Below are 54,945 nucleotides of genomic sequence, written 5' to 3'. Positions count from 1 at the left end.
CGTCGTGGCCGGCGTCCTGAATGTCCCGACGATGGCAGGAGAGGCGACGCTGCGCGATTACCTCGAAGGTAATGGCCCGACATCTTTTTCCGATCTAGAACAGAGGCCATGAACACGACCCTGAAAACCAATCCGTTCGGCGACCTCCTCAAGGAATGGCGCCAACGCCGCCGGCTGAGCCAGCTCGACCTCGCGCTCGACGCGGAGATATCGCAACGCCATCTGAGCTTCGTGGAAAGCGGGCGCGCCAAGCCCTCGCGGGAGATGGTGCTAAAGCTCGCCGAGCATATGGCGGTTCCGCTCAGGCAGCAGAACCGCCTCCTGCTCGCTGCAGGCTTCGCGCCGAGCTACGAGGAGCGCGGCCTCGATCATCCGTCGATGAAGCCCGCCATGAGCGCGGTGCAGGCCGTTCTGAACGGGCACGAGCCCTATCCGGCCATCGCCGTCGACCGCCAGTGGAACATGGTCGCGGCGAACGGCTCCATCGGGCCGTTTCTCGCCGATGTCGAGGATGCGAGCCTGCTCGAAGCGCCCGTCAACGTGTTGCGGCTGGCGCTTCATCCCAAGGGGCTCGCGCCGCGCATCGTCAATCTCGGCGAATGGCGCACGCACCTGATCGAACGCTTGAGGATGCAGATCGAGGCGTCGGCCGACCCGGCTCTGCAAGCGCTGGAGCAGGAGCTTTCGGGCTACCCCGGCAAGGGAGCCCAATCAGCCAAGCCCTACGACGCGCCGGCCTCCGTGGCCGTGCCGCTGCAATTGCGGATGGGCGAGCGCATCCTGTCCTTCATCAGCACGATCACGATCTTCGGGACGCCGCTCGACATCACGCTGTCGGAGCTGGCGATCGAATCCTTCTTTCCCGCGGATGCCGAGACGGGCGAGTTCCTGCGAAGCCTTGCCGCGCAGAACGCGCCGCGCTGAAGCGCATCACTGCGGCGGCGCGACCTTTCGAGCCTTGCCACGTTCGAGGCCGAGCGCGCGCTCACGCCAGATGATGAAGATGCCCGCCGCGATGACGATCGTGCCGCCAATGAGCGTATAGAGCGTCGGCAGGTCGCCGAAGGCGAGATAGCCGACCGCGATCGCGAGCAGCATCGAGGTGTATTCGAACGGCGCGACGGTCGATGCCTCGGCGTTGCGATAGCTCTCCGTCATGAGGATCTGGGCGATGCCGCCGCAGAAGCCGGCGCTCACCAAAGCGGTCGCCTGCCAGGCTGTCAGGGGAGCCCAGCCGAACGGCAACGACAGGAGCGCGAGCGCCGAGGCCGTCAGCGAAAACCACAGGACGATCGTCGCCGTCTTCTCCGTCTTCACCAGACGGCGCACGAGTAGCAGCGCGACAGCCGACACGGACGCCGCGATGAGGGCTGCCAGCACGCCCACCGCCTGCCTGCTTTCCATCTCGCTGCCGCCCGCGAACAGCGTCAGGTTCGGCCACGAAATGATGACCACGCCGAACAGGCCGACAATGACCGCCGACCAGCGGTAGAAGCGGATCGCCTCACCCAGAAACACCGCGCTGAACACCACGACGAGCAGCGGCTGCGCATAGTTGAGCGTGATCGCCTCGGGCAGCGGCAGGCGCGTGAGCGCGAAGAAACCGAGGCCCATCGAGGTTACGCCCACCGTGCCGCGCACGATGTGGCTGAGCGGGTTCTTGGTGTGAAGCGCGGTCCGCAATTCGTGGCGCCAGGCGAGCATCGCCAGGATCGGGATGATTGCGAAGAAGGAGCGGAAGAAGACGATCTGGCCGGCCGGCAATTCGCCCGCGGACTTGATGAAGGCCGACATCCCGACGAAAATCGCCACCGATGCCACCTTGAGGCCGATGCCGCGCAACGGGTTGTTGCTGGATTGCGACGGCGATGGCTGCTGTGTGGCCATCAGGAAGCTGCGTGCCGCCGGTACGCGCCGGCGGCAGGGTCTGGGGACATCAGGCGTGTCTCACTTCGAGGATTTTGCCTCCGAAATTGCCGCCCACACCCGCGAGGGCGTTGCCGGCATCTCGATATGTCCGATTCCGTAGGCTCTGTGAAGCGCGTCGGTGACGGCGTTGAGAACGGCCGGCGTGGACCCGATCGTCCCGGCCTCGCCCGCGCCCTTGATGCCGAGCGCGTTGGTCGTCGACGGCACGTTGCGCATCTCGAAGTGGAAGGACGGGACGTCGTCGGCGCGCGGCATGCCGTAATCCATGAAGCTCGCGGTCAGGAGCTGGCCGTCCTCGCTATAGATCGTGTCCTCGGTGAGCGCCTGCCCGATGCCCTGCACGACCCCGCCATGCACCTGGCCAGCGAGAAGGATGGGGTTCACGATCGCGCCGAAATCATCGACGATGGTGTAGTTGACGATTTCGGTGCGGCCGGTTTCGGGATCGATCTCGACCTCGCAGATATGCGTGCCGTTGGGATAGGTGGCTTCGGTCTGAACGAATTCGCCGAACCCCTTGATATCGTCGGCATTCTTCGCCGCCTTCGCGATGGACGCGAAATCGATGCGGCGATCCGTGCCCACGATGCGCGCCTCGCCGCCTTCCAGCTCGATATCGGCTGACGAGGCTTCGAGTTCGTCGGCTGCGATGCGCTTGATCTTTTCGGCCAGATCCTCGCCGGCCCGCGCGGCGGAGACGCCACCCAGCGGGATCGAGCGCGAGCCGCCCGTTCCGCCACCCTTGGCGAGGCGATCCGTGTCGCCCTGGTGGACATTCACCCTGGCGATATCGACGCCCAGCTTCTCGGCAACGAACTGCGCGTAGGCCGTCGCATGGCCCTGCCCGTTCGACTGGGTGCCGATGAGAAGCGTGACGGTGCCGTCGCCGTTGAGCTCGACATGGGCCGGCTCGGAGCCCGCGAAGGCGCAGGCCTCGATATAGGTTGCCATGCCGATGCCGCGTATCCTGCCGGCATCGGTCGATGCGGCCTGTCGCGTGTCGAAACCGTTCCAGTCGGACCGTTCGAGGGCTGCGTCCATATGGCCCTCGAATTCGCCGACATCGTAGGCGCGGCCTGTCGGCGTCGTGTACGGGAACTGCTCGGGCCGGATGAAGTTGCGCCGCCGGATTTCATGCGGCTCCAGCTTCATGTCGCGCGCGCAGCAATCGACGAGCTTCTCGAGCAGGAAGGCCGCCTCGGGCCGCCCTGCCCCGCGATAGGCATCGACCGGACAGGTGTTCGTGTAGACGCCGGTGATCAGCACATCGAGCGCCTCGATGTCGTAGACGCCGGTGGACATGCTGGCGCCCATATAGGGAATGTACGGCCCGAACTGATGGACGTAAGCGCCGAGATTGGCGACGAGGTTGACCCGCAGCCCGAGGAAGCGGCCATCCTTGTCCATCGCCATCTCGGCCTTGACGACGTTGTCGCGCCCCTGCGCATCCGTCATGAAATGCTCGGTCCGGTCGCCGGTCCATTTCACGGGCTTGCCCAGCCGTTTGGCCGCTTCCATCACCAGAGGATACTCGCGGTAGACGAAGGTCTTCGGGCCGAAACCGCCGCCCACATCGGGCGTGATCACCCGCAGCTTCTCGTGCGGAATGTTGAAGACGACGTCGCACAGGACCCTGCGCATGGAGTGAACGCCCTGCGATCCCGTCGTCAGCACGAAACGATCTTCGTCCGCGCGCCATTCGGCAAGTGCTGCCCGCGCTTCCATGTAATTGCAGACGAGGCGGTTGTTGTAGAACTCGATCGACGTGACGTGATCGGCCTTGTCGAAGGCGGCTTTCGTCTTGTCGGGATCGCCGATCTGGTACTGCATCGCCTGGTTCGAGCCGAGCTCGGGCCAGACCAGAGCCGCATCGTCGTCGAGCGCGCGCGCCGTCAGGGCGACCGCGTCTTCGCCGTCGAAATCGATCTCGATGAGTTCCGCCGCGTCCTGCGCCTGCGCGCGGGTGTCCGCCACCACGAAGGCGACCGCATCGCCGACATAGTTCACACGATCGCGGCACAGGATCGGGATGTCGCGTGTCGGCGCGCGCGTTCCGTCCGGCTGCTTCTGCATCGCGCCGGATTTCAGATCGCCCAGATGCGCGAGGTCTGCGCCGGTCAGCACCAGATGGACGCCGTCGGCAGCCTTCGCTGCGTCGGTCGAGCCGATCGTGAACGTCCCCTTCGCTACGGGCGAGCGCAGGACGTATCCGTGCAGCACGCCGTCCTGCCTGATATCGTCGGTGTAGCGGCCGCGTCCGGTGATGAAGGCATCGTCTTCCTTGCGCAGGACGGATGCACCCATTCCGAACTTCGGAGTCATGACGTTCATGGAGATTTCCCGGAAACGGTTTGCTGATGAGGGTCGGTGTGAAGCCGCCGCAGTTTTGTCCAGCGCCCGTATCATGTAAAGACCACGACTCATAATTGGACGGTCGGAAACGACGCGGCAGGACGGGGACGACAGCATGCGCAAGGACACTGGCCAGGTCTTCCGTATCGAGGACTATCGCCCGAGCGACTATCTGATCCCGCGCACCAGCCTCGCCTTCGCGCTCTCGCCGGAAGCGACTGTCGTCACCGCCGTGCTCGACATCGAGCGACGCCAGGGCATCGCGCCGGGCACTCCGCTCGTTCTGGATGGCGACGAACTCACGCTCGTCAGCGTCGCGATCGACGGAAAGCCGTTGGCCGATGACGCGTTCAGTTCCGATCCCCAGCACCTGACGATCGCGAACCCGCCGCATGACGAAGCCTTCCAACTGACGATCGTGACGCGCATCGATCCGTCGCGCAACGGAACGCTCATGGGGCTGTTCCGCACCAACGGCGTCTATTGCACGCAGTGCGAGCCGGAAGGCTTTCGCCGCATCACCTATTTCACCGACCGGCCCGACATGCTCTCGGTCTACACGGTGCGCATCGAGGCCGAGCGGGCGCAGGCGCCGCTGCTTTTGTCGAACGGCAATCTCGTCGAGCAAGGCGACCTGGCCGGTGGCCGTCACTTCGTCGTCTGGCACGATCCGTTTCCCAAGCCATCCTATCTTTTCGCGCTGGTGGCTGGTGATCTCGCCGGTCTCCACGATGAATTCACGACGGCGTCCGGCCGCAAGGTCGCCCTCGGCATCTATGTCGAGCATGGCAAGCAGGATCGCGCGGCCTATGCGATGGACGCGCTCAAGCGCTCCATGAGCTGGGATGAAGAGGTGTTCGGCCTCGAATACGATCTCGACGTATTCAACATCGTCGCCGTGTCCGACTTCAACATGGGCGCGATGGAGAACAAGGGCCTCAACATCTTCAACGATAAATACGTTCTTGCCGACGAGGCGACGGCGACGGATGCGGATTTCGCCAATATCGAGGCGATCATCGCGCATGAGTATTTCCACAATTGGACAGGCAACAGAATCACTTGCCGCGACTGGTTCCAGCTCTGCCTGAAGGAAGGCCTGACCGTTTTTCGCGATCATGAATTCTCGGCGGACCAGCGGTCTCGCGCGGTCAAGCGCATCGCCGAAGTGCGCACCTTGCGGGCACACCAGTTTCCCGAGGACCAGGGCCCGCTGGCGCATCCGGTGCGGCCGCGCCGCTATCGCGAGATCAACAATTTCTACACGGCGACCGTCTACGAAAAGGGTTCGGAGGTGGTGCGCATGATCCGCACGATCCTCGGACCGGACGATTTCCGGAAGGGCATGAAGCTCTATATCGAGCGTCATGACGGCGACGCGGCCACGATCGAGGATTTCCTCGCGGCCTTCGAGGACGCGTCGGATCACGATCTGTCGCAGTTCGCGCTCTGGTATCATCAGGCCGGCACGCCGAACCTCACGATCTCGACCGCGCACGATGCGGAGCATCAGGAGTTCCGGATCGAGATCGAGCAGTCCGTGCCGCCGACGCCGTCTGAAAGCCGCAAGCGGCTGATGCACATCCCGCTCGCCTTCGGTCTCGTCGGCGAAGACGGCAGCGATATCACGCCCACTTCCGTCGAGGGTGCGACGGTCGAGAACGGCGTCATCCATGTCCGCAAGCGCCGGCAAATCGTGCGCTTCCAGGGCGTGCGGGAGCGCCCGGTCGTGTCGCTCAATCGCGGCTTCTCCGCCCCGATCACGCTCTCGGTCGAGCAGCGGGCCGACGACCTCCTGTTCCTGGCGCGCCACGACAGCGATCTCGTCTCGCGATGGCAGTCGCTCTACACGCTGTTCACCGACGCGCTCATCCACGGCTTTCGCAGCGTGCGCGGGCAGAAGGCGCCGGAGTTCCCCACGGGTCTGATCGCGGCGATTGGCGACATCGCATCGGACGAGAGCCTGGAACCCGCCTTCCGCGCGCTCGCGCTGACGCTGCCGGGCGAAGCAGACGTCGCGCGCGATATCGGCACGAACATCGACCCGGACGCGATCCGTGTCAGCCGCGATGCGCTGGCATCGGCAATCGCGAAGGCGAACGGCGAGCGCTTTCAGGCGCTCTATGACGGTTTCGACGGCGGCGGAACGTTCAGCCCGGATGCCGACAGTGCGGGCAAGCGCGCGCTTCGCAACGTGTTGCTCGATTATCTGGCCGTCGGTGCGGAGGATCCGTCGCTTGCCGCGCGCCAGTTCGATCAGGCCACCAACATGACCGACAAGGCGGCCGCGATGACGGTGCTTGCGCATCGTTTCCCCGGCCATGCGCGCACGACCGACGCGCTGGCCGCGTTCGAGACGCAGTACGGCCACGATCCGCTCGTCATGGACAAATGGTATCAGACGCAGGCGACGATACCGGGTGCCGACGCGGTCGATCGCGTCAAGGCGCTGATGACGCATCAGGGTTTCTCGCTGTCGAACCCGAACCGCGTGCGCGCGCTGATCGGAACGTTCTCGACGCTGAACCAGACCGGCTTCCACCGCGCCGACGGGGCCGGCTACACGTTCTTCGCGGAGACGGTTCTGGAAATCGAGAAGCGGAACCCGCAGCTCGCCGCACGGCTGGCCACGGCGATGCGCTCATGGCGCTCGTTGGAGCCGACGCGCCAGGCGGCGGCACGCGAGGCGCTGCTCACGATCGCAGCCCCCGACGATTTGTCGAGCGACCTGCGCGACATCATCGAACGGACATTGGCTTGAGGGAGCGGGGCGAAACCGTCCTGCCTCGGCGCGCAAGCGCCTCATTTTCGTCTCTTCGGCAACGATTCTTAAACTTTTACGAATCACCCCACTAGACAGCGCGAATCACCTCTGATTCTTTAGGGCAGATTCGGGCGTGCGGCGTTACCGGATCACCAGAGGGACAGGATCGGGGAGCCATTCGATGGCAAAGGCGGACGCGTGGAGCGCGCCCGAGGGCAGTTTTTATGCCCGACATACGGCGGCACGACGCGCCAGTTCCGGCCTGACCGGCCATGCGCGCATGATTGCCGCGCCGGCCTACAAGCGCCTTCTCGCAGCGGAGCCAATTCTGCGCAGCCTGATCCCGTTCCTGATCATCGTTTTTCTCGTCGTGATCGCCGGCACGCGCTGCCTGTCCTTGATGACGCATCACGAGGAAGTCGAGCGCTCGGCGAAGGGGCTGCTCGGGCTCGCGGCGGGCCAGATGGGCTATGCCCTCACGGCCGCCCAAAGCGACGGGCCGCTCGACGCCGCCGCATTCGACGCGCTCATCGAAGACATCGCGACCCAGGGCTCGATCGGCAACCGCCACGCGCTGATGATCACCGACGACAGTTTCGTGGTGAAGGCCGCGACGCAGTCCGGCTCGCCATGGATCGGCCGCCAGCTCGAAAGCTTCATCGGCGGCGGGCAGCCGCTGTTCCTGTTCGGCAACCGCGCCGGGGTGATGGAAGTGCGGATCGCGGACGAGGTCTGGTACGCCGCGATGGGCATCGCGGACGGCCGCCAGGGTGCGGCGATCGCGATGATCGCGCAGGATGCGGTGTTCGCGGACTGGCGCAAATCGGTGACGCTGAACGTCACGCTCTTCGCCGCCACGGCAGCCGTTCTGCTGGTCATCCTCTATGCCTATTTCGGCCAGGCCGCGCGGGCGCAGGCTGCCGACAGGCTCTATCTGGAGGCGCACAACCGCGTCGATCTCGCTCTGGTGCGCGGGCGATGCGGGCTGTGGGACTGGGACATGGTTCGCGGCAGGATGTACTGGTCGCGCTCCATGTACGACATGCTCGGCTATGAAGCGTCGGAGGCCATGCTGTCCTTCGGCTCAGTCTCCGAGATCATCCATCCCGACGATGCCGATCTCTTCGAACTCGCCAACCGCATCGTCTCGCGCGAAGTCGACCAGATCGACCGCATCTTCCGCATGCGGCACGCCGACGGACAGTGGGTCTGGATCCGCGCGAAGGCGCAAGTGAGCGATCCCGACGCGCCTGAAATCCACCTCATCGGCATCGCCGTCGACATCACCGAGCAGCGCACGCTCGCCCAGCGTTCCGAAACCGCCGACATGCGGCTTCGCACCGCGATCGAGAACATCTCGGAATCCTTCGTTCTGTGGGATTCCGCACAATGCCTGGTGATGTGCAATTCCAAGTACCAGCAGGATAACGGCCTGCCGGACCACGACATCGTCCCCGGCACGCCGCGCGACCTGATCGAAAAGCGCATGACGGCGCTTCTCCATGAGCGCCGCCTTGCCAATTCCAGCGGCCACAGCGGTGCCGCGACCTATGAGCGGCAACTGGCGGACGGGCGCTGGCTGCAGGTGAACGAACTCAAGACCCGCGATGGCGGTCTGGTGTCCGTGGGCGCCGACATCACGCAGTTGAAGCAGCATCAGGAAAAGCTGGTCGACAGCGAGCGCCGCCTGATGGCGACCATCCACGACCTCAGCCTGGCCCGGAAGGCCGAGGGCGAGCGCACGACCGAACTGGTCGACCTCAACCGCAAATACATGAAGGAAACCGAACGCGCGGAAGCGGCCAATCGCGCGAAGTCCGAGTTCCTCGCCAACATGTCACACGAACTGCGCACGCCGCTCAACGCGATCATCGGCTTCTCGGAGATGATGCAGACCGCCTTGTTCGGTCCTCTCGGCGCGCCGAAATACGACGAGTACGTCAAGGACATCCATTCGAGCGGCACCTATCTGCTGGGCGTCATCAACGACATTCTCGATATGTCGAAGATCGAGGCGGGCCAGTTCTCGATCGAGCGTGAGGGGATCGATCTCTTCCCCCTCATCAGCGAGACGGTGCGGGTCGTCGCCCTACAGGCGGCAGAGAAGTCGATCACGCTCGACACCAAGATTTCGAATTCGATGGTGCTGTTCGCCGACCGGCGCGCGATCAAGCAGATCGTCATCAATCTCCTGTCGAACGCGGTGAAATTCACGGGACATGGCGGCCACATATCGCTGCGCGCGCGCAAGGTGTCCGGTGCGATCATGCTGTCGATCGAGGATACGGGCTGCGGCATTCCCAAGGATGCGCTGCGCAATCTCGGACGCCCGTTCGAGCAGGTTCAGAACCAGTTTTCCAAGAACCACACCGGCTCGGGCCTCGGTCTCGCGATCTCGCGTTCGCTTGCCGAGCTGCATGGCGGTGCGCTGAAAATCCGCTCCACCGAGGGCGTCGGCACGATCGTCTCGGTGCGCATCCCGATCCGCGAGCAGCTCAAGAGAGCGGCATAACTCAGCCGAGTCCCTTCCCCAGCAGCGCGCCGAAATGCTTTTCGACGCGCTTCGATGTCTCCTTGATATGCGCTTCCAGCACCGGGAGCTCCGGCAGATCGGTGCTTCTCAGGAGGAGATCGGCAAGGCCGGGCGGAACATCCTCCGGCTCAAACGGCCCGGTGAGGCAGAGCCGCATGATCTGCGTGAGCGTCAGATAGAGCTCGTAGGCCGCCTCCAGTTCCTCGCGCGCCTGCGCATCGCAGAAGCCGGGCGTGAGCCGCGACAGCGCATCGCCCGTCGAGGTCGGCGGCCATGTGTCCGGTTCGATGTTGCCGGTCAGGCGCGCGCATTGCGCGATGAATTCGAGGTCGATCTGACCGCCCTTGATGAGCTTGAGGTCCCAGATGTTCCGGGGCGGCTTTTCCTCGGCGATCGTGCCGCGCATGTCGACGGCATCGCGCAGGATTTTCGCGGTGTCGCCATCCTGCGCAAGCACCGTCTCGACATCCTGCGTCACGACCTCGCAAAACGCCGGATCACCGGCGACCGGACGCGCACGCGTCAGCGCCATGTGCTCCCACGTCCACGCCTCCTCGCGCTGGTACTTGCGGAACGAGTCGATATGCGTCGCCACCGGTCCCTTGTTGCCTGACGGACGAAGCCGCAAATCGAGTTCGTAGAGCACACCCTCCGCTGTCGGAGCCGAAACGGCCGCGATGAGGCGCTGGGTCAGCCGCGCATAATAGTGCGACGGCGCGAGCCCCTTCTCGCCATCGGATTCGTCTGCTTCCGGATCGTGATCGTAGAGCAGGATCAGATCGACGTCGGAGCCGGCGGTCAGTTCGCGGCTGCCGAGCTTGCCCATGCCGAGAATCGCGACCCTGCCGCCGGCCACATGGCCGTGGCGCACGGCAAACTCCGCCATCACCGCGTCGAGCGCTGCGCCGATCGTCAGGTCGGCGAGATCGGAGAACGCCTTGCCGGCGCGCACGGCGTCGATCGCGCCGGTCAGCAGGCGAACGCCGATGAGGAATTTTTGCTCGGCGGCGAAGATGCGCAGCCGGTCAAGCCGTTCCTCGTGAAGCTCCGCGCCTTGCAGGAACGCCTCCAGCCGCGCCGCGAGATAGGCCTTGTTCGGCAGTTCCGACATCAGGCCGGGATCAAGCAACCCGTCGAAGACATGGGCACGGCGCGTGATGATCGCGGCCAGTCTCGGGGCAGCGCCCATGATCGTCGCCAGCAGATTGAGCAGCGCCGGATTGGACTGGAGCAGCGAGAACAACTGGATGCCGGCGGGCAGGCCGCCGAGAAACTCGTCGAAACGCAGCAGCGCCTCGTCGGCGCGGCGTGTCCTGCCGAACGCTTCCAAGAGCGCCGGCGTCAGTTCCGTCAGGCGTTCGCGCGCCTCGGCGGACTGCGTCGCGCGGTAGCGGCCGAAATGCCAGGTGCGGATCACGCGGCAGATGTCGCTCGGCCGCTCAAATCCCATGTTGTGGAGTGTTTCGAGGGTGCCGGGATCGTCGACATCGCCGGTGAAGACGAGGTTTCCGACCCCGCTGGATAGCTGCGGCGCGGTCTCGAAGAGTGCCGCGTAGTGTCCCTCGACGAGATGCAGGGCTTCGCGAAACGACTTCGAAAACGCCGCGCCATTCTCGAAGCCCAGCATCGCCGCTATGCGCTCGATGCCTTCGTCATCCTCGGGCAGATTGTGCGTCTGCTCGTCGGCCACCATCTGGATGGCATGCTCGACGTCGCGCAGGAACCAGTACTGGTGCGACAGCGCATCGCGCGCCTCGTCCGAAATCCAGTTGCGCGCAGCCAGCATCGTCAGCATCGCGACCGTCTCGCGGCCGCGCAATTCGTGGAATCGCCCGCCGGCGATCAGTTGCTGCGTCTGGACGAAGAATTCGATCTCGCGGATGCCGCCACGGCCAAGCTTGACGTTGTGGCCCTTGACCGCGATCTCGCCATGCCCCCGGTGCGCGTGGATCTGGCGCTTGATGGAATGGACGTCGGCGATTGCCGCGAAGTCCATGTATTTGCGCCAGACATAGGGCGTCAGTTCCTTGAGGAACGCCGTCCCGGCCTTGATGTCGCCTGCCACCGGGCGCGCCTTGATCATGGCGGCGCGCTCCCAGTTCTGGCCTCGGCTTTCGTAGTAATGCAGTGCCGAATCGACGGAGATGGCGAGCGGCGTCGAACCCGGATCGGGGCGCAGCCGCAGGTCTGTGCGGAAGACGTAGCCGTGCTCGGTGCGATCCTGAAGGATGCGCACGAGCCTGCGCGTGAGCCGCGCGAAGATATCCGTCGCGTCCATCGGATCGATGATCGCCGGTGCCTGCGGATCGAAGAAGACGATCAGGTCGATGTCGGACGAGTAGTTGAGCTCGCGCGCGCCGAGCTTGCCCATGCCGATGACGATCCAGCCCGATCCGATCGACGGCTCGTCCGGGTCAGGCAGCTTCAGCTTGCCGCTCTCGTGGGCATCGCGCAGCAGGAACGCGACAGCAGTCGATGTGCAGGCATCCGCCAGCGCGCTCAGCCGACGTACAGTCTTCTGAGCGTCCGCCTCGCCGGCGAGGTCGCCCAGCGCGATCAGGAAATGCGCCTCGCCTTTCAGCAGGCGCAGATCGCGCATCAGCGCGGCTTCGGTCAGGCCCTCGCTTTTCCAGCACACGCCGATGCGCTCGATCAGCGCATCGATATGGGCGTCGAGCGGCGTATCGAACAGGGCTTCCAGTGCCCGGACATTGCGCCGCGCCGCATCCCGAAGAAACGGGGACAGGTCGAAGACCGCACCGAGAAAGCCGGTGAGAGGCGTATCGCCGGCTGCCAGCTTTGCAAGGCGCGAACAGCCCGCCTCCTCCGCCGTTTCCGCCAAATCCGCGAGTTCAGCCTTCGCATTCGCGGCATCGAGCGGACGCAAAGGCGCTGCCGGGACGCCGAACCAAAGCCGTCCGCTTGCCAGCGCTTCGGCATCCTTTTTGCTCATATGTCCGAATCGCTCCCCGGAAAGACCATCTTCACCGATAGTCCGGGGTTTCGTCCGGTCAATTCAAGCCTGCCGCCGTGAAATTCCATCACCGCCTTCGCGAGGCTGAGGCCGAGGCCCGAGCCCGGCTGCGAGCGGCTCTGCTCGAGCCTGACGAACCGTTCCGTCGCGCGGTCGCGGTCCTCGTCCGGGATGCCGGGGCCATTGTCGCCCACTTCGAGCACGAAGCCGCCGGCCTCGTGGCGTCCCAGCGAGACGATCACGCGCGGCGCGTCATTCGTGCCGGCTGAGTATTTGATGGCGTTGTCGACCACGTTGGACAGGGCCTGCCCGACCAGTTCGCGATTGGCGTTGACAGTCACGACGCCTTCGATCGCGGCTTCCAGCACGACACCGACATCTTCCGCCACCGGCTCGTAAAGATCGACGACGTCGGCCACGATGGCGGCCAGGTCGACCGGCGACGTCTGCTCCGCCGAATAGCCCGCTTCGAGGCGCGATATCATCAGAATGGCGTTGAAGGTGCGGATCAAATGGTCGGATTCCGCGATCGTCGCCTCCAGCGCCTCGCGATATTCCGCGCTTTTCGGCTTGCCCGCCAGCGCCGCTTCCGCGCGGTTGCGCAGCCGCGTCAATGGCGTCTTCAGATCGTGCGCGATGTTGTCCGAGACCTGTTTCAGCCCGTCATTGAGCCGGGCGATACGCGCCAGCATGACGTTCAGATTTTCGGACAGGCGGTCGAATTCGTCGCCGGAATCGCTGACCGGCAGGCGCCCGCTCAGATCCCCGCCCATGATGCGGCGGCTGGCTTCGGACACGCTGTCGATGCGCTTGAGGGCGCTACGGCCGACGAAATACCAGATGAGCAGCGCGCCGATGCCCATCATGCCGAAGGCGACCGTGAGGGAGCGCCGCACGATGACGCGGATTTGCTCGGGCTCGCCCAGATCGCGTCCGACGAGCAGGATCATCTGGTTCGGAAGGCGAAGCACCAGCGCCACCGCCTCGTGATCGCTGGTCGGGGGCGCCACCGTCTCGTTTTCGGCGGGCTCTGCGTCCGCGCGACGCGCGCCCTCTCCCTCGCCGTAGCGACGATAGCTGAACGGGCGCTCGGTCCAGCCGTCGATCTCCAGCACGCCGGGGGCGAGGCTTTCGACATTGCCGGACAGGATGCGGCCGTTCGGGTCGGCGATGAGGTAGAGATTTGCGCCGGGCTGGCGCGACCGTGTGCCGACGAACCGCACCAGCAACTGCAGCCCGCCGCGCTGGTAGGCCCGCCCCAGGACCTGCACCTCCGCAGCGATCGTCTCCTGCGTCTGCGAGGTCAGCATGCGCACGGACAACGACGTCATGTAGAAGACGAGGACCGTGGCGCAGAGCGCGAACAGGATCAGAAACAGCGCCGAAAGCCGCGCCGCGGTCGTCTTCATGATGGCGGGCATCGCCAGAGCCATCAGCCCGCCTTGAGCATGTAGCCAGCGCCGCGGACCGTGTGCAGGACCGGCGTCTCGAAGCCCTTCTCGATCTTGGAGCGAAGCCGCGAGACGTGTACGTCGATCACGTTGGTCTGGGGGTCGAAGTGGTAGTCCCAGACATTCTCCAAAAGCATCGTGCGTGTCACGACCTGACCCGCGTGGCGCATCAGATATTCGAGCAGACGGAACTCGCGGGGCTGGAGCAGCACCTCCTTGCCGGCGCGTTTCACCGTGTGGGACAGGCGGTCCAGTTCGAGATCGCCGGCGCGGTAGACGGTCTCGACATCCTTCGAGCCGGTGCGGCGGTTCAGCACCTCGATGCGCGCGAGAAGTTCGGTGAAGGCATAGGGCTTGGTCAGATAGTCGTCGCCGCCAGCCCGCAGTCCGGTGACGCGATCGTCCACCTCGCCCAGCGCCGACAGGATGAGCACCGGCGTGTCGTTGCCGCGCGCCCGCAGACCCGCGATCACCGACAAGCCGTCACGTTTGGGCAGCATGCGATCGACGATCAGCACGTCGTAGCTGCCGTCGCCGGCAAGCGCGAAACCGGTTTCGCCGTCACCGGCGACATGCGCGTTGTGCCCGGCTTCGCCCAGCGCCTTCTCGAGATACTCAGCGGCCTCGCGGTCGTCTTCTATGACTAGAATCTTCATGGTCATGCTTATACGCGAAAACGAGACATGGCGGGATGGCGTGTGCGGACACGGTAACGGCGGCAGCCGATGAAAGCCGCCGCCGCACGAACCGTCAGCAAAACCTTACGCAACCGAACGGCTCAAAGGCCGTCAGGTCAGCTACGCGCCACAGGCAGTGCGACGAAGCGGTTCGCATCGTCACGCGTCACCTGGACGAGGACGGCCTTGCGGCCTGCCTTGGCGGCATCGGCCACGACCTTGGCGACGTCGTCGGCACTGGCAACCGCAGTCGAGTTGATCGAGACGATCACGTCACCTGCCTGGAGCCCGCGTTCGGCTGCGGGGCTTCCCGATGCGACATCCGTGACCACCAGCCCATTGCCGTCATCGGCGCGGGTGACGGTCAGGCCGAAATCCTCAAGCGAGGTGTCGGTGCCTTCGGGCGCCGGAGCTTGCAGCGCCGCCTGGTTCTGCTCGCCGGGAAGCTCGCCCAACTGAACGCTGACCGTCTCCTCGGCACCGCCACGCCACAACGTCACGTCGATCTTCGTGTCGGGCGCATAACCCGCCACCAGTCGGGCCAGTTCACGCGGGGATGCGACAGGGCGATCGTTCACCGCCGTGATCACGTCGCCTGCCTTGACGCCGGCTTCGATCGCGGGACCGTCAGCCTGCGACTCGGTCACCAGCGCACCCCGGGTTCCTTCCATGCCGATCGACTCGGCGATATCGGCGGTGACGGGCTGGATCTGCACACCCAGCCAGCCGCGCAGCACGGCACCGTTCTCGACGAGATTGCCGACCACTTCCTTGGCGGTCGACGCCGGGATCGCGAAGGCGATGCCGACATTGCCGCCCGATGGCGAGAAGATCGCGGTGTTGATGCCGACCACTTCGCCCGCCAGGTTGAAGGCCGGACCGCCGGAATTACCGCGGTTCACCGCCGCGTCGATCTGGATGAAGTCGTCATAGGGCCCGGCACCGATGTCGCGGCCACGGGCCGAAACGATGCCTGCCGTCACCGTGCCGCCAAGGCCGAACGGATTGCCGACGGCGACGACCCAGTCGCCAACGCGGACCTGGCTGTCTTCCGCAAACGCCACATAGGTAAAATCGCGGTCTTCATCGACCTTCAGGACGGCGAGATCGGTGCGGGGATCGGTGCCGACCAGCTTCGCCTCGAGCTCGGAGCCGTCATCCATGACGACGACGAAGGATGCGCCGCCTTCGACCACGTGGTTGTTGGTGACCAGATAGCCGTCTTCGGAGATGAAGAAGCCCGAACCCTGCGAGACCGGACGGGCACGGTCGCGATCGCCGCGGCCTTCCCGGTTGCCGAATCGGCGCTCACCGCGGAAATCCCTGCCACCACCATCTCCACGGAACTCACGGAAGAAGCGCTGCAACGGATGATCCTGCGGCAGGTCCTCGAAGCCGGGCATTCCGAAATTGTCGCCGCCGCGATCGGATGCGGGCTCGATCTTGGCCTGAACGCGTACGCTGACAACCGCAGGCGAAACCTTCTCGACGACATCGGCGAAGCCGGTTGCCTGAACGCCTTCCACCTTCACCGCGTCGGCAAGGACAGGTGCTGTGCCGGATGTGACCGCGCCAAAGCCGATCGCGCCTGCGATGGCGACGGAGGCGGCGGCAGCAAGGAGACGGCTCCGGGTCTTGGAGGTGGACTTGATCTCGTTGTTCATGTCTCTGAAATCCTTGTGAAAATTCTCACAGGACGCGACAATCCGCGTCTTCGGACCCAGAGATAGGCTCCCAAACCTTACGGCGCCATGTCCGCCACATGAAACTTTGGTAATCTTCGGAAGGCCCTAGCGCAGGCGGCTTTACCTGCGATCGACATCCTTGAGGACATCCGAAAGCCGACGCTCCTCGTCGGGCGTCAGGGCAACCGGTGTCGCCGGCTTGCGCGCGGATGCACGCGCAACCAGGAAGCCGCCGCCGATCAGAAGCAGCACGATCGGCGTCGACCACAAAAGCGCGTTGCGGATGGTGAAGCGCGGCTGGAGCAGCACGAACTCGCCATAGCGCGAGACGACATAGTCCATGACCTGGCTGTCCGTCTCGCCCGCGAGAAGCCGCTCGCGGACCAGGACGCGCAGGTCGCGCGCGAGCTCGGCATCGGATTCGTCGATCGACTGGTTCTGGCAGACCATGCAGCGCAGGCCGGACGAGAGGGTGCGCGCCCGCGCTTCCAGTGCCGGATCGTCCAGCACTTCCGATGGCTGGACCGCCAGCGCCTGCCCGGCAAGGCCAAGCTGCAGAAATGCCGCCAGGGCGATGGCCGTGCTGCGCCCGCGCCTCATTCGGCGGGTTCCATCACGGCCACCTTGCGTCGCGCGGACGGGGCGCCGACGCGCAGACGACGGTCGAGCAGCGACAGCACGCCGCCTGCCATCATCGCGACGCCGCCAAACCAGATCAGAAGCACGAGCGGTTTCCACCAGACGCGGACGACCACGCCACCATCGGCAGTCGCATCGCCGAGCGACACGTAGAGCTGGCTCAGGCCGCGCGTCGCGATGCCCGCTTCGGTGGTCGGCATCTGCCTGGCGGTGTAGAGCCGCTTTGACGAAATCACCTGCCCGAGTTCACGGCCAGCATCGTTGAAATAGGTGAAGCGGCCCTGGTCTTCGGTGAAATTCGGTCCCTGATGCGGCGCGATGCCGTCATAGCGCAGCGTGTATCCCGCGATCGGCAGCGTCTCGCCGACACGCATGATCACGATGCGCTCCACCTCAAGCGTCGCGACCGCCACGATGCCGAGCGTCGTGAGACCGAGGCCCATATGAGCCAGCGCCGTGCCGTAGACCGAACGGGGCAGCCCGGCAAAGCGCCGCCACGCGACTTTCGGCGCAACGCTGCCGATACCTGCCTTCAAGGCAAGATCGGTCAGAGCGCCCAGCACCAGCCAGACCGCAAGGCCGATCCCGAGCGCGCCAAACACGCCTGCTCCATCGACAAAGACATAGGCGACGAGGATCGCCAGCAGCGCGCCCGCAAACGCGGCGTAGAGGCGTTGCGACACGGCATAGAGATCGCCGCGCTTCCAGGCCATTTGGGGACCGAACGGCACGGCCAGCAGCAGCGGCACGATCAACGGCCCGAAGGTCAGGTTGAAGAACGGGGCACCGACCGAAATCTTGTCGCCTGTCACGGCCTCGACGAGCAGCGGGTAGAGCGTGCCGATCAAAACCGTCGCGGTCGCGGTCGTCAGGAACAGGTTGTTGAGGACCAGCGCTCCCTCGCGCGAGACCGGCTGGAACAGCCCGCCCGGCGTCAAGGACGATGCGCGAAACGCAAACAGCGCCAGCGCGCCGCCGATGAAGAGCATGAGGATGATCAGAATGAAGAGCCCGCGCGCCGGGTCGGTGGCGAAGGCGTGCACCGAGGTCAGCACACCCGAACGCACGAGGAACGTTCCGAGCAGCGACAGCGAGAAGGTCAGGATCGCCAGCAGCAGCGTCCAGATTTTCAACGCCGAGCGCTTTTCCATGACGATCGCGGAATGCAGAAGCGCCGTTCCCGACAGCCATGGCAGGAAGGATGCGTTCTCGACGGGATCCCAGAACCAGTACCCGCCCCAGCCCAGCTCGTAATAGGCCCAGTAGGAACCCATCGCGATGCCGCCGGTCAGGAACACCCAGGCGGCGAGCGTCCATGGGCGCACCCAGCGCGCCCAGGCGGCATCGATACGACCCTCGATGAGGGCTGCAACAGCGAAGGAAAAACAGACGGAAAAGCCGACATAACCGAGATAAAGCAGCGGTGGATGGATCGCGAGGCCGATGTCCTGGAGGATCGGGTTGAGGTCGCGACCCTCCATCGGCGCGGGGTTGATCCGCGCAAACGGGTTCGAGGTCACGAGCACAAAAAGCAGGAACGCGGCGCCGATCAAGCCTTGCACGGACAGCACGTTCGCGCGCAGCGTGGCCGGCAGATTGCCGCCGAAGATCGCCACCAATGCGCCGAACCCGCTGAGGATCAGCACCCACAGCAGCATCGAGCCTTCGTGGTTTCCCCAGACGCCCGTGATCTTGTAAAGCATCGGCTTCAGCGAATGGGAATTCTCCCACACATTCGCCACCGAGAAATCCGACTGCACATAGGCCGCGGTCAGCGCCGCAAAGGCGAGTGCGGTCAGCGCAAATCCCGTGAGCGACACAGGCCCGGCAACCGACATGAGGCGCGTATCGCCGGTGCGCGTGCCGACCAGCGGCACCACGAATTGCACCAACGCCAGCGCGAAGGCCAGCACCAGCGCGAAATGTCCCGTCTCGACGGTCATCGCGGCGCGCTCATGCGCATCAGTCTTCCTCCTGCCAGACGCCGCTCGCCTTCAGGCTGTCGGCGATTTCCTTCGGCATGTAGTTCTCATCGTGCTTGGCAAGCACGCTGTCGGCCAGGAAGACACCATCGTCACCGAAGACGCCTTCCGTCACCACACCCTGCTCCTCACGAAACAGGTCGGGCAAGATACCGTTGTAGCGTACGCTCACCGATTGCAGGTTGTCCGTCACGCCGAACGCGACCGACGTTCCCTCGCCGCGCACCACCGTACCGGCTTCGACAAGCCCGCCGAGCCTGATGCGTTGACCGGGCTCGAGCTCTGCATTGGCGATGTCGGCCGGCATGAAGAAGTATGACGTCCTCTGTCCGAGCGCATAGAGCGTCAGGCTCGATGCCATCGCGAGGAACACCATCGCACCGCCGATCACCGATAGTCGCTTCTGCTTGCGGGTCATCGCTCCCAGCCTATTCCTGTATGCTCACGCCACGCGCCGCCGCAAAGGCCGCGAGCGTCGCTGCCTGCTCGCTGTCCCTGCCGAGCGCGTCGGTCCCGCGCGCCAGCGCATCGAGCGCATCGTCCGGCCGATCCAGAACCAGATAGGACTGTACCAGTCTTTGCCACCCTTCGAGATCCCCCGGATTGTCGCGCAGGCGCTGATCGAGCGTGGCAACCATCGTTTCGATCATGGCCGCGCGATCGGCACTGGACATTTCCGCCGCTGCTTCGACGTCTGCACTGCTTGGGCCGGCTGCTGTCGGCTGCGCATCAAGCGCGGCAAGCGCCTGTGAGACGGCACCCCGCCATGGCGAATCCGGTTCAAGCCCATCGAGCATGGTGCGAAGGGACACCGCAGCATCGTCCCGTCGCCCCTCCTGCGCAAGTCCTGTCGCAAGCAGGAAGCTCGCCTTCGGGTTTCCCGGCTCGACCTCCAGCGCCCGTTCGAACGCCGCCTGCGCATCGGTTGAAACCAGACCGCCCGACGCGGCGACGATCGCCTCGCCATGGCCGGCCTCGCGCGCACCGGTCGATCCCAGCAGCCTGATGGCGTTCACGTAGGCGACCGACGCTTCATCGTAGCGGCCCATGCGATAGTAGATCGGTGCAAGAACGTCCCAGCCACGGCCATCCTCGGGATTGGCGGCAAGATGACCTTCCGCCCGCGACACGAGTTCAGCCAGCGAACTGTCGTCCGGGCTTTGCTCAAGCCGCGCCTGAAGGGGTTGGTTCGGCAGGTCCGGCGAGCCCGTCCAGGCATAGATGCCCCAACTCGCAAGTGGCACCAGCAATATGGCCGCGGTCGCGACGGCGCGACTTGCACGCGTGCTGTCATCGGCTTGATGACCCGAGGCCGCGGCTGCGATCTTGAGGATGCGCCGGCCGATCTCGGCCCGTGCCTGTGCGGCCTCTTCCGGCTCGATCACGCCGCGCGCCATGTCGCGCTCAACCTCGTTGAGCTGGTCCTGATACACTTCGAGATCGAAAGCGGCGTCGGCTGCACGTACGCCGCGCTGCCGCACGATCGGCAGCAACACCGCAAGGCACGCACACAGCGTCAGGAGTGCAGCAATGATCCAAAACAGCATGCTGATCTCAATAACGCCCGCGATCCGTCATGCCAATGACGGTCGAGTGCGGCTTTTTGACGATTTTCTTGGCTGGAACGCGGATTTCCGGTCAGACCAGAGGGGTCCAGCTACCGTCTGCATTGCGGCAGGCTGTGCCGCGCGCGGACTGCGCCTGGCCGCTGATCGTCACCGTGTGGGTGTATTGCCTGCAATCCTGCGAGCCGACGCGGTACGGCGAGCCGGCGACGACCTCGCCCGTTCGGCGCGCGCCACGCTCACCCCAGGCAACGGCCTGACCGGCTGGCGTGTATTCGAGCGCGCGGTATTCCGCTTCCAGCGCACGGCGGCGATCGCGTTGTCCGAGATTCGAGCCCAGCGTTCCGCCGATGAGGCCGCCCGCCATCGCGTCGACGATGGACGTCGCAAGCGGCGCTTCGGCCGGCCTGCTATCCGGCGCGAACGCCTGCATCGCCGACCCGGTCCCGGTCATGCTGGTGGTCGAGCACGCCGATAGCACAACCGACAATGCCGCAATCGTGACTTTCCAGAGCATGTCTCGTCGACCTTTCCGAACGCATTCCAGACAGTTGGGCGATAGCCCAGATAATTCAACCTCTGTGGACCGACTTTGGCGCAGAGAAGGCAGAAATACAGCCTATCCCTATTCCTGAGCCCGACGAAGCGTCACTGTGACCTTTAGGCCACCAAGATCGGAGCGCGACAGGTGCAGGGTGCCGCCATACTCCTTGACGAGGTCTGCGACGATCGCCAGCCCGAGGCCCGTTCCGGGTTTCGTCTCGTCAAGCCGCCGGCCCCGCACGAGCGCGTCGCGCGCTTTTTCTTCCGGAATGCCGGGCCCGTCATCCTCGATCACCATGGCGAAGGCGCGATGGCCGTCTTCATCCGGTGCGGGCCGTATCGACAGCGCCGCGACCTTGCGCCCCCACTTCATGGCATTCTCGAGAAGGTTGCCCGCGATCTCCTCCAGATCCTCCCGCTCGCCCGCGAAGACGATTTCCTCGCTCGGCAGGTTCACATCGAGGCGCATCCGGGGATTGAGCTTGTCCATGACCCGCGCCATACGGGTCAGCGTCGCGTTGGCGGATGTCCTGAAAACGATCGTATCGCGCTGCGCCGCCATCCGGGCGCGCTGCAGATAATGGTCGAGTTGCTGCTGCATCGCCGCCGCCTGGTCCGCGATCAGTCCGCCCCGCGCTCCGCCCAGCGAGCGGGCTTCGTTCGTCAGCACCGCAAGCGGCGTCTTGAGCGAATGCGCGAGATTGCCCACCTGCGTCCGCGATCGCTCGACAATGCGCCGGTTGCTCTCGATCAGTTCGTTCGTCTCCTCGGCCAGCGGCGCGATCTCCGCCGGAAAGTTTCCGTCCAGACGCTTGGCAGCGCCGGCGCGGATTTCGGCCAGAGCCTGCCTCACACGAAGAAGCGGCCTCAGTCCGATCAGGATGGCGATCGCGTTGATCGCGATCATGCTCAGGCCAAAGATCGCGAGGTAGAAGTAGAGCTGCTGCTCGAAGTCGCCGATATCCGCTTCGAGTTCCGTGCGATTGCCCATCACGCGAAACCGCGCCACGCGGTTCTCGGCATCGAGCACGAACTCGCTTTCGAAGACTTCGACCGCCTCGCCGGCCAGCCCGTCGGTCTCGTAACTGCGCTGGAAGTCGAGGTCGAACGGCACCACCGACGCATCCGGCGACGGGATGTTTCTCGTCAGGGAAAGCGACGACAATCGGCCCGTCACGTCGCCCGAGACGGGTTCGACCACCCAGTACCAGCCCGATTGCGGCACGGTGAACCGCAAATCGCCGAGATTGGGCGTCCCCGTCAGCCGGCCGTCCTCGGTCACGCCCACGGAACTGATCAGGTTGAAGAGATGCGCGGTGAGCAGGCTTTCGAACCCGCGCTCGCTCGCCTGCCGAAACAGCGTCGAGATCACCGTCGCGATCACCACCAGCGTGACGATCGCCCAGACGGTGGAAAAAGCCACGACGCGGAATGTGAGTGAATTGAAGCGGTTTCTCAGGAACGCCATGGTCCGCACCGACGCGCTCTTGGAAGCGCGACGCTCAACCCTGCGACTCGCGCATGCGGTAGCCCATGCCGCGCACCGTCTCGATGAGATCCATGCCCATCTTCTTGCGCAGTCGTCCGACGAACACTTCGATCGTGTTCGAATCCCTGTCGAAATCCTGATCGTAGAGATGCTCGACCAGTTCGGTGCGCGAGACGACTTCGCCCATGTGATGCATGAGATAGGCGAGAAGGCGGAACTCGTGCGACGTCAGCTTCAGCGGGACGCCGTCCACGTCGGCCTTCGATGCCTTCGTGTCCAGCCTCAACGGCCCGCAGGTAAGTTCCGACGATGCGTGTCCGGCAGCACGCCGGATCAGGGCACGCAGCCGCGCCAGCACTTCCTCGATATGAAACGGCTTGGTGACGTAATCGTCCGCGCCCGCGTCGATGCCCGAGACCTTGTCGCTCCAGCGGTCGCGCGCGGTGAGGATCAGCACCGGCATCTTGCGGCCGTCGCGCCGCCAGCGCTCGACCACGCTGATCCCGTCCATCTGCGGCAGGCCGATATCGAGCACGACCGCGTCATACGGCTCGGTGTCGCCGAGATAGTGGCCTTCCTCGCCGTCATAGGCCCTGTCGACGACATAGCCGGCGTCCGTGAGGGCGTCGGTGATCTGCCGGTTCAGGTCTTTGTCGTCCTCGACAACGAGTATGCGCATGCTCGATCTCGTATGGTGTTTTGAGGTGTATCGCAGGATTCGCCGGGCCGGCAAAGCGGCCGGACGGCTATCCCATCGGCACGACGATCTCTTCGCGACGTGGCCGCTGCCCATCTTTCGCCGGCATCAGCACCACGATGACGCAAACCGTCTGGCCGCCTCGCGTCTCAGGGGTCGCCCGCGCCAGTTGCCCGCCCAGTTGCGCGGCCTGCTGCGCACCGATCGAGTAGCAGTCGCCGGAGGCGACCATGAACTCGCCGTTCGACTGCGCGGGCGCGGCTGTCGCCATGGAGGCGAGCAGTCCGGCTATCCCGAGGCATGCCGTGAAGCGGCGCCAAATGGTTCGATGAATGTTCATATCACGCTTGTAACGTAACATGGCTGAACGTGAAATGAACAGTTGATGACCATTTCCGCCATGCGGCCTCCAGGCCCCCTCAGCCGATCCTCGATCGCGCCAGAAGCCGGCCCAGGATCGCGATGAGTGCGGCCAACGCCGTCACCGCCTGCAGGATCGCGTCCGTCGTGGCCTGCATGTCCACATCGTCGATCGCGAGGCCGAAGCCGCCCGCAAGCGTCGCGAGGATCACCACCAGCGATGCCCAGATCGTCCGCGAGAAGTACCAGGGCTTTTCCATGTCCATCGTTCATCTCCATTCATTCAGGAAGGGTGATCGGGAGGCGTCCACGCACGGAAAGGCCTGCGCCGATCGTGGCACTGATCTGCCGCACGGTGATGTCCAGTTGCGTGGTGCCGGGCGGGAGGTCGGCGACCATCTCGGCACGCGGATAGACCCAGCCGGGTACCGCCACCTCGACCGTTTTCACGACCGCGCCGCCCGCCGCCGCCACCTCGACGCGATACCGCTCGCTTTCTTCACCGAGCGGGATGTCATCGGCGAGCCAGCTATCCGCGTCGATCCGGCCACGCCGTATCCAGGATATCGCGGAGTCGCCTCCCGCACGCCGCGCCACACGCAGGTGAACCGGCGACAACGGCAGTCTGGCGCGAACGCCCCCGATGGCCTGTAATGCGGCGAACGTCTCGCCACCGAACTCATGCCCGACAGGACCGATCCGCCAGTTCAGGAGCAGTCCCGCCTGCTCCGGCCTCAGCCCCGCCCTCGCCACCGCCTCGTTCAGCAGCACGAACGGCGCGCCTGCCGCAGCACCCGTCATCGCGGCATCAGCGGTGCCGCACTGGCCGCGCAGCAGCGTCGTCAGCCGCCACCGCGACGGCGCGACTTCCTCGGCGTCCGCGAACTGCAGAACCTCCCAGCCGCCATCGCCGGATCGGATCGCGGCAGCGTTGGCACCGTTCATGAACTGCATCTCGGAAACGCTCGACAGCGATCCGCCATAGAGTTCGACGACCACCGATCCCGCTTTGTCGACCCGCCCCTCCGGCCCTCCCTCGATCGCCTCCGCCAGATGCCCGAGCGTCGCCTGCCGCGATGCGGTGCCGGCGAGCATAAAACCCTCTTCCTCCGCAGAGACATAAACGGCCTGGCTGCGCCACGGCTTTGCATAGGCTGCAAGTCTGAACTGGTCTTCCGCCACCCCCGATCCGGGCATCGCCGGCAGGTCGAGAAGCAGAGCGTGAGGCATTCCGGCAATCACCGGCGCGCCTGGAACGGCAGGACTGGCGCCGAGCCTCCACGGTTTCGGCACACCCGTCAGAACACGCCGTGCGCTGACCCGCCGGCTCAGGCCGATATCCACGTTCGTGACCTGATAATCGACCGCCTGCCCGCCTTCCGGCAAGGAGATGCGCGCGCCCGGCGTGATGTCGATGGCGGTTGCCGGCACCGAGAAGCTGACGCCATCCCGCCCTGCCCACATCCTCTGCACCCAATCGTCAAGCAGGGCGAGAGCAGCGCCCTCCTCCAGATAGCCGGGAAAGACCAGCCTGTGCGTCCGTCCCGTATTTGCGCGGGGAAGCGCGATGCGCGCGACGGCGGATTGGTAGTCCAGAAACGGATCGGCATAGGCCAGTTCGGCCTCGCGCGGGAGATCGCCGTCCGGCGCGCGGGTCTTCTCGAGCGTGGCGATTGCGTCCTCGACGACGATATCGTCGATCTCGACCGTCCCGCCGAGCGCGGTTGCCTCGTCGCGAAAGGTCAATCGCCCGGCATCGTCGCGAACCGAAATCCCGCAAAGGCCCGCCAGCGGTTCCAGCGCGGCCCGCGCCGTGGTCGGCGCACCGATCACATATCCGCTGACACTGCCGCCGACGAACCGCGTATCGAAGTCCTCAAGCCCATGGTCCCGAAGGATTGCCGCAATGAGATCGCCGACCGTCGCGGAGGAGAGCCGCCCGTTCAGCCAATGGCCCCGATGCCAGTTGCCGCTGTCGCGCCAAAGATCGTGCCGCGCCGGATAGGCTGGAAACGGCCTCGCATCCCAGGCCCAGAGCGTCAGGCGCGACGGCGACACCATGCGCCCGCCATAGACCGGCGACACCGGATTTTCCGCCGCAGCAAAATACGGGGAACCCGGCGTCCAGTGCTCCATATGCGCGCTAATGAACCGCGCCTGCGCGACGTCGGACCGCCCGCCGGACGAGCACGCTGCACGCCGCTGCCCGACAGAAGCTCGCGCCACCGCCCGGTCGAATCCGCGTCGGTCACGTCGACCGTCTCGCTGTTGAACGCCAGCCGCTTCGTGCGCAGCCCGGCCACGGTCACGAAACTGCCCGCGCCATTGCTGTCGATCTTCAACAGCAAATCCTTGCCCTTCTGTGCTGCCACAGTGAGCCTCCTCTGTTTGACGATGATGGAAGCCGGGCAATGAGCCCGGAGGTCGTTCAATCGAGCGGTTCGGTCACGGCGCGAAAGCGCGCGATGCCGTGGAAGACCGCGATATCCTCGTTGAAACGCGCCTCGGCGAACTCCTCGCGCAGATTGACGAGCTTGTGTTCACTGAGCGTCAGTTCCGCGTCGTGAAGCCGCGCCCGAACCATGTCCATCAGTTCGAGCGTTTCGGATTTCCCTTGCGCCTTCGACCAGACATGGATCGTGAAGACGTGTTCGTTGCCGTCCTCCGTCCCCGTGCTCCAGTCGTGGATCGAGGTGCGTCCAAAGGTGACATAGGGAAACGCGACATGGGCCGGCGCATGGTCGTAGACGTGTTCGCCCCCGAGCGCGGCGTTCAACGCCGCATCGGAACTCAGCCGCCCGTAGATCGCCTTTTGCAGTTCAATCGCCGCCGACGCCATCGTCCACCCCTCTCCTCGTCAACTCCACCCCCGTGGAGACGTCTTCCGTGCGTGACGGACGGGGGCGACGATAACCCGCTTCGATCTCGTCCGCCATCTCATGCGCTTTCAGGCGCAAGGCGCGCTGCAGGCCCTGCAGCGTCAATCTCATGGTCACTTTCAACGTCCGTCCTCCCGCGCCCGGCATATGAGATAGCGACCGGTCTCGTCGGGATCGTGGACGGTCAGAATCTCGAACAATCGTGAAGATTTCCGCAGCCTCATGCCGCTTGCGATATCCGCTCGAAACCGCAGCGTAATCCGGTGCGTCATGGTTTCGAGCGTCTGGTCCGCGCCATACCGCGCTTGCGCGCTGACGGGCTCGATGCGCGCGAAAAGGGTCGCGATCTCGGACCAGCTTTCGGCATGTCCACCCGCTCCGTCTGGTATGAGCGCTGCTGCTTCGACAGCGACCTCGTGGCGAAGCGAACCGGGATCGATGAACTCCGCCCGCATCACAGCCTCCGCATGCGGTAGGGTGCCACCAGCCGTTCATAGATCGGCGGCAGCGACATCGGCTGCTGCCTGTGGTCGAAGCTCGCTCTGAACTCGTACCAGTGCGCCACCAATGTGTGGATCGCGCGCTTCAGAAGGTCGGGCACGTCGGTTCCCGCCTCGCCGAAGCCCGCCGTGAAATCGATCTCGATCCCGTTCATCACCTTGGACGGCGCAAGCGGCTGCGTGACGTGCAGGCGCGCCGGACGGGACTTGGCATCGAGCTCCAAGGCCGACGGATCGACCAGCGCTCCCTCCCCGTCGGCGCCATAGACGGTGACGGACGGGATTTCGCGCACCGGGTGACGGTGCAGCAGGACACGGCCCGACGCGGGCATGCGGTCGATGGTCAAGCGCCAGGACTGGTTCATCAAAGCGAGCCCGCAGGACGCCTCCACCTCTTCTCGCGCCGCCCGGATCAGCCCCAGCAGAAGCACGTCCTCGCTATCGTGTGCGACGCGCAGTTGCTGCTTGATCTCGGTCAGCGTGACCGGTTCGAGCTCCGGCTCGACAGTTCTGAAAAGCGCCATTCGACACCTCGCTGTTGACGTCTGAAACGAACGACGGCCCCGGAGGAGAGGCCGGGGCCGTCGCAGTGCATCCGATGCGCGGGAGGGGTTTCCCGCGTGCCGGACGTCAGGACACGCTGAACTTCAGGAGCTTGATCGCGTCGAAATCCTGGACGCCGCCGCCCACGCGCTTCGTCGTGTAGAACAGCACATACGGCTTGGCGGAATACGGATCGCGCAGCACGCGCACGCCCGCCCGATCGACGATCAGGTAACCGCGCTGGAAGTCGCCGAACGCGATCGGCGTCGCATCGACGCCGATATCCGGCATCTCCTCGGCCTCGACGAGACCGAAGCCCATCAGCATGGCGCGGGAGCCGGGGGTCGCGGGCGGCTGCCACAGATAGTTTCCGTCCGCGTCCTTGAGCTTGCGGATCGTCGCCTGCGTCTTACGGTTCATCACCCAGTTCGCATTCTGGCGATACCCCGCCTTGAGCGCATAGACCGCATCGATCAGCTTGTCGGACGAAGCGGTTGCCGGCAGTTCACCGGCCACACCGGTCGGCACGTAACCGATCCTGTCCCAGACCCAGCTCGTCTCGTTCACCTGGTCGTAATCGAGGAGGCCGCGCGGCTTGCCCGTTCCGTCGCCATTGACGAAGGCCGCCCCCTCCTGTTCCGCAAACGCGACCTCCACCTCGGATGCGATCCACTGGTCGAGATCGACGATGCTGTCTTCGAGCAGCGATGCGGTCGCCGCCGGCATCGCGTAGAGTTCGGCGGTCGGAAACTGCATCTCGTCCAGCGTCGGCGAATTGGTCTGCGGACGCGCGGCCGTCTCGGCCACCCAGCCCACCGCGGGACCGAAGACCATGAACGGCTTCTTCAGCACCGCGCCGGACACCTGCCTGACCGAGGCGATCGAACGGATCGGCGAGATCACCGCAAGGCGGCGGCCGATTTCCGTCTCGACCTCGTCGGGCACGAGATAGCCGCCGTCCTGGCCGGAGCCGTAGGACATCGCCTTGCTTTCCAGCGAGCGAAGCAGGCGGTCGTCGCCGGTGCGTACATAGGCCTCGAACGCCTGCTTGTGTTCCGGCGAGCCCGAGCCGGATTTGGCGGTCCGGCCAAGTGCCGGGCGAACGCCCTTGATCACCAGCGTATCCAGCGCCTTCTTCTGCTGGTCGAGCGCGTCGGAGATGCGATCGACCTTTTCCGTGGTGATCACGTCGGCGCTCATGCGCCGTTCCATCTGCGCCAGGCGCTGGTCGTTTGCCTCGCGGAAATCCGTGAAGGTCGTCATGAACTCGTCGAAACTGTCCGACAGGCCCGAATAGCCGGCGTCGGATTTCGTCTCGGGTGCGGTCTGTGTGATCGTCATTCAGCGTTCCTCTTGTTTCAACATGCGCGTTGCCCGGCGGATGCGTTCCACCAGGCTTTCGGGGGTTCCAGGCGCGGCGTCCCGCTCGCGCACGAGGTCGGAGAAGCCGCGCGCGATGACGGTGCGGGCTTCCCCTCTGGTCAGCTTCGCGTCCCGCGTCAGCCACCGTTCGAATTCCCTCACCGAGGGGAGCGTGCGTGCGCCCTTGACGCTGTCGACGCGGGCGCCGGGCAGCATCGGAAACGTCACGACCGAGATTTCCCAGAGGTCCGCCTCGACGATGCGCCGCACGCCGGCTTGTCGGTCCTTCGAGGCCTTCACCGTGCGGAAGCCGATCGAAAGTCCGTCGAGCGCGCCGGCGCGCATCAGTTCGCGCACCTCGCGCGCCCGTGCCACGCCCTGTGAGAGACGCCCGCGCACGAACAGGCCGCGCGCGTCCTCCCGCAATTCGGTCCACACCCCGATCGGCTGGCCGGGATCGTGCTGGAACAGCATGCGCACGCCGCCCGCGCCTCTGGTGCGCAACGCTTTTTCGAACGCGCCCTTCTCCACCACGTCCCGGGCCAGATCGGCCTTGCCGAACAGGCTCGCGTAACCGGAAAACGTCCCATCCGCCTCGACGGCGCCGATCTGCGCGTCGACGAATTTTCGCTCGATGCCCGCGACCGGGCCGTCATGTCTCATCGGTGATGCTCCGCTTGTGATCGCTGTCGGTTTTCGCGACGGATTTTCCCGTGAATGCGCGCATCAGCATGCCCAGCGCCCACCAGGCGCAGAGGCTCGCCGCAGCGGACCCCATCAGAACCAGTTCGAACGGACCGAGCGTATTCTCGATGCCGAGTTCGACCGCGATCTTGAGGCCTGCCGTTCCGCCGAACACCAATCCGCATACGAGGCCGATCGCGAAGCGGATGCCCGCCTCGCGCTTCTCGGCCGGGAGGATGTAGGCAAGCGAGATCGCCGAACCGGCAACCGCGCCGGCCGCTTTCGCCACCCACAGCCAGGCTGCTTCGTTCATCTGCTTCGTGCCTCTCGTCATGGATGCCGTCATGCGCGGGGGCCGTATCCGACCGCCTCGCGCTTTTCGTCTTCCGACAGGAAATCGGCCGCGCCGACCCGCTCCCAGACCGCCGCGCGTTCCATCGCCAGCCCGTCGATCTGGTCCGCATCGAAGGTCAGGCGCAAATCCGGCCCGAAGCGCGGTCCGAGCCAGCCGGACAGTTCGGACGCCGTCCGCGTCACCAGCGGCATGACTGTCATGCGGTAGAAGGCGCGGTTGGCCTCCTGATAGTTCGCGTAGGTGTTGTCGCCGGGAATGCCGAGGACCATCGGCGGCACCCCGAAAGCGAGCGCGATGTCGCGGCTCGCGGCGTTCTTGGCCTCGATGAAATCCATGTCCTTGGGCGTCAGGCCCATCGCCTTCCAGTCGAGCCCGCCCTCCAGCAGCATCGGACGACCGGCCCGCGTCGCGCCGGAATAGCCCTCCTCCAGCTCCGTCTTGAGCCGCTCATACTGGTCTTCGCTGAGGTTGCCGCCCTCCTTCGGCGCATAGACCAGCGCACCGGAGGGGCGTGCCGAATTGTCGAGCAGCGCCTTGTTCCAGCGCGCGGCCGCATTGTGGATGTCGAGCGCCATCAGCGCCGCCTGCAACGGCGGAAATCCGTAGTGATCGTCCAGCGGATGGAACAGCGTCAGGTGCAGCGCCCCGCCCTCCCCGTCACCGGAGAGCGCGATGCGCCGCTTTGCGCTGCCTTCGCGATGCTCGATCGCCATCGGCCACCCGGACCCGTCCGCCACCACGGCCACCCTGTCCGGTCTCAGAAGATGCAGTTCGCGCGCATCGCCGGCCTCGACGAGTTCGACATAGGCGTTGCCCGACATCAGGAGATGTCCGTACAGCGCCTCGAGAAACGCCACACCGCCCGCGCGCGGGTTCGGCTGCCTGAGCATCGCCAGCAGCGGATGATCGCTGCGCTCCTGCGCGCCCTCGAAGAGCAGCCACGGCATCGCCGCCGCCGCTTCCGAAATCAGCCGCACCGAGCGGTGCACGACCGGGTTGCGCATGAACCCCTCGCGGGCGAGCGCGGCATAGTCCGGCCGCGTCCACGCCGCCTCGCTTTGCGTATGCAGCGCCACGAAGCCGTAGCCGCCGGCACTCTTGCGTTCGACGCGCAGATCCGCATCGCCCGGGCTCTTCGCCCATGGCCATTTCCATCCCATGATCCGTTCCGTTCAGCTAAGGTTGCGAATTCGCGGCCGATCCTGTCGGCCGAGCAGAAGGTCCGTCACCGCCCAGACGAGCGCGTCGACCCGGTCCGGCGAGCGCCCGCCCGACAGCCCGTCAGGACCGAAATCGCACATCTCGTCCTCGAGCTTGGCGAAACGGCCCGCATGAACCACCCGGCCCTGCGCATAGAGTGCTGCGACCGGCTCGGCGCGCAGCCATTTGCCCCGCGTGGCCCGCACCGCCCTGACTGGCACGCTGGCGTCGATGGTGCGCAGCACGGCGGTGACCATCTCGCCGCCCTGGTTGACCTCGGCGACGATGCAGTCGGCCTCGTGTGCGTGGAACAGCGCGATCGCGCGCGCCGCCCAGTCCTGCGGCCGTGCCGCTGAAATCGTCCCGTCCTGCAGCACGACAGCGCGGCCCTGTCCGTCCAGCCCCGCCACGACGATGCCGCACGCATCCGAATTCCGCCGCGACGTCGCCGGCGGGTCCACAGCGACGACGATGCGCGAGAGCTGCCCATGCGCCCCGTCCATCGCCTCGAGGCCAGAGCGCGTCCAAAGCGCGTCGGCGCGATCCTCGATCAGTTCGCCGTCGAGTTCCTGCCGGCCGAGCCGCGATCCGGCGTAGCGCCCACGGATCGTGTCGATGAACCCGGCTGCGAGGTTCTGCGCATTCTCGTCCGTCCGCATCCGCGTCAGCGTAAAACTGTCATCGCTCATCAGCCGCTTGAGCAGCGGCGTCGCGCGCGGCGTCGTGGTCACGAGCTGTCGCGGCCGCTCGCCCAGCCGCAGCCCGAACTGGAGCATGTCGAAGCAGGCTTCGGCGTTCTTCCATTTCGCCAGCTCGTCGCACCAGGCAGCCTCGAACTGGGGCCCGCGAAGGCTTTCGGGGTCTTCCGAGGAAAACGCCTGCGCCACCGCGCCGCTGCTCCAGAGCAACCTGCGCCGCGTCGGCTCGTATCGTGGACGATCGTCACCGCCGCAGCCTGCAATTCCTGACGCCCCCTCCACCATCACCTCGCGCACGTCGCCCAGGGTCTCCCCCACCAGCGCGATGCGCATGTGTCTGTTGTGTCCCGCAAAGGGCGGCAGGCCGCGCGCCAGAGCGTTCACCCATTCCGCGCCCAGCCGCGTCTTGCCCGAGCCGCGTCCGCCGATCACCAGCCAGTTGTCGACGGGCGGAAGACCGAAAAGCTCCAGCCCGACCGGATATTGCGACAGCCGCGCTTCGCTGATCCACGCCCCCCGCAGCAGCCGCGCGTCAGCAGGCGACAGCGCGGTTTGCGACCAGTTGTCCTGCAAGGTCCTGTGCAAGCTCGACAATGCGATTGTTGATGCGTCCGAGCAGGGCGGCCAGATCTTCGTCATTGGTGGCTTTTTCCTGTTTCGCCCGTTCCGCCGCGAGCGCCTCCCAGCGCTCCATCATCCGCATCATCGCGGCCAGCGTATCGATCTCGGTCTTGGCGATCGGCTCACCGCTGTCGGCAAGCGCGATCACGGTCTCGACACGGCGCGCCACGAACGACGCGCATCGCGCCAGCACCGCGACCGGGTCTTCGTCCTGCCGGATATCCGGCAAAGGCTGGTACGAAGGGTTCTGGACACAAGGCATGGCCCCGACCCGGACGTCATTGTCCGTTGCCTCCGGAGTTTCACCTTCGTTGCCCCCGGTCGCGCACGTCACTGGTCTGCTGTGGACGCTACGAATCTTGAAATACCGGTCGTCGGGCCGCTTCCAACCCTCCTTGGCAGCGCGTGCACGTACCGTTCTGACGTTGCAGCCCAGCATCGCCGCGACCCTTACACGGAGCACGGGCAGCTCTTCCGAAACGACACGCGCGGCCAGCCATTGCGCAGCCGAGATCGGCCGCCGCTTGCCTGTGCTTTTTGTCATGAGATGAGAAATCCGCTTGGGAAAACCCGAAGAGTTCGCCCTCAGGCGCAATTCTCCGACGATAGCCAGACACTACCAAAGCTCCGTCACGCCGTCAAGGATTATTTTCCTAATTGTATACTTACGTACTAGGATCGAAAATGCGAAATGATTCGCGACAGGCCGGTACTGAAAACGGAATTGAGATAACGCCCGAGATGATCGCGGCGGGCACTTTGGAGTTGCGGGACATGCGCTTTGGCCGCCGCATGGCGGACATTTTGGAGGCAATCTACCTAGCTATGGAGATCGAAAAGCGCGCTCAGCTTAAATCGGATGCCTTTTGAACGAGTTGTTCAAGATACTCGATATAGCGCTCGGCGACATAGACAGGGTCGGTTTTCGCGAGTGGTTTACCCATATGCTCCGTCGGGGGCGGAAAAGCTTCGCCATAGCGGTCGTCCTTCACCGTGAGCAGCTGTGGCCCTCCGGGAGTGTGTACGATTGTAGGAGGCTTGCCGTCAGCGGTGCGCCAAATGCGGCCTTGGATCGCTTTTTCAGGATTTTGAAAGAACGCCTGATCCGGAGTGAATTCCTTGATGTAGATGCTCTCCCCACCCGCGCCAATCCCGATACCGGGCTGTTGGTGTTCAGTCGTAGGGTCGAGGGCGTGCTCTTCGGCGTTTCGTGCTTGAAAAAAATAGCGCAACAGTGGGTCTTTCCGGCCTTCGCGCTTGATGCCGCCATGCCATTGGCGACCTTGTGGGGTCTGCTTGGAACCCGCCTCAACGGCGTTGATTATGCTACCAGTGTGGATCAGGAAGGATGACCAGTGACTTGCGAAATCGGCAAAGTTCCTAGCGCTGCGGCAATGTTGCAGTGCCTGCTTTGCCTTTGACAGGCGGTCGTGGCATTTCGGTATTGCTTTAGCGTCGAAGGGTCGTGTCATGTCAGAAGCCCCCAAAGACAAAGACCAGGAAAAGGGCGACGAGGTCTTGCGCCGCCTGTTGAAGACCCCTCCCGGACCAAAGACCGGGAAGGGCGAGGATGCGTCTAGGAAGCCACCGGCCAAAGAGGATCAGGCTGCCAACCGGCGCTGATTGGCTTCAAAGGTTGCTTTGAACTGGTCACCATTGACGAGGAGGCATGTCCATGCTGCGTTTGATGCCTCAACCACGATCAGGAGATCGTTATCGGTCAGGATGCGCTGGGTATATTCCCGCAGTTGGACCGAGTTTGTTGGACCCGCGATATACCACACAGACTCTAGAATACGGACGCACACAAAGTTTGGTCCTAGCGCCAGCAGATGGCTGTCCATCTGCCCATGAGTGGGGCGAGACCTATTCAGGTCGTAAGTGAGGATGAAGTTAGACATATTCCGTTCCTGTGATTTGCCCCACAGGACGGCTTGACGAAATCGGCCAGAAATTTAGTGTGGCGATTGTTCTTCATGTGCCTAGCCGTCCTATGGCTGGTTGCATTAACGGCGGTGATTCGTGGTGGAATCACCGCCGTTTTCATTGGAACGGACGAAGAACAAATCTTGCAAGCCCTAAATTTTCTGTCCACCCGTGATTCACAGGCGCTTCTTGCTTCCGTGAAGACGCTTTTGCGCCCTTCGTTTAGGCGCCGTGGGCCTCACCATTTCTCTACTATCTATCGCAAAGGTCTTCGCGGCCTTTCGCGCGCTCACCGCCGTCCCCCCATCCTGAACGACTCCACCAGCGAATCGAACACCGCCCGCACGCGCGGAACCCGCGCCAGGTTCTCGTGGGTGACGATCCAGGTATCCAGCATGAAGAAGGTGAAGTCCGGCAGGATGCGGACCAGTCGCGGGTCGGCCTCGCCGACCGGCACCTGCGCGGCGGAGATGCCGAGACCGGCGCGGGCAGCGGCCAGTTGCGCCGGGTGGCTGTCGGTTCGCAACACCAGACGGTCACGCGAAAAGGCGGGACCGAGCTTCTCCGCGACCGCAAGATCGCTCCGGCTCCGGTCAGGCCCGATGATGTCATGGCTCGCCATATCGGCAAGGCTGGCCGGACTGCCCCGCCGCTCGACATAGCTTGGTGATGCGAACAGGCCGAGCGGGATCGAAGCGACCTTGCGCGCCACCAACGCCTCCTGCTTCGGCTGCACCGTCCGCACCGCGACATCGACTTCCTGCGCCAGCAGGTCCGCCGGTGCATTGCTCAGCGACAATTCGATCCGGATCGCCGGATGCATCTCGCGCAGCCGTACGAGCATCGCCGGAATGACCTCGACCCCCATGAATTCCGGCACGCTGATGCGCACCGTGCCTGCCGCCTCGCCACTCGGCGCGGATGCCTGCCGGACGAACAAATCCGACGCCATCGCCATGGCGCGTGCCGGATCGCGCAGTGTCTCGGCGGTTTCGGTCGGGGTCAGCCCGTTCACCGATCGGGTGAAGAGAACCGTCCCCAACTCCGCTTCCAACGCCTCGATGCGGCTGCGCACCGTGGGATGCGACAGGCCGAGCCGCCGCGCCGCGGCCGAAAGGCTGCCCTCCTCCAGCACCGCCAGAAATATCCGCTGATCGTCCCAGGCAACCGCTTTGCTCATAAAATTATTACTAGCATGTGTCTAATAGTTTGCAATTCCTTTTCATAAGGCCGCGCCGCATCATCCCTCCATCGAAACCCGTTTTGATGAAGGAGCAACGGTTATGGAACAGGACAAAAAAGCACTCGTGCTCGGAGCAACCGGCGGCGTCGGCGGCAGCATCGCCGCCGCCCTCGTCCGCCACGGCTGGCAGGTGCGCGGCATGGCCCGCAACACCACCACCGCACGCAATGCCGGCCCGGCGCGGGTCGAGTGGATCGAGGGCGACGCCATGCAGCAGGCCGACGTTATACGCGCCGCCGAAGGCGTCTCGGTCATCGTCCACGGGGTGAACCCGCCAAACTACGCCAATTGGGAGAAGCTCGTCCTTCCGATGATCGACAACACGATCGCGGCGGCCAAGGCGGCGGGCGGCGCGCGGATCGTTCTGCCAGGCACGGTCTACAACTACGATCCCGCCACCACGCCCGTCGTCTATGCCGACACGCCCCAGCACCCGAACAACCGCAAGGGCATGGTCCGCAAGGCGCTGGAGCAACGTCTCGAGCAGGCGGCGCCGGACGTACCGTCGCTGATCCTGCGGGCCGGCGATTTCTTCGGCCCCGGCACGCGTTCGAGCTGGTTCGCCCAGGCTATGGTCGCGCCCGGCAAGCCGTTGCGGCGCATTATCAATCCGGCCCGCGGCGGCGGTCATAGCTGGGCCTATCTGCCGGATCTCGCCGAAGCCTTCGCCCGGCTGATCGACATGCCTGACCGGCTGAAGCCTTTCGAGGTGCTGCAGTTCGAAGGGCTCTTCGACCACGACGGAACGCAGATGGTGGAGGCGATCCGCCACGCCGCCGGCCGCAGGCTTTCGGTCTACCGGTTCCCATGGTGGCTGATGCGCCTTGCCGCGCCATTCGGCGGCCTCCCCCGCGAGGCGGCCGAGATCGCGCAATTCTGGCGTCGGCCATTGCGGTTCGACAACCGTCGGCTGGTCGAGCTGCTCGGATCGGAGCCCCGCACCCCGCTCGACGACGCGGTCGAGAGCGCCCTCGCCTCGCTCGACTGCCTCGACAAGCCGCAGCATTCGCAAATGTCGCTGGCCGTCTGAAACAACCGCATTCCGGCAAGCCGCAAAGGAGATTTTGCAATGGCCATTTCGTTCAACAGGTTCGTCGTCACCCAGGCGATCGTCATCGCCGCCTTCAACGCCGGCATGAACGCCTCCTACACATGGTGGCTGTGGCGGTCGCGCGACACGCTGCCACTCGGCGGCCCCGGCAATATCGGCATCGATCTGGCGACCACGCCCACCGTCATCGCTGTGCTGTCGACGCTCCTCGGCACTGTGGCCATCCGGCAGAAACTGCGTGCCGGTCATGTGGCTGTACCGGCAACGACCCTTCCGGCTGCCCTCTACGCGTCCCCATACGGTCTGCTCCAGCGCACGATCGTGTTCGGCACCGTTGCCGCAGCCACGCTCAGCCTGCCGTTGTGGGCGGCGTTGCAGGCAAGCGGGATCGACACCCTGTCGCTGACCGACGCGATCCTGGCCAAGGTGCTGATCACAATCGTGATGTCCCTGCTCATCATCCCGGTCACCATCCTGGCCGCGCTTGCCGACGTGCAGCAAAGGCGCGGCGTCGCCGTCCCCGCCTGAAGCCCGCGGCACAGGGCCGTCCGGTCCCAACCATCACGGACGGACCCCGCCTTTTCTCCCAAGACCCTGACCCGGAGTTCATCGAACCATGGAAAACCCCCACGACACCGTCACCGACATGCACCGCGACCTGCCCGGTTGGTTCGTCTGGACCGCCCGGCTTCTGCCGATCGGAATTTTCGCGCAGTTCCTGAGCGCCGGCCTCGGCCTGTTTCTCAACCCGGACATGCTCGGCCTGCATGGCGGCGTCGGCACCGCCCTGTCGCTGCCGGTGCTCGCCCTCCTTGCCGGAGCCCTGCTGATCCGCCGCCTGCGTGGCTTCGGCTGGTGGGCAGGCGCGGTCGTGCTGCTCTACGGCGTGCAGGTCGGCCTGGCCGCTGGCGCCGCCCCGGTGCCGCTGTCGCTCCACCCGGCCAACGGCGCGCTGCTTCTGGCAACGAGCCTGGTCCTGCTGGCCAAGGTCGAGCGCCGCCGCGCCCCGCACCCGGGGAGTGTTTGACGGGACCGCAGCGGCATCCGCCGGCCCGGCCGCAATTCCGCCACCAAGATACGGCTGGTCGCCGTGCGCCACCGCCAAGGGGATATCGCTTCATGTTTCAGATCGCTGCTGCCATCCTCGCCGGCCTCATGATCGTATGGGCGGCCATCAGGGGCCTTCGCCCGCGCGCAAGGCCCTTCGAGCGCCTCTATTCGGCGGCGACCGGCGGCTGGTCCGCCTTTGGCGCGGCGATCTACTATCCGACGCTGTTCGGGCGTTTCGCGCCGGTGGGGCTTATCCACAGCCATCCCTCCGTCACGCTGTTCGGTTTCGGCCTGATCGCGCTCGCCGTCTGCGGCGCGTCGATCATGATCGGCGAGCACTGACGCTTGCGCGTTTCCCCGTTGGTGTGACTTTCGCACCCATTGATGCGAATCGGCCACGTTGCCGGCCGGCAACACTTAACCCGAGCCTAACGCCGGCATTTACAATCCTGCGCGTTTTGCCGTGACGGTGTCATCGCCGCGCGGTATGATCCCCTTAGTAAGAGTTCGAGTACGCTGACCCGGCGTTTGGTCCAACCTGAATTTGCCCGCATCGGGACATCAGGCCGGGCTGGGGTTTTGAAGGCGTGGGCGTGGTGTAATGGACGATCCCTTCGAGGTACGCAAATCGCGGACTCCGCGTGCGACACGGCTGCTCGCCGTCGACGCATGGATCGATTCAAGCCTCTACGAAGCAGGCTTCGCCGCCCGCGAGGCTTGGGAAAACATCACCATCTTCTTCCGCCGTTTCCGCGTCTCGGGCTGGAAGCGTCTGTTCGTCGAACTGGGCAGCGAAGGGTTCACGATGGGCACCGCCGGTGCCGTCATCCTTCTGGCGCTCGCCATGCCGGCCTTCGAGGAGACCGAGAAGGACTGGCGCAGCCAGGGCGATTACGCCGTCACCTTCCTCGACCGCTACGGCAACGAAATCGGCCAGCGCGGCATCATCCAGCGCGATTCCGTTCCCGTCGATGAAATCCCCGACCACGTGATCAAGGCGGTGCTCGCCACCGAGGACCGGCGCTTCTTCGAACATTTCGGCATCGACATCATCGGCCTTGCCCGCGCCATGAGCGAGAACGTGCGCGCGAATTCCGTCGTCCAGGGCGGATCGACGCTGACGCAGCAGCTTGCGAAAAACCTCTTCCTCACCAACGAGCGCTCGATCGATCGCAAGATCAAGGAAGCCTATCTGGCGCTCTGGCTCGAGTGGAACCTGTCGAAGAAGGAAATCCTCCAGCTCTATCTCGACCGCGCCTATATGGGCGGCGGCACGTTCGGCATCACGGCGGCGGCCGATTTCTACTTCGACAAGGGCATCAAGGAGGTCAATCTCGCCGAGGCCGCGATGCTGGCGGGCCTGTTCAAGGCGCCCGGCAACTACGCGCCGCACATCAACCTGCCCGCCGCGCGCGGCCGCGCCAACGTCGTTTTGAGCAACCTCGTCGATGGCGGCTTCATGACCGAGGGCCAGGTTCTGTCGGCGCGTCTGCATCCCGCCACCGCGGTCGATCGCGGCGGCCAGGAAAGCCCCGATTATTTCCTCGACTGGGCCTTCGAGGAGGTCAAGAAGATCGCGCCGAGGAACGGGCCGCACGCGCTCGTCGCGCGCACGACGATGGACATGAACCTCCAGCAGGCGGCCGAGGAGACCGTCGAGTTCCATTTGCGCCAGCACGGCCAGGCCTACCGCGTCACCGAGGGTGCGATGGTGATGATGGAGGTCAACGGCGCGGTCCGCGCCATCGTCGGCGGCCGCGACTATGCGCGCAGCCAGTTCAACCGCGCCACCAAGGCGCTGCGCCAGACCGGCTCGTCGTTCAAGCCCTATGTCTATACCACCGCGATGGAGAACGGCTTTACACCCGAATCGGTCGTTCCCGACGCGCCGATCAACTGGGGCGGCTGGTCGCCCAAGAATTACGGCCGCAGCTTCTCGGGCCGCGTCACCCTGTCGAGCGCGCTGATCCGGTCCATGAACACCGTGCCGGTCCGGCTCGCCAAGGATCATCTCGGCATCCCCGCGATCGTCGAGGAGACGCACAAGATGGGCGTCGAATCTGAACTCAACGGCCACAAGACGATGGTTTTGGGCACGTCGGGCATGACCGTGATGGACCAGGCGACGGGCTATCTGACGCTCGCCAACGGGGGAATGGCCGGCGCCCGCCACGGCATCACGCAACTGCTCACCCATGCCGGCGACGTCGTCTACGATTTCAGCCGCGATGCCCCCGAACCGCACCGCGCCGTCTCGGAACAGGCCGTCGCGTCGATGAATTCGATCATGGTCCAGATCCCCGAAACCGGCACCGCCCGCCGCGCGGCGCTGCCCAATATCCGCTCGGCCGGCAAGACCGGCACCACACAGGCTTATCGCGATGCCTGGTATGTCGGCTATACCGGCAATTATCTGGCCGCCGTCTGGCTCGGCAATGACGATTTCAGCCCCACGAACAACATGACCGGCGGCTCGGTTCCCGCCATGGTCTGGCAGCGGCTGATGGTTTACGCGCACCAGAACGTCGAGCTGAAGCCCATTCCCGGCATCAAGGATCCCTTCCTCAAGCTTCCGCCGGAAGCGGCCGTCGCCGATTCAGGCGCGGCGGGAGAAGGCCTGCAACAGGACAGCGAACGTCCGTCTCTCCTGACACCGCGCACGACGCGATATCTGGTCGGCCTGACCGAGGAGTTCAAGGCCGCGCCGCGCCTCCAGATGCCGCCTGAGCCGGAAGCGCTGTCCTCGCTCTGATACGGCCTTCCCGCTTGACTTTCCGCTCCAACGCGGCGACCGCTTCCGGTACCGCAACGATACTCACCTGATCCGAACGTGGAGCGCGCCTTGCAGGCGCCGACAGCACCGAGCGCGATGTTCAAGACGATCTTCCTGACAGCCCTGACACTTGCGATCGCGCTGGGCGGCGGGGCGGGCAGCGTTTGGCTGGCGCTTGAGCGAAATTTCGGATTCGGTACCGTCTCGATCGGCGGCTGGACCGCCTATCCGTCGCGCGGCACGGCGTCTGCCGATCCCTACACGAAGGCGCGGTTCTCGCGCGAAGCGGATCTCGCCCTCGGGCAAGGCGAAGGGCTGACTTTCTTCGCCACGCGCGACGCGGCCGGCAATATCTTGCGCTTCGAGTGCGACTACCGCCTCGAAGGCAGCCTGCCGCCGGCGCGTTTCTGGACGCTTCACGTGCGCGACAGCGACGGCGTTGTCTCGCGCCCGGATGGCGACCGGGCCGACGCGCTCCATTCCTACGCACTGCTGCGCGACCAAGACAACGCGGTGACGACGACGGTGTCGCGCTTTCCCGCGCCCGGCAACTGGCTTGCCACGAAGGGCACGGGTGAAATGCTGCTCGTCCTGACGCTCTACGACACATCGATCGCCAGCAGCGCCCGCATCGAAGAGGTCGAGCTGCCCCGCGTTGTTCCGCAGGGCTGCCAATGACCAGGATCGTTCACGCCATCCTTCTCGGCCTGATCGGGGCGGGCGTCGTCCACATCGCTGTGCTGCTCATGGTGCCAAGCTATTCCGAGCGCGATGCATGGTCGGCGATTTCGCAGCAGAGCAACTATTACACCGTCACCCGCCTCGATCCGCCCGGCAGCGCGCCGCTCATCGGATCGCTGGACCCGCTGTTCAGCGCGGTCGCCTGCCGCTTCGATCTCACCGAGGGTGTCGTGCGCCTGCACGGAACCGGCAGCGCGCCCTACTGGTCGATCTCGGTCTACGATCGCACCGGCCAGAACATCTTCAGCCTCAACGACCGGTCATCGTCGCAAGGCGCGCTCGATTTCGTCATCGCCGACGACGTGCAGATGGTGGAACTGCGCAATGCGCTTCCGGCTGCGTTCGACCGATCCGTGTTCGTCGAGGCGAACATCGAGGAAGGGATCGTCGTCGCGCGTGCCTTCGTGCCGGACGAAAGCTGGGAGAAGACCGTGGGTGACTATCTCCAGGGCATCACCTGCACCCTGCACTGAACGGGTGATGCGCTTCTGGACGGCCATTTACTGAAAGCTGTCAGTAGTGGACGGCGACCGTACCGTGGTCGGACGTTCAACTACGCTAAAGTTCCGACGACAGTCGGCCTTCCCGCTGCGGTAACCGGACGAACTTTTCAACAAGAGTTTCGGTCCATTCCACGTATTCGATATGCAAGCCGTCGGCATGGCGGGCATAAAGCATTCGCCCGGTCGGCACATCCGTCATGGGCTGAGTGATCGTCGCGCCACTGGCAAGAAGCTCGGCTTCGACCACATTGAGGTCATGAACGATGACCGGGCCGTGGCTGTCGCGTATCGGTGCCAGAGACGCCTCCGTGCCGGCGACCACGAACATGTCACCGACACCCGCAAGATCCCATTCCCCAAAACGGAAGCGCAGATGGGCTTTTCGGCCGTGCAGTCGCTCGAGCAACGCAAGAGTCGCATCGCAGTCGGAGGAAAACAGCCGGCTGTAGGTCTTCAAAATCATTGGACACCTTTTTTATCGATCGATAAAAAACTAGCATTCTTGACGACCGTCGCCAATAGTTTTTTAGTGTCCACTATGAAAGGAAACGCCAATTTGGGCGGGCGCCCGCGTAGTTTCGATCGAGACGAAGCCGTGAAGACGGCTATGCGTCTCTTTCGCCGGCACGGCTATGAGGGCGTTTCAATCGCAATGCTGACCGAGGCGATCGGTGTGGCTCCGCCGAGCCTCTACGCCGCGTTCGGCAAAAAGGCCGACCTTTATCGGGAAGCCCTGGACCGATATGCGCAAGAAAATCCCGTCTCGATGTTCTCGAATGGCGGTCAGGAACTCTCCTTGGCCGAGGCAATCGACCAAATGTTCCGACGGGCGATTCGGGCTGTCGTCAATGCGCCTGGCGCACCAGGATGTATGATTACAACCGGTCTTTTGGGTTGCCATCCCGACCATAGCGACCTTGCAAAAGAGCTCGTGGACAGGCGTGCGGCGCTCTGCATTCGCATGAGCGATGAACTTCGCCAGTGGCTCGCGGAAGAACGCGCTCGCGAGGCAGCGAGCTTTCTTTGTGCCGTTCTTCAGGGGATCGCTGTTCAAGCCCGTGACGGTGTCGATGTCGCCGTTCTACACACGATCGCCGCGAATGCCCGAACGTCCGTCGCACCAGAGGCCTGACATTTACTGAATCAAGCGGAAGAACCGCCCGTGTCTGCCATCATTCGAAGTTCGCATCGGCGTCCGACATTCGATTCTATCGGCTCTTGCTCTTGCGCTTGCGCTGAACCCCGTCGGACGCCTTTGGCGGGTGACGGTCTTCCATCTCGCGGTTTTTTTCATAACGCACGCCGGGGAAAATGATGATAGCCGCACTTCCCGCGGGGCGCACCATCGCCGGCACGCGTGGCCGGATCACGAACGGAAGTATTGCAGACATGTCAACGCTCTCATCTAGGGTGATTGGAGCAGGGACGCTACGCCTCCGTCCCGATAGGTCGCAGGTTAGAGTTAACGCCATGCTAACAAATCAGCTCTAATTTGAGCCTATGCCATTCGCATCGTTCGTTGTGATGCGTCATGGCCCATGTTCAGTATGCGTTTCAGGCGTTTCCCCGTGCACCCATCAGGCCGTCGACCGTTCAATTCGCTCCGTGCGGCCGGAAAGCCGGAACGGCTCCTGCGCGCTTCGGTCACCGCCTTCTGCTCGATCCCCCGCCCCACACGCCGCGAGATCGGCCAGCTCGACGATCTCGCCGTTCCCCTGCTGGGCCGCGTATCCGACGAGACGCTTCGCTTCGTCGCCGCCGCTCTTTCGGAAAACCACAACGCGCCGCCCGTCCTCGTCCGCAGGCTCTGCGAGCGCCCTGTCGACATTTCCGCGCCGTTGCTCGCGCGGTCGCCATTGCTCACGGCCATCGATCTGGTGGCGCTGATCGGCCGGCATGGTCTGCCCCATGCGCGCGTGATCGCCTCGCGTCGAGACCTCGACGGCCGCATCGTTCGCCTCATCGCCTCGATCGGCGCGCTTGACGACGCCGCGACCGTCCAGCCGGCACCAGCGGACGCCCCGACGCCGAAGCCAGGCGTGGAGGAAACGCGCCAGCGCCTGCGCACGATGATGAAGCCGTCGGGCGCCGCAGCACAGGTAGCCCTGCGCGGCGAAGCGGTTCAGTTGCGCTGGGAGGGAGAGCCGGGGTCGTATCGCAAGCTGCGCTCGACGGCGCTTTCCGGCGTCCCTGCCCTCTTCCACACGGCGCTCGCGGACGAACTCGGCGTGCCGCTGCCGCTGGCGCGCGACATCGCCGACAGCCTCGACCCGTCACGCCTCATCGTGTCGCTTCGGGCGATTGCCCTGATCGAGGAAGAAGCCTTCCTGGTTTTCCAATGCGCATGGTCGGGACAATCGGGCCATGCCCGCATGACGGCCGCGTTCATCGACGCCTATCAGACGATCACGCCCGAGACGGCGCGCCAGATGGTGGCCACGTGGCGTGATGCCTACCGGGCGCAGGACGACACCTCGCCGGCGCCGATCCCGATGGCTTACGGGGAACCGGCCAACGCGCCGGTCGGCGTGCGCGCGCTCAAGGCGTCGTGACCGCGATCAGCTCGGCAAAGAGCGCGTCGTCCACTTCCAGCTCGACCAGCCACACATCCGGATCGAAGCGCATCTCGCGTTCGATACGCTGGCGAATGGCCTCCGGCTCCGTCGATTTGAGCATCTGGGCGAACATGCGGTCGTCGGGCTTCGCGCTGTCATAGCTGGTCTGCGGCGCCGGGCCGTAGAGCGTGGTTTCGCCCAGCCGATCGCGCTGCGTGATCAGCACGGCACCGGCTTCGCTCGAACCGCGCCGCTCGACAGCCGCGAATCCGCCGGCGGAAAATGCCCGCCGCACGATGGCCGAAACCCAGAAATCCGTGGTGACCCGCAAATGAGCGCTCAGTTCGTCAAGCCGATTTCGCGCATCTTGGCATAAAGCGCTTCGTCAGGCTGCCCTGTTTCGGGCAGGCCGAACAGCGACTGGAACTCGACGATCGCGGATTTCGTGCGCGAGCCCACGACACCGTCGATATCGATGCCCTCATTGCCGAATGCTTTCAGGCCCGCCTGGATCTTCATGATCATCGGATCGGCACTCGCGCCCGACGAGGACGTCTCGATCATGTCCGTGCCGGGCGATCCCTGCGGCAAGGGCGGAGACCTGCTTTCCGTGCGCGGCGTCGCGCCCAACTGGCTCAGAAGCTGGTCGTCGATATCCGCCGAGACGGTGAGGCCCACGATCCGCCGATAGTTCTCGATGGCTCCCCGCGTCTGCGGGCCGGTCAGACCATCCACCTTGCCGTCATAGAGGTTCAGCTCGGCCAGGATCCGTTGCACATCCTGCACGACCGCGTCACCGTTGCCGGCCAACGCGCCTGACGTTTCCGTCGTGGACGACGGAGCGGGGATCGGCACCTGCGCCGGATCGACACGCGGCTGTGGCGTCACGGGCGGCGTCTCGAGTGCCGCAAGCCGTTCTTCGACCGGCGCTTCGCGTTCGAGCTTTATGACCGTCTCGACGTTTGAATCCGCGACATTCATTTCCCCTGCACCAGCCGCTGGAGCGACTGCCACCGGGCTCGGGCGCGTCGCGAAGAACGCGCCGCCATGGGCGTGCGGCTGATACCAGATCGCATTGGCGGCGACATAGGCGAACGCCACCGCAAAGGCGGTCGTGCCGCCCACGGCGAAGCGGTGTTTGGCGAGGAACGCGCCGATTCCGCCCTCGTCCTCGTACCGGTTCTCCGGTTTGCGCCGCTTAGGCGATTTTGCGGAGCGCGATGCCATTCCTGTCCCCTGCCTTGCCTTCGTTCGCCGGAACCGAAATCCCGACGATGTCGTCATTCTGCATCACCGTATCGGCTGTCGGCAGACCGATCATCACGGTCGTGCCAAGCCCCGGTGCGCTTTCGATGCTCATCGTGCCGCCATGCAGCCGGACGAGACCCTTTACGAGCGAGAGCCCGAGCCCCGTGCCCTGGAACTGGCGCGTGTAGTCGTTCTGCACCTGCATGAACGGCTGGCCGAGACGCTCGAGATCGTCGCCGGATATGCCGATGCCGGTGTCGTTCACGAAGATGCGGATCGTGTCCGCCTTGCGTGTCGCATTGACGGTGACGCTGCCGCCTTCCGGCGTGAACTTGATCGCGTTCGAGACCAGGTTCAGCAGGATTTGCTGCACGGCCCGCGGGTCGCCATGGACCTCGCCCAGATCGCGCGGAAGCCTTGCGGCCAGATTGACCTGCTTGGCGGTAGCCTGCGGCTCCAGCATTGCACAGCACAGGTCGAGCGCCGGCTGGAGATCGAACGATTCCGCGTGGATTTGATAGGAGCCGGATTCGATCTTCGAGACGTCCAGAATGGCGTTCACGACCGAGAGCAGATGGTTGCCGGCCTCGCGAATGATGCTGACATGCTCGACCTGCTTGGGCGCGAGGTCGCCGGAGATTTCCCGATGCAGCAGCATGTCGGAAAATCCGATGATCGCATTGAGCGGCGTGCGCAGTTCGTGGCTGACTGCCGCGAGGAAACGCCCTTTCGCCACCTCGGTCGCGCCGGCCTTGTCGAGCGCCTCGGCCAATGCATCGCGCAGAGCCGCTGTCGCGCTTCCATCGCGCAGCAGCAGGACCGCTCCGCCGTCCACGGAAACGAATTCCGCCTCGAATGGCGCATAAAAGCCGGCGCCGTCCGTCGACATGGGCATCCTGACCCGGACGTCGCAACGCTGCGGCTCGCCGTCTTCACGGACGCGCGCCGCCGCACACAGGAATGCGACCCTGTCTGCAACATGGATGCGGTCGAACAGGCCGGACCCCAGCAGCAGGTCAGGCTCCAGGCGGAGAATGTCCTTAGCCTGCGACGATGCCGTCTCGACGTCGGTGCCCTTGTTCAGACGAAAGACGACCGCGTCGAACGCATGTTCGGGCAGGTTGGCTTGAGCATCGGCTGCCGTGGCATCCTTGCTCGCCTCGCTTCCGGCCCAACGCGCAAACAGCGTGGCACCGTAGAGCACCGGCGAAATCCATTGCCATGCGCTCGCCTCGCCTGCCGGCAACCCATTTGCCAACGCGAATGCCGCGGCGAAGAGAACCGCGACGCCGCCGGCGACACCCGCCACCTTGCGCGAGCGCGTGATCCAGTAGGCTTCGAGCGGGATCGCGGCGACCAGAAGGGCAAGCGGTCCGCTCGCGCCGCCTGAAAGCTGGACGCCCATGCCGACGACGAGAGACGAGAGTATGAGAGCCGCGACGCCGCCGATGCGCATCTCGCCATTGCGCGACACGAGAAGAGCCATGAGCCAGCCGATCCCGAAGGTCGCGCACAGCGCACCGAGCGCGATAGCCGCGCCGAACGCGGGAACCATGGTCTGGGCGATCGCCGCGGCAAGCACGAACGGACCGGCGAGAAGCACGCAGATAAGCCTGCGATGCTGCACGCGGTCGGCGGCGTTCACCGAGGGGTGTACCAGGCGCTCGCATCCTGCGGTCATCCCGGCCAACCAGTCACCAGCTCTGGTCGCTTCTGAACTCAACTCAACGCACTCACACAACGTCCGCTTGGCGGATCGATTTCTTTGATCCAGACCCTCTCATTCGCGGTTTAAGGAATGAATAAACGAGCGGGTCCGCTACCCCCATCTGGGCACGCAATCGGGGGATAGAAGCGGCCGGAAGGCGTGCAATTGCCGCCATGGTAAACAGAGGGTAAGAGCCGGCAACGATCGGATTGGTCGGCCACCGGCGACGACCCGGACGCGGGAAATCTCGATAAATCAAGTCTTTTCAGTCACTTGCCGATTCACCCGTCATCGCAATCCCGCCCCGGACTTCAATTAAACTTTGAATCAAATCCCGATAGCTCCAATTCGACTCAATCTTGCGCCAAATTCGATTCGTCTCTGCAAGCGACCTTTTGCATCCCTCGCGCATTATCGGCACATGAAGCGGGCTGGGGAGCAGACGTCCGCTCAAGTATCGAGGGTGTGGCAATGGGTTTTCTGATCAAATCCGCGTTCTGGCTTTCACTGGTGCTGCTGCTGATTCCGTTCGGCGGCAGTACGGCGGACGGCGAGCGGACCGTCGGTCCTGTCGAGGCGTTCTTCGCCGCCAAGGCGGCGATCGGCGACATGGCCGGCATCTGCGAGCGTCAGCCCCATGTGTGCGAGATCGGTCGGTCCGCGTTCACGACGATCGGCATCCGCGCAAAGGAAGGCGCACGCCTCGCCTATGGCGTGCTTGATGAGCAGTTCGGCGAAACGGCAGCGACGCAGGAGCCGATCCACACCGGTTCCGTCGAGTTGCCGCAGGACGTGGTCCTGCCGGTCGCGGACGTCGCGCCGCAGGCTCAATAGCGTCCGGTTCGCGAACTGCGCCGCTTTTGAAGGTGACTGCGAGGCGGGCAGACACTATATGCGCAATCATGAGCGCCACGATCGAAGCCATCCGCGAAGACTTCACCTTCCTCGACGATTGGGAAGAGCGGTATCGCTATATCATCGAGCTCGGCGGCGACCTTGCCCCCTATCCTGAAACGGCCCGCGACGAGGCCCACAAGGTGCGCGGCTGCGTGAGCCAGGTCTGGCTCCACACCACACGCGGCTCCGGAGACGATCCGGCCCTGAGCTTCCTCGGCGATTCGGATGCCCATATCGTCAAAGGTCTGGTCGCGATCGTCCTCGCGCTCTATTCCGGCCGAAAAGCCTCTGAAATCGCGCAGACCGACGCCGAAGGCACGCTGCGGGATCTCGGCCTCGACGAGCACCTCACGCCGCAGCGCGCGAACGGGCTCCGCTCGATGATCCGCCGCATCCGCGACGAGGCGGAAGCGGCGCTGTCATCCGCGACGGCCGGCTGACATATGGCTGCCTAGCCCAAACTCGGTCGGTAGTCCGCCGTCCCCCAATGCAGGATCGCATCCGCCTTGCGTGTGGTCTTGCGCGGCGGCTCATAGTGGCGCGCGAGAACGCCGAGAGCAGATTTGAGGATCAGCTTCGCCGAGCGCGCCGGCCAATGACGTTCCGTCTCCACGCGCTCAAGCCCCTTCAGGAAGCAGCAGACGTCGATCAGCACGCCGGACAGTTCCGGGCCGACTGCATCGATCGCATGCTCGACCCGTAACCGCGCGGAGAGTGCCGCATCCGTCAGGTCGGCAATGCCGTTCCTGTCGCCTGAGCCCCGCCCCGTGGCACTCACCGCGCCCCAATTGACGCCCATGCGGGGCATGATCTGCCCGCGGCTGTAGTCGGCGCGCAGCCGCTCGCCTGCATCGAACTCGCGCAGGCTCAGAAACGGCGAACCCTGTTTCGTGCGGTAACGCCGCAAAAGGCCCAGCGGCGATTCCGCCGCGTTGACGGTCACGGTCTCACGGCCGCTGGCCGTCTCCATCACCACAGCCTCGCGCTCCTGATGCTGGGCCTAGAATGCGTGGACGGGAGCCGCCTCGCGCCTGGCTGCGGAGACGCCAAGCTGGGTCAGGCGAAGCTGCGCTCCGTCGATGACGACGAGCCCCCTCCTGGCCAAATCATCAAGCACCTCGCTCGCAACGCCGATGACGCCCCGGTCCGCTCCATCCAGCAGGACGCGTTCGCGATTTGCCGCGCCGCGTATCGTCGCCTCGCCCTTTGCAAGAAATCGAATGCTGCGCGTTGCCGCCTTGTCCTGGTTCATGATTCCGCACCTCAATCCCGATCCATTCGGCCGAAGACGGCGAGAACCACGCGTTCCATCATCGCGACGATGCTGTCGAACTCGGCATCGTCCCGCAAATCCTCGATCTGGTGGCACGCATAGAGGACCGTCGTGCGGTCGCGCCCGAACCCCTCGCCCACGTCGCGCATCGAAATGCCAAGCGTCACATGCGCGACATACATGCCGACCTGGCGCACCCGGCTGATGTCGAGTGTCGATCGGCCCGGTTGCCGCACATCCCGCCCGCTTACGTTGAAAAGCGCCGACGTAATGTCGATCACGCCATCGCAGACGGTCGCGGCACGATCGCGCCGCGAGAGCTTTAAAAGATCGACCGCGTAGGAGACCGTTTCAATCCCGGTGTTCGCAATCGGCTCATCTTTCGTTTCCAGCGCTGTTGCCCGCAAGACCTCACCCCTCGTTCGTAGGAATAAATTCTTATATCGAGAGCGCGCCGGCATGTGAACAAAAACAGAACATTATCAGGCGAAGTTTTCACCAGGATATTGTTTTCGTTTGGATTTTTGTTTTTTTCACAGGACCGGAGGGGCAATTTTATCCACGCACCTTCAGGCCCGGCGCACCATCGAGCGACAACAGCTTGATGGAAGGAGCACGGTTTGGGTATCAGGGAAGAGGCGCACCAGTTCCGGCTGCGCAAGAATGACGAGACGCATCGCGCGGGCGAAACCGCGGCGTTGTTCGTCCTCGGCCGTATCGATCGCGATGCGGCGCTGTCGGCATCCGGGGAGGACGCAAAGCGTGTTCGCGTCAAGCTCGAGCGGTTGATCGAGCGCGAGCGCCTTCGCGGCATGCGCCGGCACTGGAGCTACGACCTCAATCGGCACATCGCGCTCAAGCAGGCGCTCGATCGCATCAAGGCATCGAGCAATCCCTGATCCGCCCCGACACGGCACGCGCGAAAAAGGCGGCGTCCCGGTGGGACACCGCCTTCATCTATCGTCTGGCCGCAACCGAAGACGGTCGCGTCAGCATTGAATTCATTAAAGCATGATTGTCGGGCGGCTACCGGACCACTTTGCGCTTTCGGCCCAGGCCCATCTTCTTCGCAAGCTGCGAGCGCGCAGCCGCGTAGTTCGGAGCGACCATGGGATAGCTCGCATCGAGGCCCCACTTCTCGCGATACTGATCAGGCGTCAGGCCGTAATGCGTCATCAGGTGGCGCTTCAGCGACTTGAACTTTTTGCCGTCCTCGAGGCAGATGATATAGTCCTCGTGAACCGACTTCTTCGGGTTCACCGCAGGCTTCTGCTTGTCGGCCGGTGCCTGCTCGGGAGCACCACCAACGCGGCCGAGCGCAGCATGCACATCTGCGATCAGATTTGGTAGTTCACCAGCAGGAACGGGATTGTTGCTGACATAAGCTGCGACCACATCTGCGGTCAGCTCTATCAGCATATCGTCATTTTTAGCGGGAGTTTCAGTCATGTCCATGTTTTGGCCCCAGTACGTTGCAAGTTAGTCATTTCGGGGCAGAATCTGCGCCCTGAACGTAACGCTTGGGCGCTTGTGTGCCGCACCTTCGATTCGCGCTACTGCCGCATATGTGAGCCTGCTCTTAAGACAAGTCAATTCAATATTCGACCATTCTCCAAATAGTTAGTGACTATGCAGTATAGATAAGTATTTTGCTCTTAATGGACGCTCGAAATTCAATCGGTTTGTACAATCTGTGATCGTGCATCGCCGGCGCCGCAACCTGGCGCGCATGCATTGTGCCCTCCCCCTGCAATGATAGTGGAATCACCGCTCAAATCTAAAGAGGCCACGAATCACCCGGCATAGATGATCGGTCCGTGTGACTGCCTACAACGTCGCGCATGACATCTCTTGTGCTGCGCTCATCCTTACCGATATTCGCATGATCCGACGGCTCGACATGCTGGGCCTCCGCCACTTCGTTCGCCACTTCAGACTCATCAGCAAGGCTACTTCACTTCATGTCCAGAACCAGCACATTTCCCGCTTTGTCCGCCCCCACGACGGATCGCAGGCCGCATGTCGACGTCAACCACGGCATCGAGCGGACGGACGACTACGCCTGGCTGCGCGCGGACAACTGGCAGGACATGTTCAAGGATCCCGCGTTGCTCGACCCGGCGATCCGGTCTCATCTCGAAGCCGAGAACACCTATCAGCAGGCATTGATGGCCGATACGGCTGCGCTGCAGAAGACGTTGTTCGCCGAGATGAAGGGCCGGATCAAGGAGGACGATTCCAGCGTTCCCATGAAAGACGGCGATTTCGCCTATGGCATGTCGTACCGGGTCGGCGGCGAGCAACCCCGCTTCATCCGCACGCCCCGCGACGGCGGAGACGAAGACATGCTTCTGGACGGCGACAAGGAGGCGGAAGGGACTGCCTATTTCCGCATCGGCAGCGTCGATCATTCGGCTGACCACAAGCGCCTTCTCTGGGGGTATGACGACAAGGGCTCGGAATTCTACACGCTGATGGTACGCGACATCGCGAGCGGCAACGACCTCGAAGACCGCGTCAGCGATACGGGCGGCTCGGGCGAGTGGGATGCGAGCGGAAAAGGCTTCTTCTACACCCGCCTCGACGCCAACCACCGGCCCTCGAAGACCTTCCACCACACGATCGGCCAGCCGGTCTCGCAGGACCGGCTCGTCTATGAGGAAACCGATCCCGGTTTCTTCACCAGCATCGGCGGCACGCGCCTCAACGACTGGATCATGATCGCCATCAACGATCACGAGACGACGGAGTACCGCGTCATCCCCGCAGACCGTCCCGACGCCCAGCCGGTTCTGGTCAAGGCGCGCGAGGAAGGCATCCAGTACGATCTGGAGGAAGGCGGCGACGTTTTCTTCATCCTGACCAATTCGGGCGGCGCGAAGGATTTCCGCATCATGACCGCGCCGGTCGCCGATCCGCGCGAGGAGAACTGGCAGGAACTCGTGCCCCACGAGCCCGGCCGCCTGATCCTCTCGATCATCGGTTTCCGCGATTTTCTCGTACGCCTGGAGCGCAAGGACGGGCTGCCGCGCATCGTGGTGCGCGAGCGCGCCAGCGGTGACGAGCATGTCGTCGCCTTCGAGGAGGAGGCCTACTCGCTCGGCCTTGCCGGATCCTACGAATATGACACCGACATCATCCGCTTTTCCTACTCGTCCATGACGACGCCTGCGCAGGTCTACGACTACGACATGCGCACCCGCGAGCGCGTCCTTCTGAAGACGCAGGAAGTGCCGTCGGGACATGACGCGGACGCCTATGTGACCCGCAGGCTCATGGCTCCGGCGCCCGATGGCGAACTCGTGCCGATCTCCATCCTCTACCGCGCGGATACGCCGCTCGACGGCACCGCGCCATGCCTGCTCTACGGCTATGGCTCCTACGGCATCGCCATTCCGGCCTCGTTCAACACGAACTGCCTGTCTCTCGTCGATCGCGGCTTCATCTACGCCATCGCGCATGTCAGGGGCGGCAAGGACAAGGGCTATGCCTGGTATGATGCCGGCAAGCGGCAGCACAAGGCGAACACCTTCACCGATTTCATCGCGGCGGGCCGTCACCTCGTCGCCGAGGGCATGACCAGCCACGACCGCATCGTCGCGCAAGGTGGTTCCGCCGGCGGCATGCTGATGGGCGCGGTGGCAAACATGGCGCCTGCCGATTTCGGCGGCATCATCGCCGAAGTACCCTTCGTGGACGTGCTTGCGACGATGCTCGACGCGACGTTGCCGCTGACGCCGCCGGAATGGCCGGAGTGGGGCAATCCGCTGGCGTCGGAGGCCGACTACAAGATCATCGCGTCCTACTCGCCTTACGACAACGTCACGGCCCAGGCCTATCCGCCGATCCTCGCGGTCGCCGGACTGACCGATCCCCGCGTCACCTATTGGGAGCCTGCGAAGTGGGTGGCCCGCCTGCGTGAGCGCAAGACCGACGACAATCCGGTTCTCTTCCGCATCAATCTGGAAGCAGGCCATGCCGGCGCGTCGGGGCGCTTCTCGCGTCTGGAGGAGATCGCCTATGGCTACGCTTTCGCCCTGAAGGTCACCGGGCGCGACGCTGTCGCTCAGTAGCCGTTGGGATGTGGCGGAATTGCCTTCAGGTAGGCCGCGATTGCTTCGCGGTCGGATGCGGGCAGTTCCGCCATGTTGCGCACGACGGACGCCATCGAGCCGCCGACTGAATCGTAGTCCGGCGTGAAGCCGGTCTCCAGCAAAGTGACGATGTCGATGTCCGACCAGTCGCCCAATCCGTCGTCCGACGGGGTGATGTTGGGCACGTTCCCGTCGCCTTCGGCAGCGGCGGCGCCGGCCATCCATTGGGCAAGCTCGAGGCCGCCAATGAGATCGCGTGGCGTATGGCACTCGCCGCAATGGCCGGGGCCCTCGACGAGATATTGCCCGCGCGCGACCTGATCGCTCGGATTGCCGAGCGCGACTGCCGGCGCGTCATTCAGGTAAAGCAGCTTCCACAGCCCGAGCGACCGGCGCATGTTGAACGGGAAGCTCAGCTCGTGGCCGGGTGCCGTGCCCGCGACCGCGGGAAGCGTCTTCATGAAGGCCGAGAGGTCCGCGATGTCGGCAGGCTGCATCCTGGCATAGGACGTATAGGGAAACGCGGGATAGTAGTGGCTGCCGCCGGGCGAGACGCCGCGCATCATGGCATTTGCCAGATCCTCGGCCGTCCACATGCCGATCCCGTCCTGCGGGTCCTGCGAGATGTTCGGAGCAACGAATGTCCCGAACCCGGTTTCGAGGCGCAGGCCGCCGCCGAGCGACAGCCGCGCATCCTCCGTCGCTCCCGGCGCGGCATGGCACGACGCGCAGCCGCCCGCCCAGAACACCTGTTCGCCGCGCGTGGCATCGCCATCCCCGAGGCCACCCACGGCTTCGGCATCGAGCCGATCCGGCGCGGACAGGAACCACAGCGCAACGCCGCCGACTGCCGCGACCACGGCTGCCGATACGAGCAGTTTGCGAAGTATGGCCATCAGGACGACGCGTCCGCCATCGGCCTACATGCGGTAGGCTTCGTGGCAGGCGCCGCAGCTTGCGGCCACGGGGCGGAATGCCGCCCGGAACGAGGCAAGGTCCTGCGGGTTCGCTGCGACCGCGGCCTGCGTCACGGCGGTATATTTGTCTGTGGCGGCCTGATAGCCGGCCATGTCTTCCCAGATTTTGGGCGACGACTTGGTATCACCGGTTTCGCTGCCTTCGGGCCAGAGTGCCGCGACGTCGATGGCCTCGGCATTGGTGTTGAGCTTTTCGAGAGCATCCATGACGGCGGCCGCATCGAAGGGCTGCTGTCCCTGGGCGATCGGGCCAAGCACCCGCATCAGCGGGCCGCGCTCCTTCATAAGTTCCTTGCGTTCCGCAATCGGATCCGCCGATGCGCCAGACACGAACAGGGATAGCGCGGCGGCGGACAGGATGAAAAATTTCATGAAGGGCTCCGGATTTGGCAACGGGCTGGCACGGAGACGTGCACGGCGATCA

At 64.6% G+C, this 54,945-nt stretch carries 58 protein-coding genes; 17 read left to right on the top strand and 41 right to left on the bottom strand.

Translation table 11 applies throughout. The annotated features are described in order from the left end of the window. Window positions 1-108: 108 nt before the first annotated feature. Window positions 109-924, top strand: coding sequence for a helix-turn-helix transcriptional regulator (locus AAFN55_RS07980; protein WP_347798321.1), 816 nt, complete (start codon window positions 109-111; stop codon window positions 922-924). Between the two features lie 6 nt (window positions 925-930). On the opposite strand, the gene AAFN55_RS07975 is transcribed toward AAFN55_RS07980, so the two are convergent. Next, the gene (locus AAFN55_RS07975) at window positions 931-1,887 is read right to left on the bottom strand and encodes a DMT family transporter (RefSeq protein ID WP_347798320.1); all 957 of its coding nucleotides are present in this window, start codon (window positions 1,885-1,887) and stop codon (window positions 931-933) included. 60 nt (window positions 1,888-1,947) lie between these two features. Further along, window positions 1,948-4,260, bottom strand: coding sequence for a xanthine dehydrogenase family protein molybdopterin-binding subunit (locus tag AAFN55_RS07970; RefSeq protein ID WP_347798319.1), 2,313 nt, complete (start codon window positions 4,258-4,260; stop codon window positions 1,948-1,950). A 136-nt stretch (window positions 4,261-4,396) separates the two neighbouring features. Here AAFN55_RS07970 and pepN point away from each other — a divergent pair, with 136 nt between their 5' ends. Next, window positions 4,397-7,042: an aminopeptidase N gene (gene pepN / locus AAFN55_RS07965; protein WP_347798318.1), complete on the top strand. Its 2,646-nt coding sequence runs from the start codon at window positions 4,397-4,399 to the stop codon at window positions 7,040-7,042. 184 nt (window positions 7,043-7,226) lie between these two features. After that, entirely contained in the window at window positions 7,227-9,557 is a 2,331-nt protein-coding gene (locus tag AAFN55_RS07960; protein ID WP_347798317.1) for an ATP-binding protein, read from the top strand. 1 nt (window position 9,558) lies between these two features. On the opposite strand, the gene AAFN55_RS07955 is transcribed toward AAFN55_RS07960, so the two are convergent. The 25 genes from AAFN55_RS07955 to AAFN55_RS07835 form a co-directional block, all read right to left on the bottom strand. Further along, window positions 9,559-12,531, bottom strand: a complete 2,973-nt coding sequence (locus AAFN55_RS07955; protein WP_347798316.1) for a bifunctional [glutamine synthetase] adenylyltransferase/[glutamine synthetase]-adenylyl-L-tyrosine phosphorylase — start codon at window positions 12,529-12,531, stop codon at window positions 9,559-9,561. Further along, window positions 12,528-13,985 carry a HAMP domain-containing sensor histidine kinase gene (locus tag AAFN55_RS07950; protein WP_347798315.1) on the bottom strand — a complete coding sequence of 486 codons (1,458 nt, stop codon included), beginning with the start codon at window positions 13,983-13,985 and terminating at the stop codon, window positions 12,528-12,530. The genes AAFN55_RS07955 and AAFN55_RS07950 overlap by 4 nt, the downstream gene beginning before the upstream one ends. Further along, window positions 13,985-14,659 (bottom strand): response regulator transcription factor, encoded by a 675-nt coding sequence (locus AAFN55_RS07945; protein ID WP_347798314.1) that lies wholly within the window; start codon window positions 14,657-14,659, stop codon window positions 13,985-13,987. Before AAFN55_RS07945 ends, AAFN55_RS07950 begins: the two co-directional genes overlap by 1 nt. 137 nt (window positions 14,660-14,796) lie before the next feature. After that, window positions 14,797-16,344 (bottom strand): Do family serine endopeptidase, encoded by a 1,548-nt coding sequence (locus AAFN55_RS07940; protein WP_347798313.1) that lies wholly within the window; start codon window positions 16,342-16,344, stop codon window positions 14,797-14,799. Window positions 16,345-16,485: 141 nt separating this feature from the next. Continuing rightward, window positions 16,486-16,965: a cytochrome c-type biogenesis protein gene (locus AAFN55_RS07935; protein WP_347798312.1), complete on the bottom strand. Its 480-nt coding sequence runs from the start codon at window positions 16,963-16,965 to the stop codon at window positions 16,486-16,488. Beyond that, on the bottom strand, window positions 16,962-18,947 hold the full coding sequence (locus AAFN55_RS07930; RefSeq protein WP_347798311.1) for a heme lyase CcmF/NrfE family subunit: 1,986 nt from the start codon (window positions 18,945-18,947) through the stop codon (window positions 16,962-16,964). The genes AAFN55_RS07935 and AAFN55_RS07930 overlap by 4 nt, the downstream gene beginning before the upstream one ends. A gap of 19 nt (window positions 18,948-18,966) precedes the next feature. Beyond that, complete coding sequence (ccmE, locus tag AAFN55_RS07925) at window positions 18,967-19,404, bottom strand: cytochrome c maturation protein CcmE (RefSeq protein WP_347798310.1); 438 nt, start codon at window positions 19,402-19,404, stop codon at window positions 18,967-18,969. Between the two features lie 10 nt (window positions 19,405-19,414). Further along, window positions 19,415-20,533 carry a c-type cytochrome biogenesis protein CcmI gene (ccmI, locus tag AAFN55_RS07920; protein ID WP_347798309.1) on the bottom strand — a complete coding sequence of 373 codons (1,119 nt, stop codon included), beginning with the start codon at window positions 20,531-20,533 and terminating at the stop codon, window positions 19,415-19,417. 91 nt (window positions 20,534-20,624) lie between these two features. After that, window positions 20,625-21,068, bottom strand: a complete 444-nt coding sequence (locus AAFN55_RS07915; RefSeq protein WP_347798308.1) for a hypothetical protein — start codon at window positions 21,066-21,068, stop codon at window positions 20,625-20,627. Window positions 21,069-21,176: 108 nt separating this feature from the next. Next, window positions 21,177-22,562 (bottom strand): ATP-binding protein, encoded by a 1,386-nt coding sequence (locus AAFN55_RS07910; RefSeq protein WP_347798307.1) that lies wholly within the window; start codon window positions 22,560-22,562, stop codon window positions 21,177-21,179. Window positions 22,563-22,596: 34 nt separating this feature from the next. Further along, entirely contained in the window at window positions 22,597-23,262 is a 666-nt protein-coding gene (locus tag AAFN55_RS07905; protein WP_347798306.1) for a response regulator transcription factor, read from the bottom strand. A 67-nt stretch (window positions 23,263-23,329) separates the two neighbouring features. Further along, window positions 23,330-23,551 (bottom strand): hypothetical protein, encoded by a 222-nt coding sequence (locus AAFN55_RS07900; RefSeq protein ID WP_347798305.1) that lies wholly within the window; start codon window positions 23,549-23,551, stop codon window positions 23,330-23,332. Window positions 23,552-23,699: 148 nt separating this feature from the next. After that, window positions 23,700-23,906, bottom strand: a complete 207-nt coding sequence (locus AAFN55_RS07895) for a hypothetical protein (RefSeq protein WP_347798304.1) — start codon at window positions 23,904-23,906, stop codon at window positions 23,700-23,702. A 13-nt stretch (window positions 23,907-23,919) separates the two neighbouring features. Continuing rightward, window positions 23,920-25,788: a phage tail protein gene (locus AAFN55_RS07890; RefSeq protein WP_347800219.1), complete on the bottom strand. Its 1,869-nt coding sequence runs from the start codon at window positions 25,786-25,788 to the stop codon at window positions 23,920-23,922. Then, the gene (locus AAFN55_RS07885; protein ID WP_347798303.1) at window positions 25,680-26,012 is read right to left on the bottom strand and encodes a phage major tail protein, TP901-1 family; all 333 of its coding nucleotides are present in this window, start codon (window positions 26,010-26,012) and stop codon (window positions 25,680-25,682) included. Before AAFN55_RS07885 ends, AAFN55_RS07890 begins: the two co-directional genes overlap by 109 nt. A 56-nt stretch (window positions 26,013-26,068) precedes the next feature. After that, window positions 26,069-26,479 (bottom strand): DUF3168 domain-containing protein, encoded by a 411-nt coding sequence (locus AAFN55_RS07880; RefSeq protein WP_347798302.1) that lies wholly within the window; start codon window positions 26,477-26,479, stop codon window positions 26,069-26,071. Continuing rightward, window positions 26,460-26,636 carry a hypothetical protein gene (locus tag AAFN55_RS07875; protein WP_347798301.1) on the bottom strand — a complete coding sequence of 59 codons (177 nt, stop codon included), beginning with the start codon at window positions 26,634-26,636 and terminating at the stop codon, window positions 26,460-26,462. Before AAFN55_RS07875 ends, AAFN55_RS07880 begins: the two co-directional genes overlap by 20 nt. A 2-nt stretch (window positions 26,637-26,638) precedes the next feature. After that, window positions 26,639-26,974, bottom strand: coding sequence for a phage head closure protein (locus tag AAFN55_RS07870; RefSeq protein ID WP_347798300.1), 336 nt, complete (start codon window positions 26,972-26,974; stop codon window positions 26,639-26,641). Further along, window positions 26,974-27,543, bottom strand: a complete 570-nt coding sequence (locus tag AAFN55_RS07865) for a head-tail connector protein (protein ID WP_347798299.1) — start codon at window positions 27,541-27,543, stop codon at window positions 26,974-26,976. The genes AAFN55_RS07870 and AAFN55_RS07865 overlap by 1 nt, the downstream gene beginning before the upstream one ends. A 106-nt stretch (window positions 27,544-27,649) precedes the next feature. Beyond that, entirely contained in the window at window positions 27,650-28,903 is a 1,254-nt protein-coding gene (locus AAFN55_RS07860) for a phage major capsid protein (RefSeq protein WP_347798298.1), read from the bottom strand. Further along, window positions 28,904-29,587: an HK97 family phage prohead protease gene (locus AAFN55_RS07855; RefSeq protein ID WP_347798297.1), complete on the bottom strand. Its 684-nt coding sequence runs from the start codon at window positions 29,585-29,587 to the stop codon at window positions 28,904-28,906. After that, window positions 29,577-29,942, bottom strand: a complete 366-nt coding sequence (locus AAFN55_RS07850; protein ID WP_347798296.1) for a DUF6107 family protein — start codon at window positions 29,940-29,942, stop codon at window positions 29,577-29,579. Before AAFN55_RS07850 ends, AAFN55_RS07855 begins: the two co-directional genes overlap by 11 nt. Window positions 29,943-29,950: 8 nt before the next feature. Beyond that, window positions 29,951-31,123, bottom strand: a complete 1,173-nt coding sequence (locus AAFN55_RS07845) for a phage portal protein (protein WP_347798295.1) — start codon at window positions 31,121-31,123, stop codon at window positions 29,951-29,953. 12 nt (window positions 31,124-31,135) lie between these two features. After that, entirely contained in the window at window positions 31,136-32,500 is a 1,365-nt protein-coding gene (locus AAFN55_RS07840; RefSeq protein ID WP_347798294.1) for a terminase family protein, read from the bottom strand. Further along, window positions 32,394-33,026 (bottom strand): hypothetical protein, encoded by a 633-nt coding sequence (locus AAFN55_RS07835; protein ID WP_347798293.1) that lies wholly within the window; start codon window positions 33,024-33,026, stop codon window positions 32,394-32,396. The genes AAFN55_RS07840 and AAFN55_RS07835 overlap by 107 nt, the downstream gene beginning before the upstream one ends. A 140-nt stretch (window positions 33,027-33,166) precedes the next feature. On the opposite strand from AAFN55_RS07835, the gene AAFN55_RS07830 reads away from it, so the two are divergent. Continuing rightward, window positions 33,167-33,352, top strand: coding sequence for a hypothetical protein (locus tag AAFN55_RS07830; protein WP_347798292.1), 186 nt, complete (start codon window positions 33,167-33,169; stop codon window positions 33,350-33,352). Here AAFN55_RS07830 and AAFN55_RS07825 read toward each other — a convergent pair. From AAFN55_RS07825 to AAFN55_RS07815, 3 genes are all read right to left on the bottom strand, one after another. Further along, window positions 33,328-33,954: a hypothetical protein gene (locus tag AAFN55_RS07825; protein WP_347798291.1), complete on the bottom strand. Its 627-nt coding sequence runs from the start codon at window positions 33,952-33,954 to the stop codon at window positions 33,328-33,330. The two genes, AAFN55_RS07830 and AAFN55_RS07825, sit on opposite strands and share 25 nt — an antisense overlap. 129 nt (window positions 33,955-34,083) lie before the next feature. After that, the gene (locus AAFN55_RS07820; RefSeq protein WP_347798290.1) at window positions 34,084-34,383 is read right to left on the bottom strand and encodes a hypothetical protein; all 300 of its coding nucleotides are present in this window, start codon (window positions 34,381-34,383) and stop codon (window positions 34,084-34,086) included. A gap of 314 nt (window positions 34,384-34,697) precedes the next feature. Beyond that, window positions 34,698-35,588 carry a LysR family transcriptional regulator gene (locus AAFN55_RS07815; RefSeq protein ID WP_347798289.1) on the bottom strand — a complete coding sequence of 297 codons (891 nt, stop codon included), beginning with the start codon at window positions 35,586-35,588 and terminating at the stop codon, window positions 34,698-34,700. A 103-nt stretch (window positions 35,589-35,691) separates the two neighbouring features. Between AAFN55_RS07815 and AAFN55_RS07810 the strand changes: the two genes are divergently transcribed. The 7 genes from AAFN55_RS07810 (at window position 35,692) to AAFN55_RS07780 (ending at window position 41,739) form a co-directional block, all read left to right on the top strand. Continuing rightward, window positions 35,692-36,681 (top strand): NAD(P)H-binding protein, encoded by a 990-nt coding sequence (locus AAFN55_RS07810; RefSeq protein WP_347798288.1) that lies wholly within the window; start codon window positions 35,692-35,694, stop codon window positions 36,679-36,681. 39 nt (window positions 36,682-36,720) lie between these two features. Beyond that, a complete protein-coding gene (locus AAFN55_RS07805) occupies window positions 36,721-37,230 on the top strand; it encodes a hypothetical protein (protein WP_347798287.1) in 510 nt (169 codons plus the stop codon). A gap of 88 nt (window positions 37,231-37,318) precedes the next feature. Continuing rightward, window positions 37,319-37,729: a DUF6220 domain-containing protein gene (locus AAFN55_RS07800; protein ID WP_347798286.1), complete on the top strand. Its 411-nt coding sequence runs from the start codon at window positions 37,319-37,321 to the stop codon at window positions 37,727-37,729. 92 nt (window positions 37,730-37,821) lie between these two features. Further along, window positions 37,822-38,094, top strand: a complete 273-nt coding sequence (locus AAFN55_RS07795; RefSeq protein ID WP_347798285.1) for a hypothetical protein — start codon at window positions 37,822-37,824, stop codon at window positions 38,092-38,094. A gap of 259 nt (window positions 38,095-38,353) precedes the next feature. Next, window positions 38,354-40,504 carry a PBP1A family penicillin-binding protein gene (locus tag AAFN55_RS07790; RefSeq protein WP_347798284.1) on the top strand — a complete coding sequence of 717 codons (2,151 nt, stop codon included), beginning with the start codon at window positions 38,354-38,356 and terminating at the stop codon, window positions 40,502-40,504. 90 nt (window positions 40,505-40,594) lie between these two features. Further along, complete coding sequence (locus AAFN55_RS07785) at window positions 40,595-41,203, top strand: DUF1214 domain-containing protein (protein WP_347798283.1); 609 nt, start codon at window positions 40,595-40,597, stop codon at window positions 41,201-41,203. Continuing rightward, window positions 41,200-41,739: a DUF1254 domain-containing protein gene (locus AAFN55_RS07780; protein ID WP_347798282.1), complete on the top strand. Its 540-nt coding sequence runs from the start codon at window positions 41,200-41,202 to the stop codon at window positions 41,737-41,739. Before AAFN55_RS07785 ends, AAFN55_RS07780 begins: the two co-directional genes overlap by 4 nt. 85 nt (window positions 41,740-41,824) lie before the next feature. On the opposite strand, the gene AAFN55_RS07775 is transcribed toward AAFN55_RS07780, so the two are convergent. After that, on the bottom strand, window positions 41,825-42,232 hold the full coding sequence (locus AAFN55_RS07775) for a hypothetical protein (protein ID WP_347798281.1): 408 nt from the start codon (window positions 42,230-42,232) through the stop codon (window positions 41,825-41,827). Between the two features lie 39 nt (window positions 42,233-42,271). On the opposite strand from AAFN55_RS07775, the gene AAFN55_RS07770 reads away from it, so the two are divergent. Continuing rightward, window positions 42,272-42,901, top strand: a complete 630-nt coding sequence (locus AAFN55_RS07770) for a TetR/AcrR family transcriptional regulator (RefSeq protein WP_347798280.1) — start codon at window positions 42,272-42,274, stop codon at window positions 42,899-42,901. A 76-nt stretch (window positions 42,902-42,977) separates the two neighbouring features. Here the strand turns inward: AAFN55_RS07770 and AAFN55_RS07765 are convergent, their stop codons facing one another. Then, window positions 42,978-43,160, bottom strand: a complete 183-nt coding sequence (locus AAFN55_RS07765) for a hypothetical protein (protein ID WP_347798279.1) — start codon at window positions 43,158-43,160, stop codon at window positions 42,978-42,980. Between the two features lie 177 nt (window positions 43,161-43,337). Between AAFN55_RS07765 and AAFN55_RS07760 the strand changes: the two genes are divergently transcribed. Then, window positions 43,338-44,321: a hypothetical protein gene (locus tag AAFN55_RS07760; RefSeq protein ID WP_347798278.1), complete on the top strand. Its 984-nt coding sequence runs from the start codon at window positions 43,338-43,340 to the stop codon at window positions 44,319-44,321. On the opposite strand, the gene AAFN55_RS07755 is transcribed toward AAFN55_RS07760, so the two are convergent. From AAFN55_RS07755 to AAFN55_RS07745, 3 genes are read right to left on the bottom strand one after another with little or no spacing between them, the layout of a single operon-like run. Then, the gene (locus AAFN55_RS07755) at window positions 44,308-44,655 is read right to left on the bottom strand and encodes a DUF1491 family protein (protein WP_347798277.1); all 348 of its coding nucleotides are present in this window, start codon (window positions 44,653-44,655) and stop codon (window positions 44,308-44,310) included. The two genes, AAFN55_RS07760 and AAFN55_RS07755, sit on opposite strands and share 14 nt — an antisense overlap. An 8-nt stretch (window positions 44,656-44,663) precedes the next feature. After that, window positions 44,664-45,551: a peptidoglycan-binding domain-containing protein gene (locus AAFN55_RS07750; RefSeq protein WP_347798276.1), complete on the bottom strand. Its 888-nt coding sequence runs from the start codon at window positions 45,549-45,551 to the stop codon at window positions 44,664-44,666. Next, window positions 45,523-47,253, bottom strand: coding sequence for a PAS domain-containing sensor histidine kinase (locus tag AAFN55_RS07745; protein WP_347798275.1), 1,731 nt, complete (start codon window positions 47,251-47,253; stop codon window positions 45,523-45,525). Before AAFN55_RS07745 ends, AAFN55_RS07750 begins: the two co-directional genes overlap by 29 nt. Window positions 47,254-47,751: 498 nt before the next feature. Between AAFN55_RS07745 and AAFN55_RS07740 the strand changes: the two genes are divergently transcribed. Further along, window positions 47,752-48,114 (top strand): DUF5330 domain-containing protein, encoded by a 363-nt coding sequence (locus AAFN55_RS07740; RefSeq protein WP_347798274.1) that lies wholly within the window; start codon window positions 47,752-47,754, stop codon window positions 48,112-48,114. Window positions 48,115-48,182: 68 nt separating this feature from the next. Further along, complete coding sequence (locus AAFN55_RS07735) at window positions 48,183-48,617, top strand: SufE family protein (RefSeq protein WP_347798273.1); 435 nt, start codon at window positions 48,183-48,185, stop codon at window positions 48,615-48,617. Window positions 48,618-48,628: 11 nt separating this feature from the next. On the opposite strand, the gene AAFN55_RS07730 is transcribed toward AAFN55_RS07735, so the two are convergent. The 3 genes from AAFN55_RS07730 to AAFN55_RS07720 are packed head-to-tail and all read right to left on the bottom strand — an operon-like array spanning window position 48,629 to window position 49,857. Beyond that, on the bottom strand, window positions 48,629-49,147 hold the full coding sequence (locus tag AAFN55_RS07730; RefSeq protein WP_347800218.1) for a DUF6456 domain-containing protein: 519 nt from the start codon (window positions 49,145-49,147) through the stop codon (window positions 48,629-48,631). 30 nt (window positions 49,148-49,177) lie between these two features. Then, window positions 49,178-49,429, bottom strand: a complete 252-nt coding sequence (locus AAFN55_RS07725; RefSeq protein ID WP_347798272.1) for a hypothetical protein — start codon at window positions 49,427-49,429, stop codon at window positions 49,178-49,180. 11 nt (window positions 49,430-49,440) lie between these two features. Next, window positions 49,441-49,857, bottom strand: coding sequence for a helix-turn-helix domain-containing protein (locus AAFN55_RS07720; protein WP_347798271.1), 417 nt, complete (start codon window positions 49,855-49,857; stop codon window positions 49,441-49,443). 213 nt (window positions 49,858-50,070) lie between these two features. Between AAFN55_RS07720 and AAFN55_RS07715 the strand changes: the two genes are divergently transcribed. Continuing rightward, a complete protein-coding gene (locus AAFN55_RS07715; RefSeq protein WP_347798270.1) occupies window positions 50,071-50,349 on the top strand; it encodes a cytoplasmic protein in 279 nt (92 codons plus the stop codon). Between the two features lie 127 nt (window positions 50,350-50,476). On the opposite strand, the gene AAFN55_RS07710 is transcribed toward AAFN55_RS07715, so the two are convergent. Beyond that, on the bottom strand, window positions 50,477-50,905 hold the full coding sequence (locus AAFN55_RS07710; RefSeq protein WP_347798269.1) for a MucR family transcriptional regulator: 429 nt from the start codon (window positions 50,903-50,905) through the stop codon (window positions 50,477-50,479). Window positions 50,906-51,411: 506 nt separating this feature from the next. Here AAFN55_RS07710 and AAFN55_RS07705 point away from each other — a divergent pair. Further along, on the top strand, window positions 51,412-53,523 hold the full coding sequence (locus tag AAFN55_RS07705) for a S9 family peptidase (protein ID WP_347798268.1): 2,112 nt from the start codon (window positions 51,412-51,414) through the stop codon (window positions 53,521-53,523). Here AAFN55_RS07705 and AAFN55_RS07700 read toward each other — a convergent pair. Further along, window positions 53,517-54,440 (bottom strand): cytochrome c, encoded by a 924-nt coding sequence (locus AAFN55_RS07700; protein ID WP_347798267.1) that lies wholly within the window; start codon window positions 54,438-54,440, stop codon window positions 53,517-53,519. The two genes, AAFN55_RS07705 and AAFN55_RS07700, sit on opposite strands and share 7 nt — an antisense overlap. Window positions 54,441-54,464: 24 nt before the next feature. Beyond that, entirely contained in the window at window positions 54,465-54,893 is a 429-nt protein-coding gene (locus tag AAFN55_RS07695) for a cytochrome c (RefSeq protein ID WP_347798266.1), read from the bottom strand. Between the last annotated feature and the right edge of the window lie 52 nt (window positions 54,894-54,945).

Origin of the sequence: Mesorhizobium sp. CAU 1732, from assembly GCF_039888675.1 — a bacterium.
Taxonomy (GTDB): Bacteria; Pseudomonadota; Alphaproteobacteria; order Rhizobiales; family Rhizobiaceae; genus Aerobium.
This window is presented reverse-complemented; position numbering and strand designations above follow the sequence as displayed.

Excerpts from the sequence above, each read along its gene's own strand:
- AAFN55_RS07955 (WP_347798316.1), bottom strand. The coding sequence starts at position 12,531 with ATGAGCAAAAAGGATGCCGAAGCGCTGGCAAGCGGACGGCTTTGGTTC.
- AAFN55_RS07895 (WP_347798304.1), bottom strand. The coding sequence starts at position 23,906 with ATGGACATGGAAAAGCCCTGGTACTTCTCGCGGACGATCTGGGCATCG.
- AAFN55_RS07845 (WP_347798295.1), bottom strand. The coding sequence starts at position 31,123 with ATGGGATGGAAATGGCCATGGGCGAAGAGCCCGGGCGATGCGGATCTG.
- AAFN55_RS07855 (WP_347798297.1), bottom strand. The coding sequence starts at position 29,587 with ATGAGACATGACGGCCCGGTCGCGGGCATCGAGCGAAAATTCGTCGAC.
- AAFN55_RS07865 (WP_347798299.1), bottom strand. The coding sequence starts at position 27,543 with ATGGCGCTTTTCAGAACTGTCGAGCCGGAGCTCGAACCGGTCACGCTG.
- AAFN55_RS07945 (WP_347798314.1), bottom strand. The coding sequence starts at position 14,659 with ATGAAGATTCTAGTCATAGAAGACGACCGCGAGGCCGCTGAGTATCTC.
- AAFN55_RS07820 (WP_347798290.1), bottom strand. The coding sequence starts at position 34,383 with ATGTCTAACTTCATCCTCACTTACGACCTGAATAGGTCTCGCCCCACT.
- AAFN55_RS07915 (WP_347798308.1), bottom strand. The coding sequence starts at position 21,068 with ATGCTCTGGAAAGTCACGATTGCGGCATTGTCGGTTGTGCTATCGGCG.
- AAFN55_RS07830 (WP_347798292.1), top strand. The coding sequence starts at position 33,167 with ATGCGAAATGATTCGCGACAGGCCGGTACTGAAAACGGAATTGAGATA.
- AAFN55_RS07870 (WP_347798300.1), bottom strand. The coding sequence starts at position 26,974 with ATGCGGGCGGAGTTCATCGATCCCGGTTCGCTTCGCCACGAGGTCGCT.
- AAFN55_RS07980 (WP_347798321.1), top strand. The coding sequence starts at position 109 with ATGAACACGACCCTGAAAACCAATCCGTTCGGCGACCTCCTCAAGGAA.
- AAFN55_RS07815 (WP_347798289.1), bottom strand. The coding sequence starts at position 35,588 with ATGAGCAAAGCGGTTGCCTGGGACGATCAGCGGATATTTCTGGCGGTG.
- AAFN55_RS07765 (WP_347798279.1), bottom strand. The coding sequence starts at position 43,160 with ATGTCTGCAATACTTCCGTTCGTGATCCGGCCACGCGTGCCGGCGATG.
- AAFN55_RS07730 (WP_347800218.1), bottom strand. The coding sequence starts at position 49,147 with ATGGAGACGGCCAGCGGCCGTGAGACCGTGACCGTCAACGCGGCGGAA.
- AAFN55_RS07725 (WP_347798272.1), bottom strand. The coding sequence starts at position 49,429 with ATGAACCAGGACAAGGCGGCAACGCGCAGCATTCGATTTCTTGCAAAG.
- AAFN55_RS07970 (WP_347798319.1), bottom strand. The coding sequence starts at position 4,260 with ATGAACGTCATGACTCCGAAGTTCGGAATGGGTGCATCCGTCCTGCGC.
- AAFN55_RS07775 (WP_347798281.1), bottom strand. The coding sequence starts at position 42,232 with ATGATTTTGAAGACCTACAGCCGGCTGTTTTCCTCCGACTGCGATGCG.
- AAFN55_RS07835 (WP_347798293.1), bottom strand. The coding sequence starts at position 33,026 with ATGACAAAAAGCACAGGCAAGCGGCGGCCGATCTCGGCTGCGCAATGG.
- AAFN55_RS07695 (WP_347798266.1), bottom strand. The coding sequence starts at position 54,893 with ATGAAATTTTTCATCCTGTCCGCCGCCGCGCTATCCCTGTTCGTGTCT.
- AAFN55_RS07750 (WP_347798276.1), bottom strand. The coding sequence starts at position 45,551 with ATGGCATCGCGCTCCGCAAAATCGCCTAAGCGGCGCAAACCGGAGAAC.
- AAFN55_RS07905 (WP_347798306.1), bottom strand. The coding sequence starts at position 23,262 with ATGCGCATACTCGTTGTCGAGGACGACAAAGACCTGAACCGGCAGATC.
- AAFN55_RS07735 (WP_347798273.1), top strand. The coding sequence starts at position 48,183 with ATGAGCGCCACGATCGAAGCCATCCGCGAAGACTTCACCTTCCTCGAC.
- AAFN55_RS07930 (WP_347798311.1), bottom strand. The coding sequence starts at position 18,947 with ATGACCGTCGAGACGGGACATTTCGCGCTGGTGCTGGCCTTCGCGCTG.
- AAFN55_RS07840 (WP_347798294.1), bottom strand. The coding sequence starts at position 32,500 with ATGACGAAGATCTGGCCGCCCTGCTCGGACGCATCAACAATCGCATTG.
- AAFN55_RS07800 (WP_347798286.1), top strand. The coding sequence starts at position 37,319 with ATGGAAAACCCCCACGACACCGTCACCGACATGCACCGCGACCTGCCC.
- AAFN55_RS07795 (WP_347798285.1), top strand. The coding sequence starts at position 37,822 with ATGTTTCAGATCGCTGCTGCCATCCTCGCCGGCCTCATGATCGTATGG.
- AAFN55_RS07940 (WP_347798313.1), bottom strand. The coding sequence starts at position 16,344 with ATGAACAACGAGATCAAGTCCACCTCCAAGACCCGGAGCCGTCTCCTT.
- ccmE (WP_347798310.1), bottom strand. The coding sequence starts at position 19,404 with ATGACCCGCAAGCAGAAGCGACTATCGGTGATCGGCGGTGCGATGGTG.
- AAFN55_RS07790 (WP_347798284.1), top strand. The coding sequence starts at position 38,354 with ATGGACGATCCCTTCGAGGTACGCAAATCGCGGACTCCGCGTGCGACA.
- AAFN55_RS07975 (WP_347798320.1), bottom strand. The coding sequence starts at position 1,887 with ATGGCCACACAGCAGCCATCGCCGTCGCAATCCAGCAACAACCCGTTG.
- AAFN55_RS07860 (WP_347798298.1), bottom strand. The coding sequence starts at position 28,903 with ATGACGATCACACAGACCGCACCCGAGACGAAATCCGACGCCGGCTAT.
- AAFN55_RS07780 (WP_347798282.1), top strand. The coding sequence starts at position 41,200 with ATGACCAGGATCGTTCACGCCATCCTTCTCGGCCTGATCGGGGCGGGC.
- AAFN55_RS07745 (WP_347798275.1), bottom strand. The coding sequence starts at position 47,253 with ATGACCGCAGGATGCGAGCGCCTGGTACACCCCTCGGTGAACGCCGCC.
- AAFN55_RS07910 (WP_347798307.1), bottom strand. The coding sequence starts at position 22,562 with ATGGCGTTCCTGAGAAACCGCTTCAATTCACTCACATTCCGCGTCGTG.
- AAFN55_RS07950 (WP_347798315.1), bottom strand. The coding sequence starts at position 13,985 with ATGGCTCTGGCGATGCCCGCCATCATGAAGACGACCGCGGCGCGGCTT.
- ccmI (WP_347798309.1), bottom strand. The coding sequence starts at position 20,533 with ATGCTGTTTTGGATCATTGCTGCACTCCTGACGCTGTGTGCGTGCCTT.
- AAFN55_RS07810 (WP_347798288.1), top strand. The coding sequence starts at position 35,692 with ATGGAACAGGACAAAAAAGCACTCGTGCTCGGAGCAACCGGCGGCGTC.
- AAFN55_RS07880 (WP_347798302.1), bottom strand. The coding sequence starts at position 26,479 with ATGGCGTCGGCGGCGATTGAACTGCAAAAGGCGATCTACGGGCGGCTG.
- AAFN55_RS07825 (WP_347798291.1), bottom strand. The coding sequence starts at position 33,954 with ATGACACGACCCTTCGACGCTAAAGCAATACCGAAATGCCACGACCGC.
- AAFN55_RS07740 (WP_347798274.1), top strand. The coding sequence starts at position 47,752 with ATGGGTTTTCTGATCAAATCCGCGTTCTGGCTTTCACTGGTGCTGCTG.
- AAFN55_RS07960 (WP_347798317.1), top strand. The coding sequence starts at position 7,227 with ATGGCAAAGGCGGACGCGTGGAGCGCGCCCGAGGGCAGTTTTTATGCC.
- AAFN55_RS07700 (WP_347798267.1), bottom strand. The coding sequence starts at position 54,440 with ATGGCCATACTTCGCAAACTGCTCGTATCGGCAGCCGTGGTCGCGGCA.
- AAFN55_RS07850 (WP_347798296.1), bottom strand. The coding sequence starts at position 29,942 with ATGACGAGAGGCACGAAGCAGATGAACGAAGCAGCCTGGCTGTGGGTG.
- AAFN55_RS07935 (WP_347798312.1), bottom strand. The coding sequence starts at position 16,965 with ATGAGGCGCGGGCGCAGCACGGCCATCGCCCTGGCGGCATTTCTGCAG.
- AAFN55_RS07710 (WP_347798269.1), bottom strand. The coding sequence starts at position 50,905 with ATGGACATGACTGAAACTCCCGCTAAAAATGACGATATGCTGATAGAG.
- pepN (WP_347798318.1), top strand. The coding sequence starts at position 4,397 with ATGCGCAAGGACACTGGCCAGGTCTTCCGTATCGAGGACTATCGCCCG.
- AAFN55_RS07900 (WP_347798305.1), bottom strand. The coding sequence starts at position 23,551 with ATGGCGACAGCCGCGCCCGCGCAGTCGAACGGCGAGTTCATGGTCGCC.
- AAFN55_RS07705 (WP_347798268.1), top strand. The coding sequence starts at position 51,412 with ATGTCCAGAACCAGCACATTTCCCGCTTTGTCCGCCCCCACGACGGAT.
- AAFN55_RS07805 (WP_347798287.1), top strand. The coding sequence starts at position 36,721 with ATGGCCATTTCGTTCAACAGGTTCGTCGTCACCCAGGCGATCGTCATC.